Source organism: Streptomyces sp. NPDC050759, from assembly GCF_044456945.1.
Taxonomy (GTDB): domain Bacteria; phylum Actinomycetota; class Actinomycetes; order Streptomycetales; family Streptomycetaceae; genus Streptomyces.
Genome location: NZ_JBITGI010000016.1, coordinates 176,621 through 233,411, shown reverse-complemented (window position 1 = coordinate 233,411; position 56,791 = coordinate 176,621). Strand labels below are relative to the sequence as shown.

The 56,791-nt window shown below is 70.7% G+C and carries 53 protein-coding genes and 1 tRNA gene (1 of these 54 only partly in view); 31 read left to right on the top strand and 23 right to left on the bottom strand.

Going from position 1 to position 56,791, the window contains the following annotated elements:
- Together ACIBJB_RS37085 and ACIBJB_RS37080 are read right to left on the bottom strand one after the other, a co-directional pair.
- Positions 1-13, bottom strand: partial view of a P1 family peptidase gene (locus ACIBJB_RS37085; protein ID WP_398937462.1) — the 5' portion only. The gene continues 1,013 nt to the left of window position 1, outside the view; 13 of the gene's 1,026 nt are visible here — the first part of the coding sequence; it begins with the start codon at positions 11-13; its stop codon lies beyond the left edge, outside the window.
- Between the two features lie 76 nt (positions 14-89).
- Positions 90-1,289 carry a low temperature requirement protein A gene (locus ACIBJB_RS37080; protein WP_398937460.1) on the bottom strand — a complete coding sequence of 400 codons (1,200 nt, stop codon included), beginning with the start codon at positions 1,287-1,289 and terminating at the stop codon, positions 90-92.
- Between the two features lie 113 nt (positions 1,290-1,402).
- Here ACIBJB_RS37080 and ACIBJB_RS37075 point away from each other — a divergent pair, with 113 nt between their 5' ends.
- Positions 1,403-1,582, top strand: coding sequence for a hypothetical protein (locus ACIBJB_RS37075; protein WP_398937458.1), 180 nt, complete (start codon positions 1,403-1,405; stop codon positions 1,580-1,582).
- Between the two features lie 22 nt (positions 1,583-1,604).
- Here the strand turns inward: ACIBJB_RS37075 and mscL are convergent, their stop codons facing one another.
- The 6 genes from mscL to ACIBJB_RS37045 form a co-directional block, all read right to left on the bottom strand.
- Entirely contained in the window at positions 1,605-2,072 is a 468-nt protein-coding gene (mscL, locus tag ACIBJB_RS37070) for a large conductance mechanosensitive channel protein MscL (RefSeq protein WP_398937456.1), read from the bottom strand.
- A 138-nt stretch (positions 2,073-2,210) separates the two neighbouring features.
- The gene (locus tag ACIBJB_RS37065; RefSeq protein ID WP_398937454.1) at positions 2,211-2,747 is read right to left on the bottom strand and encodes a hypothetical protein; all 537 of its coding nucleotides are present in this window, start codon (positions 2,745-2,747) and stop codon (positions 2,211-2,213) included.
- A 133-nt stretch (positions 2,748-2,880) separates the two neighbouring features.
- On the bottom strand, positions 2,881-3,714 hold the full coding sequence (locus tag ACIBJB_RS37060; protein ID WP_398937452.1) for an S-methyl-5'-thioadenosine phosphorylase: 834 nt from the start codon (positions 3,712-3,714) through the stop codon (positions 2,881-2,883).
- Positions 3,715-3,813: 99 nt separating this feature from the next.
- The gene (locus tag ACIBJB_RS37055) at positions 3,814-4,143 is read right to left on the bottom strand and encodes an FmdB family zinc ribbon protein (protein ID WP_079072329.1); all 330 of its coding nucleotides are present in this window, start codon (positions 4,141-4,143) and stop codon (positions 3,814-3,816) included.
- Between the two features lie 67 nt (positions 4,144-4,210).
- Positions 4,211-5,479, bottom strand: a complete 1,269-nt coding sequence (locus ACIBJB_RS37050) for an MFS transporter (RefSeq protein WP_398937450.1) — start codon at positions 5,477-5,479, stop codon at positions 4,211-4,213.
- 204 nt (positions 5,480-5,683) lie between these two features.
- The gene (locus ACIBJB_RS37045; RefSeq protein ID WP_398937448.1) at positions 5,684-7,219 is read right to left on the bottom strand and encodes a potassium/proton antiporter; all 1,536 of its coding nucleotides are present in this window, start codon (positions 7,217-7,219) and stop codon (positions 5,684-5,686) included.
- Between the two features lie 313 nt (positions 7,220-7,532).
- On the opposite strand from ACIBJB_RS37045, the gene ACIBJB_RS37040 reads away from it, so the two are divergent.
- Positions 7,533-10,349, top strand: coding sequence for a penicillin acylase family protein (locus ACIBJB_RS37040; RefSeq protein ID WP_398937446.1), 2,817 nt, complete (start codon positions 7,533-7,535; stop codon positions 10,347-10,349).
- 71 nt (positions 10,350-10,420) lie between these two features.
- Here ACIBJB_RS37040 and ACIBJB_RS37035 read toward each other — a convergent pair whose 3' ends face one another.
- On the bottom strand, positions 10,421-11,035 hold the full coding sequence (locus tag ACIBJB_RS37035) for a 5-formyltetrahydrofolate cyclo-ligase (RefSeq protein WP_398937444.1): 615 nt from the start codon (positions 11,033-11,035) through the stop codon (positions 10,421-10,423).
- Between the two features lie 93 nt (positions 11,036-11,128).
- Here ACIBJB_RS37035 and galU point away from each other — a divergent pair, with 93 nt between their 5' ends.
- The 7 genes from galU to ACIBJB_RS37000 all read left to right on the top strand — a co-directional run bounded on the left by galU (position 11,129) and on the right by ACIBJB_RS37000 (position 16,771).
- The gene (gene galU / locus ACIBJB_RS37030; protein WP_398937441.1) at positions 11,129-12,031 is read left to right on the top strand and encodes a UTP--glucose-1-phosphate uridylyltransferase GalU; all 903 of its coding nucleotides are present in this window, start codon (positions 11,129-11,131) and stop codon (positions 12,029-12,031) included.
- A 4-nt stretch (positions 12,032-12,035) separates the two neighbouring features.
- Entirely contained in the window at positions 12,036-13,358 is a 1,323-nt protein-coding gene (gene glp, locus ACIBJB_RS37025; RefSeq protein WP_398937439.1) for a gephyrin-like molybdotransferase Glp, read from the top strand.
- A gap of 62 nt (positions 13,359-13,420) precedes the next feature.
- On the top strand, positions 13,421-13,900 hold the full coding sequence (moaC, locus tag ACIBJB_RS37020) for a cyclic pyranopterin monophosphate synthase MoaC (RefSeq protein WP_053852462.1): 480 nt from the start codon (positions 13,421-13,423) through the stop codon (positions 13,898-13,900).
- On the top strand, positions 13,897-14,439 hold the full coding sequence (locus ACIBJB_RS37015; protein ID WP_398937437.1) for a molybdenum cofactor biosynthesis protein B: 543 nt from the start codon (positions 13,897-13,899) through the stop codon (positions 14,437-14,439). The genes moaC and ACIBJB_RS37015 overlap by 4 nt, the downstream gene beginning before the upstream one ends.
- Positions 14,436-15,074, top strand: a complete 639-nt coding sequence (locus ACIBJB_RS37010; protein ID WP_398937488.1) for a GNAT family N-acetyltransferase — start codon at positions 14,436-14,438, stop codon at positions 15,072-15,074. The genes ACIBJB_RS37015 and ACIBJB_RS37010 overlap by 4 nt, the downstream gene beginning before the upstream one ends.
- A 209-nt stretch (positions 15,075-15,283) precedes the next feature.
- Entirely contained in the window at positions 15,284-16,594 is a 1,311-nt protein-coding gene (gene glpR, locus ACIBJB_RS37005; RefSeq protein WP_398937435.1) for a gephyrin-like molybdotransferase receptor GlpR, read from the top strand.
- 103 nt (positions 16,595-16,697) lie between these two features.
- Positions 16,698-16,771, top strand: a tRNA-Ala gene (locus ACIBJB_RS37000).
- Between the two features lie 60 nt (positions 16,772-16,831).
- On the opposite strand, the gene ACIBJB_RS36995 is transcribed toward ACIBJB_RS37000, so the two are convergent.
- The gene (locus ACIBJB_RS36995) at positions 16,832-17,308 is read right to left on the bottom strand and encodes a GNAT family N-acetyltransferase (RefSeq protein ID WP_398937433.1); all 477 of its coding nucleotides are present in this window, start codon (positions 17,306-17,308) and stop codon (positions 16,832-16,834) included.
- Positions 17,309-17,374: 66 nt separating this feature from the next.
- Here ACIBJB_RS36995 and ACIBJB_RS36990 point away from each other — a divergent pair, with 66 nt between their 5' ends.
- A complete protein-coding gene (locus tag ACIBJB_RS36990; protein ID WP_398937431.1) occupies positions 17,375-18,178 on the top strand; it encodes an exodeoxyribonuclease III in 804 nt (267 codons plus the stop codon).
- On the opposite strand, the gene ACIBJB_RS36985 is transcribed toward ACIBJB_RS36990, so the two are convergent.
- Positions 18,175-18,822 carry a MerR family transcriptional regulator gene (locus ACIBJB_RS36985; protein WP_398937429.1) on the bottom strand — a complete coding sequence of 216 codons (648 nt, stop codon included), beginning with the start codon at positions 18,820-18,822 and terminating at the stop codon, positions 18,175-18,177. The two genes, ACIBJB_RS36990 and ACIBJB_RS36985, sit on opposite strands and share 4 nt — an antisense overlap.
- Before the next feature lie 127 nt (positions 18,823-18,949).
- On the opposite strand from ACIBJB_RS36985, the gene ACIBJB_RS36980 reads away from it, so the two are divergent.
- From ACIBJB_RS36980 to ACIBJB_RS36965, 4 genes are all read left to right on the top strand, one after another.
- Positions 18,950-20,446, top strand: a complete 1,497-nt coding sequence (locus tag ACIBJB_RS36980) for a flavin-containing monooxygenase (protein WP_398937427.1) — start codon at positions 18,950-18,952, stop codon at positions 20,444-20,446.
- A complete protein-coding gene (locus ACIBJB_RS36975) occupies positions 20,443-21,360 on the top strand; it encodes an alpha/beta fold hydrolase (RefSeq protein WP_398937425.1) in 918 nt (305 codons plus the stop codon). Before ACIBJB_RS36980 ends, ACIBJB_RS36975 begins: the two co-directional genes overlap by 4 nt.
- Complete coding sequence (locus tag ACIBJB_RS36970; RefSeq protein ID WP_398937423.1) at positions 21,357-22,241, top strand: SDR family oxidoreductase; 885 nt, start codon at positions 21,357-21,359, stop codon at positions 22,239-22,241. The genes ACIBJB_RS36975 and ACIBJB_RS36970 overlap by 4 nt, the downstream gene beginning before the upstream one ends.
- A gap of 88 nt (positions 22,242-22,329) precedes the next feature.
- Positions 22,330-22,545: a hypothetical protein gene (locus tag ACIBJB_RS36965; protein WP_398937421.1), complete on the top strand. Its 216-nt coding sequence runs from the start codon at positions 22,330-22,332 to the stop codon at positions 22,543-22,545.
- Between the two features lie 145 nt (positions 22,546-22,690).
- Here the strand turns inward: ACIBJB_RS36965 and ACIBJB_RS36960 are convergent, their stop codons facing one another.
- Positions 22,691-25,936 (bottom strand): S41 family peptidase, encoded by a 3,246-nt coding sequence (locus tag ACIBJB_RS36960; RefSeq protein ID WP_398937419.1) that lies wholly within the window; start codon positions 25,934-25,936, stop codon positions 22,691-22,693.
- 184 nt (positions 25,937-26,120) lie between these two features.
- Here ACIBJB_RS36960 and ACIBJB_RS36955 point away from each other — a divergent pair, with 184 nt between their 5' ends.
- Together ACIBJB_RS36955 and ACIBJB_RS36950 are read left to right on the top strand one after the other, a co-directional pair.
- Positions 26,121-26,726 carry a TetR/AcrR family transcriptional regulator gene (locus ACIBJB_RS36955; protein WP_398937417.1) on the top strand — a complete coding sequence of 202 codons (606 nt, stop codon included), beginning with the start codon at positions 26,121-26,123 and terminating at the stop codon, positions 26,724-26,726.
- A gap of 118 nt (positions 26,727-26,844) precedes the next feature.
- Positions 26,845-29,043, top strand: a complete 2,199-nt coding sequence (locus ACIBJB_RS36950; RefSeq protein ID WP_398937415.1) for an MMPL family transporter — start codon at positions 26,845-26,847, stop codon at positions 29,041-29,043.
- A 39-nt stretch (positions 29,044-29,082) separates the two neighbouring features.
- Here ACIBJB_RS36950 and ACIBJB_RS36945 read toward each other — a convergent pair whose 3' ends face one another.
- Positions 29,083-29,724: a GNAT family N-acetyltransferase gene (locus ACIBJB_RS36945; protein ID WP_398937413.1), complete on the bottom strand. Its 642-nt coding sequence runs from the start codon at positions 29,722-29,724 to the stop codon at positions 29,083-29,085.
- A gap of 162 nt (positions 29,725-29,886) precedes the next feature.
- Between ACIBJB_RS36945 and ACIBJB_RS36940 the strand changes: the two genes are divergently transcribed.
- The 6 genes from ACIBJB_RS36940 to ACIBJB_RS36915 all read left to right on the top strand — a co-directional run bounded on the left by ACIBJB_RS36940 (position 29,887) and on the right by ACIBJB_RS36915 (position 36,852).
- A complete protein-coding gene (locus tag ACIBJB_RS36940) occupies positions 29,887-30,396 on the top strand; it encodes a YbaK/EbsC family protein (RefSeq protein ID WP_398937411.1) in 510 nt (169 codons plus the stop codon).
- Complete coding sequence (locus ACIBJB_RS36935; RefSeq protein WP_398937409.1) at positions 30,393-31,238, top strand: EamA family transporter; 846 nt, start codon at positions 30,393-30,395, stop codon at positions 31,236-31,238. Before ACIBJB_RS36940 ends, ACIBJB_RS36935 begins: the two co-directional genes overlap by 4 nt.
- 183 nt (positions 31,239-31,421) lie before the next feature.
- Positions 31,422-32,366 carry an ABC transporter ATP-binding protein gene (locus tag ACIBJB_RS36930; RefSeq protein ID WP_398937407.1) on the top strand — a complete coding sequence of 315 codons (945 nt, stop codon included), beginning with the start codon at positions 31,422-31,424 and terminating at the stop codon, positions 32,364-32,366.
- A complete protein-coding gene (locus ACIBJB_RS36925) occupies positions 32,363-33,712 on the top strand; it encodes an ABC transporter permease (protein WP_398937405.1) in 1,350 nt (449 codons plus the stop codon). The genes ACIBJB_RS36930 and ACIBJB_RS36925 overlap by 4 nt, the downstream gene beginning before the upstream one ends.
- Positions 33,713-33,716: 4 nt before the next feature.
- Positions 33,717-36,452 carry a phosphoesterase gene (locus ACIBJB_RS36920; RefSeq protein ID WP_398937403.1) on the top strand — a complete coding sequence of 912 codons (2,736 nt, stop codon included), beginning with the start codon at positions 33,717-33,719 and terminating at the stop codon, positions 36,450-36,452.
- Between the two features lie 124 nt (positions 36,453-36,576).
- A complete protein-coding gene (locus ACIBJB_RS36915) occupies positions 36,577-36,852 on the top strand; it encodes a DUF1876 domain-containing protein (RefSeq protein WP_398937401.1) in 276 nt (91 codons plus the stop codon).
- Between the two features lie 3 nt (positions 36,853-36,855).
- On the opposite strand, the gene ACIBJB_RS36910 is transcribed toward ACIBJB_RS36915, so the two are convergent.
- From ACIBJB_RS36910 to ACIBJB_RS36885, 6 genes are all read right to left on the bottom strand, one after another.
- Positions 36,856-38,016, bottom strand: a complete 1,161-nt coding sequence (locus ACIBJB_RS36910; RefSeq protein WP_398937399.1) for a serine hydrolase domain-containing protein — start codon at positions 38,014-38,016, stop codon at positions 36,856-36,858.
- Between the two features lie 35 nt (positions 38,017-38,051).
- Entirely contained in the window at positions 38,052-38,498 is a 447-nt protein-coding gene (locus ACIBJB_RS36905; RefSeq protein ID WP_398937397.1) for an organic hydroperoxide resistance protein, read from the bottom strand.
- Positions 38,499-38,605: 107 nt separating this feature from the next.
- Complete coding sequence (locus ACIBJB_RS36900) at positions 38,606-39,067, bottom strand: MarR family winged helix-turn-helix transcriptional regulator (RefSeq protein ID WP_398937395.1); 462 nt, start codon at positions 39,065-39,067, stop codon at positions 38,606-38,608.
- On the bottom strand, positions 39,064-39,825 hold the full coding sequence (locus tag ACIBJB_RS36895; protein ID WP_398937393.1) for an energy-coupling factor ABC transporter ATP-binding protein: 762 nt from the start codon (positions 39,823-39,825) through the stop codon (positions 39,064-39,066). The genes ACIBJB_RS36900 and ACIBJB_RS36895 overlap by 4 nt, the downstream gene beginning before the upstream one ends.
- A complete protein-coding gene (cbiQ, locus tag ACIBJB_RS36890; RefSeq protein WP_398937391.1) occupies positions 39,813-40,574 on the bottom strand; it encodes a cobalt ECF transporter T component CbiQ in 762 nt (253 codons plus the stop codon). The genes ACIBJB_RS36895 and cbiQ overlap by 13 nt, the downstream gene beginning before the upstream one ends.
- Before the next feature lies 1 nt (position 40,575).
- Complete coding sequence (locus tag ACIBJB_RS36885) at positions 40,576-41,613, bottom strand: energy-coupling factor ABC transporter permease (protein WP_398937389.1); 1,038 nt, start codon at positions 41,611-41,613, stop codon at positions 40,576-40,578.
- Between the two features lie 168 nt (positions 41,614-41,781).
- On the opposite strand from ACIBJB_RS36885, the gene ACIBJB_RS36880 reads away from it, so the two are divergent.
- Positions 41,782-42,129, top strand: a complete 348-nt coding sequence (locus ACIBJB_RS36880) for an SsgA family sporulation/cell division regulator (RefSeq protein ID WP_398937387.1) — start codon at positions 41,782-41,784, stop codon at positions 42,127-42,129.
- On the opposite strand, the gene ACIBJB_RS36875 is transcribed toward ACIBJB_RS36880, so the two are convergent.
- The 4 genes from ACIBJB_RS36875 to ACIBJB_RS36860 form a co-directional block, all read right to left on the bottom strand.
- On the bottom strand, positions 42,126-43,799 hold the full coding sequence (locus ACIBJB_RS36875) for a penicillin-binding transpeptidase domain-containing protein (protein ID WP_398937385.1): 1,674 nt from the start codon (positions 43,797-43,799) through the stop codon (positions 42,126-42,128). The two genes, ACIBJB_RS36880 and ACIBJB_RS36875, sit on opposite strands and share 4 nt — an antisense overlap.
- 96 nt (positions 43,800-43,895) lie before the next feature.
- The gene (locus tag ACIBJB_RS36870; RefSeq protein ID WP_398937383.1) at positions 43,896-45,518 is read right to left on the bottom strand and encodes a penicillin-binding transpeptidase domain-containing protein; all 1,623 of its coding nucleotides are present in this window, start codon (positions 45,516-45,518) and stop codon (positions 43,896-43,898) included.
- 155 nt (positions 45,519-45,673) lie between these two features.
- Entirely contained in the window at positions 45,674-46,162 is a 489-nt protein-coding gene (locus tag ACIBJB_RS36865) for a hypothetical protein (RefSeq protein WP_398937381.1), read from the bottom strand.
- Positions 46,163-46,192: 30 nt separating this feature from the next.
- A complete protein-coding gene (locus ACIBJB_RS36860) occupies positions 46,193-47,932 on the bottom strand; it encodes a dolichyl-phosphate-mannose--protein mannosyltransferase (protein WP_398937379.1) in 1,740 nt (579 codons plus the stop codon).
- Between the two features lie 85 nt (positions 47,933-48,017).
- Here ACIBJB_RS36860 and rsmI point away from each other — a divergent pair, with 85 nt between their 5' ends.
- The 8 genes from rsmI (at position 48,018) to ACIBJB_RS36820 (ending at position 56,553) form a co-directional block, all read left to right on the top strand.
- Positions 48,018-48,866: a 16S rRNA (cytidine(1402)-2'-O)-methyltransferase gene (rsmI, locus tag ACIBJB_RS36855; RefSeq protein WP_398937377.1), complete on the top strand. Its 849-nt coding sequence runs from the start codon at positions 48,018-48,020 to the stop codon at positions 48,864-48,866.
- A gap of 247 nt (positions 48,867-49,113) precedes the next feature.
- Complete coding sequence (locus ACIBJB_RS36850) at positions 49,114-49,506, top strand: hypothetical protein (RefSeq protein ID WP_398937375.1); 393 nt, start codon at positions 49,114-49,116, stop codon at positions 49,504-49,506.
- Between the two features lie 46 nt (positions 49,507-49,552).
- Positions 49,553-50,437: a TatD family hydrolase gene (locus ACIBJB_RS36845; RefSeq protein ID WP_398937373.1), complete on the top strand. Its 885-nt coding sequence runs from the start codon at positions 49,553-49,555 to the stop codon at positions 50,435-50,437.
- Positions 50,438-50,555: 118 nt separating this feature from the next.
- The gene (locus tag ACIBJB_RS36840) at positions 50,556-51,974 is read left to right on the top strand and encodes a ubiquitin-like domain-containing protein (RefSeq protein ID WP_398937371.1); all 1,419 of its coding nucleotides are present in this window, start codon (positions 50,556-50,558) and stop codon (positions 51,972-51,974) included.
- A 33-nt stretch (positions 51,975-52,007) separates the two neighbouring features.
- Positions 52,008-52,901 carry a 16S rRNA (adenine(1518)-N(6)/adenine(1519)-N(6))-dimethyltransferase RsmA gene (gene rsmA, locus ACIBJB_RS36835; protein WP_398937369.1) on the top strand — a complete coding sequence of 298 codons (894 nt, stop codon included), beginning with the start codon at positions 52,008-52,010 and terminating at the stop codon, positions 52,899-52,901.
- Positions 52,898-53,797 carry a 4-(cytidine 5'-diphospho)-2-C-methyl-D-erythritol kinase gene (locus ACIBJB_RS36830; RefSeq protein ID WP_398937367.1) on the top strand — a complete coding sequence of 300 codons (900 nt, stop codon included), beginning with the start codon at positions 52,898-52,900 and terminating at the stop codon, positions 53,795-53,797. Before rsmA ends, ACIBJB_RS36830 begins: the two co-directional genes overlap by 4 nt.
- A gap of 49 nt (positions 53,798-53,846) precedes the next feature.
- Entirely contained in the window at positions 53,847-55,649 is a 1,803-nt protein-coding gene (locus ACIBJB_RS36825) for an ABC-F family ATP-binding cassette domain-containing protein (RefSeq protein WP_398937365.1), read from the top strand.
- 217 nt (positions 55,650-55,866) lie between these two features.
- A complete protein-coding gene (locus ACIBJB_RS36820; RefSeq protein ID WP_398937363.1) occupies positions 55,867-56,553 on the top strand; it encodes a LuxR C-terminal-related transcriptional regulator in 687 nt (228 codons plus the stop codon).
- Positions 56,554-56,791: the final 238 nt, after the last annotated feature.

The window sequence follows — 56,791 nt, the reverse complement described above, 5'->3', positions numbered from 1 at the left end:
CGTCAACTGTCATGGAACCAGTCTCGTCCAGCCCCGCCGCACTCCTCGGAACCAGCGGTCCGAAGACCCCGCAGACCGGCCGGACGAGGTCACGCCGCCCGAACCGACTCCCCGCGCTCCCGGGCCGCCATACGCGCGGTCAACGTCGTCCCGGTCACCACCGCCAGCGTCGCCACGATGCCCGCGGCCAACACCGCCCAGCCGCCCAGGAAGGTGCAGCAGATCACCAGCAACGCCGTGACCGGCAGCACGAGTTGCTGCGCGATGCCCACCTTGAAATACCGCGAGTGCAGGCCCCAGACGGTCAGCAGATACAGCGCGGTCGGCAGGGTCACCGCGGCAGACGCGGCCAGTGTCGAGATGTGTGCCTTGCCGACGGCCTGTTCGACGGCCACCTCCAGGCCCGCCCCGATCGCGGCGGCCGACGCGAACACCAGGTAGTGGCCGTATCCCCACAGGAACGCCTGCCTGTTGGAGCGCAGATGGCCGTGGATGGGCACCACGAAGTAGATCCACCAGGCGGCGAAGACGATCAGCAGTCCGCCCGTGGCGATCGGCAGCAGCTCGTTCAGCGCGTCGTTCTCGTCGATGCCGGACTTCACGGCGACCGTGGCCGCGGCGATCGTCTCGCCGAGCACGATGATCGTGAACAGCCCGTACCGTTCCGCGATGTGGTGCGGATGCCACGACGTCGGATGGTCCCTCTCGGCGAACGGCGGCACGCACATCTCCAGCACCGCCATCACCAGGAAGACCCACGCCCGACCGCCCTCGGGCAGCACCAGCAGCCCCAGCCAGCCGACCTGGCACAACAGCACGCCGAACACGTACCGCAGGGCCATCGTCCGCTCCGCGCCCTCGCTCGAGCGCGCCACCCGCAGCCACTGCGCGATCAGCGCCAGCCGCATGATCACATAGCCCACCAACACGGCCAGGAACTCGTGGTCCTCGAACGCCCGGGACACCCCGGCCGCCAGCACCAGCACGCCGGCGATCTGTACCAGGGTGACGACCCGGTAGAGCGCGTCGTCGTTGTCGTACGCCGAGGCGAACCATGTGAAGTTCATCCACGCCCACCAGATGGCGAAGAAGACCATCGCGTAGTTGAGGATCCCCTCGCCGGCGTGGCCCTCGGCGATGGCGTGCACGAGGGCCACGCCCGCCTGGGCGATGGCCACGACGAAGCACAGGTCGAAGAAGAGCTCCAGCGGCGAGGCGACCCTGTGGGCCTCGTCCCTGCCGCGGGCGGTGAGTCTGCGCAGTGGACTGCGCGTCGGACTGGACGTCATGGCCCAAGCACAGCAGATACCGGCCGGGAATGCCCTCGCGCCCGTTCACGAGGTGCCCGGGTGAGGGGTCCGCGTCATACGAGCCGTCGGGACCGCTGCCGTACCCTGGACCGGTGAGCACCCCCGACCCCGCGCCCTCCGAGCCGAACCCCGCGCTGGTCTTCGACGATCCGCTGGACCAGCAGTCCCCGGACGACACCGACCGAGGCTGGGGCGACCGGCCGCGCACCGACAGCGACAGCGCGGCCGACCTGAAGCGCTTCCTCGACGAGAAGCCGCCCCACCACCTCTGAGCGAGGCGCACGACCCAGCTCGCTAGCGCCCGTCGTGGCCCGAGCCCCGCTGCGCGACCATGGCGTCGCGGATCTCCTTGAGGACCTCCAGCTCGGTCACTTCGATGACCTCGTGCGTGCCCTCCTTCGCCTTCCGGCGGGCCTCCGTCCGAGCCAGGTACTTCGCCATCGGCAGGACCATCAGGAAGTAGACGACGGCCGCGGTGATCACGAAGGTGAGCGTCGCACCGAGGACCGAGCCCCACAGGATCCGGACCCCCGTCGCGCTGCCGCCGGTACCTGTGCAGGGGCCCTTGATGCACGAGCTGTAACTGTCGAGGTTCTTCGTTCCGACCGTCCCTACCAGCGGGTTGATGATTCCCTTCACCACCGAGTTGACGATGTTGGTGAAGGCGGCGCCGATGACCACCGCGACAGCCAGATCGACGACGTTCCCGCGCATCAGAAAGGCCTTGAAGCCCTCCCAGACGTTCGGCTTCTTCTCGCTCACCTAGAGGCCTCTTCTCGCACGCACAGGGTGTGGAACAAACAGCTCCGCAACCTACGTCAACGCGAGGTGCCCCTGTCCCATGGGGTAGCTCGAAAGGGGCTCTTGACACGAACTCCCGCAACGGACGGACCGCACGGCTCAGCACAGCGTCACCGCCAGCCGTGCCGTCGCGCTCGCGCCCGCGAGGCGTGCCGCCGTCGACCGCGGCACCGAGAGCACGACCAGTGCCCCGCCCTCGGTCACACCGTCCAGGGGCTCCGGCACCTTCGTCACCCGCGCCCCGCGCGCGACCACCCGCGCATCCCCGCCCAGTGCCGACTCCTCGGCGGCGATGACGTCGACCCGGTCTCCGGGGCGCAGCAGTCGGACCGTCGCACCGTCGGCGATCCGCACCGGCGCCGACACCGTCTCCACGGCACGGTGCTCGCGTACTGGCTCGGTCGCCGGATGCCCCCGCGCCCCGTCGTCGCTCCGCGGGCCCGCCGCCACCAGCGCGGCCGCGGTGACGGCCAGGCCGAGGGCCAGGGCCCGCCCGCGGTGCCGTACGAACCGTCGTAGCTGCCGGCCTCCGCCGCGCACCCGCACCGGCGCGAAGTGCGGGACCTCGCAGGTCGGGGGAGCGTCGGCACCCAGCGGGAGGGGAACGAGGGGAGAGGGGGAGGGAGCGAAGGACATGAGGACCACCACCAGCGACGAGACATCGGCTTGCGCTGCAACGATGCGGCTTTGCGCCGAATCCCGCTGAGCTCGGTGGACTACCGGCGGGTTGTGGAAAACTCCCTCACCCGAACGAGAACTTCCCTCGCCGCTACGGCAGCTCGAACCCAGGATTCATCCCGCCCAGCGCGTTCACGCACAGACAGTCCCGCTCGTCCCCCGCCGGCAGCGCCGCCACCGCGTCGAACAGCACGCCCCGCAGCCGGTCCACGTTCGCCGCGAACACCCGCAGCACCTCGTCGTGCGAGACGCCCTCGCCGGTCTCGGCGCCCGCGTCGAGATCGGTGACCAGGGTCAACGACGTGTAGCAGAGCTCCAGTTCACGGGCGAGCGCCGCCTCCGGATGGCCGGTCATGCCCACCACCGACCAGCCCTGGGCCTGGTGCCACACCGACTCGGCGCGGGTCGAGAACCGCGGCCCCTCGATCACGACGAGCGTGCCGCCGTCCACCGCCTCCCAGTCCCGCCCCCGGGCCGCCTTCAGCGCGGCCGCCCGCCCGACGGGGCAGTAGGGGTCGGCCAGCGACACGTGCACCACGTTCGGCACACCGCCGTCCGGCAGCGGCAGACCGTCGAAGTACGTTCCCGCCCGGGACTTCGTACGGTCGACGAGCTGGTCCGGTACGAGCAGCGTGCCCGGGCCGTACTCCGTGCGCAGCCCGCCCACGGCGCACGGACCGAGGACCTGCCGTGCCCCCACCGACCTGAGCGCCCACAGATTGGCCCGGTAGTTGATCCGGTGCGGCGGCAGATGGTGGCCGCGCCCGTGCCGGGGCAGGAAGGCCACCCGTCGGCCGGCGACCTCGCCGAGGAAGAGGGAGTCGCTGGGCGGACCGTAGGGGGTGTCCACCTGGACCTCGGTCACGTCGTCGAGGAACGAGTAGAAGCCGGAGCCGCCGATTACGCCGATCTCTGCGTTCGCCATGACCAGCACAGTATCCGGCCCCCGAAACCCGCGGCGGCCGGGCCCGGGAAACACCAAGGACCCCGCCGTCGTACGACGGCAGGGCCCCGGAAGTGAGACCTACGCGGCGGAGCTGCTGCTGGACGAGGTGCCCGAGCTCGACGACTTCGAGTCCGAGGAGGACGAGGAAGAAGACGAGGACGACTCGGACGACGACGAGGTGGACGTCGACGGCTTCGAGGACGACGACGCCGGGGAGCTGCTCGACGAGGAGCCGCGGCTGTCGTTGCGGTAGAAGCCGGAGCCCTTGAAGACGATGCCGACCGCGGAGAACACCTTCTTGAGGCGACCCTGGCAGTTGGGGCACTCGGTCAGAGCGTCGTCGGTGAACTTCTGCACCGCCTCGAGGCCCTCGCCGCACTCGGTGCACTGGTACTGATAGGTGGGCACTGTCTTCCTCCTGGCACTCTCACTCAATGAGTGCTAACGATGGTCCATAGTGACGTATTCCCGGGGATCAGTCCACTGCCACCGGCACTCGGTGACCGATGCCACGTGCGACGGTCCGGGCGCGGGGCCGCGCGACGAGGTGGGAACGCAGCGCCAGCAGAGTCGTCAGGGCGAGCACAGTGCCACCCATCGGCACCAGGAACCCGGCGCCGCCCCAGAAGCGGTCCTCCAGCTGTCCGGCGATGGTGACGGCGGCCGCCTGGCCGAGCGCCACCGCGCCGGTCAGCCAGGTGAAGGCCTCGGTGCGGGCGCCGGCCGGGACCAGGCTCTCGACCAGGGTGTAGCCGGTGATGAGGGTGGGCGCGATGCACATGCCGACCAGGAGGCCGAGGCCGGCCAGGACGAGCACCGAGTGCGCGGCCCACAGGCCCGAGGCGGTCAGCGCGAGGGCGCCGTATCCGACGATCAGGCGCCGCTGGGGGGCCACCTTCCAGGCGATGGCGCCGCAGACCAGGCCGGAGAGCATGTTGCCCGCGGCGAAGACGCCGTAGAGGACACCGTTCAGGCCGGGTTCGCCGATCGACTCGCTGAACGCGGCCAGCGAGACCTGCATGCCGCCGAAGACGGAACCGATGCCCAGGAACGTCACGATCAGGACCCGCACCCCGGGGATGCGCAGCGCCGAGGCGTGCTCCACGCGCGCGTGCCCGTCGACGGCCGTGACCGACGGCTGCGTGCTCTTCTGCGCGGCGAACAGCAGGCCGCCGAGCAGTGTGAGGGACGCCTCCGTCAGCAGGCCCGCGGCCGGGTGCACGGCGGTGCACAGGGCGGTGGCGAGCAGCGGGCCGAAGACGAAGGTCAGCTCGTCCGTGACGGACTCGAAGGCCGCCGCCGTGGTCATCAGGGGCGAGCCCTGCAGCTTCACGCCCCAGCGGGCGCGCACCATGGGCCCGATCTGCGGCACCGAGGCACCGGTGGGCACGGCCGCCGCGAACAACGCCCACAGGGGCGCGTGCGCGAGGGCGAGGGCCGTCAGGGACAGGCCCGAAACGGTGTGCACCAGCACGCCGGGGACCAGCACGGCGCGCTGGCCGTAGCGGTCCGCGAGACGGCCGCTGTAGGGCGCGAACAGCGCCATGGCGACCCCGGTGACGGCCGCGACGGCGCCCGCCGCGCCGTACGAGCCGGTGGTGTGCTGCACGAGCAGCACGAGGGAAAGGGTGAGCATCGCGAACGGCTGGCGCGCCGCGAAGCCGGGGAGCAGGAACGTCCAGGCGCCGCGGGTACGCAGCAGCTGCCCGTATCCGGGGCGGGAGGAGGTGACCGTGGATGCCACGGCCCGTGCCTTTCTGCCGCCTGGTAGCGCGGCTCCCCTTCAAAAGGGGCGGCGCCGAGAGCTGTCCTCTTGCGCGGACTGCGGTAGATGCCGGACTGCTCAGGGACGTCTCGGCCGCCATACGGTCGCGCCAGCTCTGCGTCAGGCAGAGTTGGTTCGATCAGGGGTGCGAGCACATCGTACAGGGCAGCGCGTAACACGCTCTTAACGTGTGCCCTCGGCGCCGTCCGTGCCCAGCCAGTCGGCCAGCTTGCCGCCGTGGCCCACCGCGCGCAGCCGCCGTTCCGCGGCGTCGCGGACCGGGTCGGTGGCGACGACCAGCAGTTCGTCCCCGCGCCGCAGCACCGTGGTGGGCAGCGGAACAAACGATTTTCCCTCGCGGACGACGAGGGTGACCGCGGACCCGGCCGGCAGGCGCAGCTCGTTGACCTCGACGCCGTGCATCCGGGACCCCTCGGGGATCGCGACGGACAGCAGGTGCCCGCGCAGCCGCTCCAGGGGCGCCGACTCGATGCCGAGGTCGGCGGCCTCGGAGTCCCCGCCCAGGCGCAGCGTGCGCGCCAGCCAGGGCAGCGTCGGACCCTGCACGAGGGTGTAGACGACGACCAGGACGAAGACGATGTTGAAAATGCGACGGCTGCCCTCGATACCGCTCACCATGGGGATCGTCGCCAGGATGATGGGCACGGCGCCGCGCAGTCCGGCCCAGGACATGAGCGTCTGCTCCTGCCAGGGCACCCGGAACGGTGTCAGGCACAGGAAGACGCTCAGGGGCCGCGCCACCATGGTCAGCACCAGCCCGATGACGAGCCCGGGCAGCACGTCGTCGCCCAGCTCGTGCGGGGTGACCAGCAGACCCAACAGGACGAACATGCCGATCTGGGCGATCCAGCCGAGGCCGTCGGCGAAGCCGCGGGTGGCGGGCCAGTGCGGCAGCTTGGCGTTGCCCATCGCCATGGCGGCGAGATAGACGGCGAGGAAGCCGCTGCCGTGTGCCAGCGCGCCCGCCGCGTACGCGGTGACGGCGATCGCCATGACCGCGATCGGATAGAGGCCGGAGGCGGGCAGGGCGACGTGCCTGAGGCCCCAGGAGCCCAGCCAGCCCACCGCGATGCCGATGGCCGCGCCGATGGCCAGCTCCAGGGTTATCTCACCGATCAGCGCGTACCAGTGCTCGACCGGGCCCGCCTGGGAGAAGGCGACCACCAGGATGACCACCGGGGCGTCGTTGAAGCCGGACTCGGCCTCCAGCGTGCCCGTCACGCGCATGGGGAGCGGGATCCTGCGCAGCACCGAGAAGACCGCCGCCGCGTCCGTCGAGGAGACGACCGCCCCGATGATGAGCGCCTGACGCCACTCGAGGCCGATCAGGTAGTGCGCGGCCGTCGCCGTGACACCGACGCTCACCGCGACCCCGCCCAGCGCCAGCGCGGTGGCGGCCGGCAGGGCCGGCTTGATCTCCTTCCACTTCGTGCCGAGGCCGCCCTCGGCCAGGATCACGACCAGGGCCGCGTACCCGATGACCTGGGTCAGTTCGGCGTTGTCGAAGTGGATGTCGCCGATGCCGTCCTGTCCCATGGCGATGCCGATCCCCAGGTACACGAGCAGGCTGGGGAGCCCGCTGCGCGAGGAGATCCGGACCGCTGCCACAGCGACGAGCAGGACGAGCGAGCAGACGAAGAGGAGCTGGTTGAGGTGGTGGACAGTCAGCGGCCGTTCCCTTCCCTGGCTCACCGGCATCACGCGCGCGTGAGCTCACGTACATAGGACACGAAGTGGTGGGACTCCGCATCCAAGTACTTCGTTACCTTACCTAACTCTTGACGATTTCTTGACGCTTCGCGAGGTGAGATCGAACGCTCGTCCGCGCTGGTTCCCCACTCCGCGTCAAGTCCGCCTGGGCCCTGCGCCTATGGTTGCTCCAGCGCGCGGAGCCTGCGTCACATCCCCGGCCGGGCGCGCGGCGTCTGGTGCGGCCGGGGTTGTGACGCAGGCTCCCCGTCACCAGCACAGCCCGCCCTGCCGCTCGCGTGTTAGGACAGCAAGGACAGCGATGCCCCCCACCACCACCGCCTCATCGGGTCAGCAGCCCGGCAAGTCCGGCAGGAAGAAGGGGCGCAGAGCCCGTCTGATCGTTCTCGTCCTTGTCCTGGCCGTCATCGGCGGCGTCGCCTACGGCGGGTACTGGTCGGTGAGTACCGTCCGTGCCTCCTTCCCGCAGACCAAGGGCTCGATCGAGCTCGAAGGCCTGTCGGGCCCCGTGGACGTCAAGCGCGACAGCTACGGCATCCCGCAGATCTACGCCTCCTCGGACGCGGACCTGTTCATGGCGCAGGGCTACGTCCAGGCGCAGGACCGCTTCTACGAGATGGACGTGCGCCGCCACATGACCTCCGGGCGCCTGTCGGAGATGTTCGGCAAGGGTCAGGTCGACGACGACGAGTTCCTGCGCACCCTGGGCTGGGACCGCGTCGCGAAGAAGGAGTACGACACCAAGCTGTCGGCCTCCACCAAGAAGTACCTCCAGGCCTACGCCAAGGGAGTCAACGCCTACCTCAAGGGCAAGAGCGGCAAGGACATCTCCCTGGAGTACGCGGCCCTCGGCTTCAGGAACGACTACAAGCCCGAGCAGTGGACCCCGGTCGACTCGGTCGCGTGGCTGAAGGCCATGGCCTGGGACCTGCGCGGCAACATGCAGGACGAGATAGACCGCGCCCTGATGACGAGCCGCCTCGGCCCGAAGCAGATCTCCGACCTGTACCCCGGGTATCCGTACAGCCGGAACCAGACGATCGTCCAGGAGGGCCAGTACAGCGAGCTGACCGGGACGTTCGAGCAGAACGGCAGCACAGCGAACAGCGGGACGACCGGCACCGGCGCTTCCTCGAGCGGCTCCGGAACGTCCACGAGCGGCACCACGGGCACGTCGGCCTCCACCGCGTCGTCGACCTCGTCCTCGACCGCCTCGGCGCTCCAGAGCCAGCTCTCGGGCCTCTACAACGTCCTGGACGACGTCCCCACGGCCGTCGGCGTCAACGGCCAGGGCATCGGCTCCAACTCCTGGGTCGTGGCGGGCTCGCACACCATCACCGGCCAGCCGCTGCTGGCCAACGACCCGCACCTGTCGGCCTCCCTGCCGTCCGTCTGGTACCAGATGGGCCTGCACTGCCGGACCGTCTCCAGCAAGTGCCAGTACGACGTCTCCGGCTACACCTTCGCGGGCATGCCCGGCGTGGTCATCGGCCACAACGCGAAGATCGCCTGGGGCATGACGAACTCCGGCGTCGACGTCACCGACCTGTACCTGGAGAAGCTCTCCGGCGACGGCTACCTCTACGACGGCAGGACCAAGCCCTTCACCACGCGCGAGGAGACCATCAAGGTCGCCGGCGGCGAGTCCAAGAAGATCGTCGTCCGTGAGACGAACAACGGCCCCCTGCTCTCCGACCGCTACGACGAACTCGTGAAGGTCGGCAAGAAGGCCACCGTCGACAACGCGGCCCCCGACCGCGGCGACGGCTACGGCGTCGCCCTGCGCTGGACCGCGCTCGACCCCGGCACCTCCATGGACGCCGTGTTCGCGATGGACAAGGCGTCGAACTGGAGCGAGTTCCGCGAGGCGGCGGCCCTGTTCGACGTGCCCTCGCAGAACCTCGTCTACGCCGACTCCGAGAACATCGGCTACACGCTGCCCGGCCGCATCCCGATCCGCGCGAAGGGCGACACCGGCGCCATCCCGGCCCCGGGCTGGGACCCCAAGTACGCCTGGACCGGCAAGTACATCGAGCAGGACGAGCTGCCCTATGAGTACAACCCGAAGCGCGGCTACATCGTCACCGCCAACCAGGCGGTGATCGACAAGGACAAGTACCCCTACACGCTCACCACGGACTGGGGCTACGGCACCCGCAGCCAGCGCATCACCGACCTGATCGAGCAGAAGATCAAGGGCGGCGGCAAGGTCTCCACCGACGACATGCGCCAGATGCAGGTCGACAACAGCAGCGAGATCGCCAAGCTGCTCGTGCCCAAGCTGCTGAAGATCGACGTCAAGGACAAGGACGTCCGTCAGGCGCAGGAGCTGCTGGAGGGCTGGGACTACACCCAGGACGCCGACTCGGCGGCGGCGGCCTACTTCAACGCCGTCTGGCGCAACATCCTCAAGCTCGCCTTCGGCAACAAGCTGCCCAAGGAGCTGCGGGTCAAGGGCCAGTGCCTGTGGGTCGACCCCATCAACACCACCGGCCCCGCGGACGAGGCGGACAAGGTCCGCGAGTGCGGCCAGCGTGACGCCGACCAGGCGCAGCCCGACGGCGGCGACCGCTGGTTCGAGGTCGTGCGCAACCTCATGGACGACGAGAACAGCGACTGGTGGAAGACGCCGAAGGGCGCCGGCGACCGTCTCGAGGCCACCAATCGCGACCAGCTCTTCGAACGCGCCATGATCGACGCCCGCTGGGAGCTGACCGCCAAGCTCGGCAAGGACATCGACACCTGGAGCTGGGGCCGGCTGCACCGGCTGTTCCTGAAGAACCAGACCCTGGGCACCGATGGTCCCGACATCGTGAAGTACATGCTCAACCGCGGCCCCTGGAAGCTCAGCGGCGGCGAGGCGACGGTCAACGCGACCGGCTGGAACGCCGCGGGCGGCTACGGCGTCGTCTGGGTGCCGTCGATGCGCATGGTGGTCAACCTCGGGGACCTCGACAAGTCGAAGTGGATCAACCTCAGCGGCGCCTCCGGGCACGCCTACAGCGCGCACTACACCGACCAGACCGGCAAGTGGGTCAAGGGCGAACTGCTGGACTGGTCGTTCTCGGACGACGCCGTCGACAAGAGCACGACCGACACACTGGTGCTGAAGCCGTGATCCTCCGGCGGTAGAGCGAAGAAGGGGCCCGCCACACGCGCGTGTGGCGGGCCCCTTGTGTTCACACGCCGCTACCGGAAGCGGCGCACACCCGACGGCGTCACCACCGCGTGCACCGGCCGGTCGTGCGGCTCCTCCGGGACATGCGCGACGACCTCGGAGTCGTAGAGGAGCACCACCAGCGCCGGTCGTGCGCCCGCGCGCTCCAGGCGCGCGAGCACCCGGTCGTACGACCCCCCGCCGCGCCCCAGGCGCATCCCGCGCCCGTCGACCGCCAGGCCGGGCAGCAGCACGACGTCCGCGCCGGTCACGGCGTCCGGGCCCAGCCGCTCGCCGGAGGGCTCGAAGAGGGCCATCTTCCCGCCGTGCTGGACGCGCGCGACGGAGCCCTCGCCGGTGTAGGCGCCCCAGTCCAGATCGTTGTCCGGCAGAAGCGCCGGGAGCAGAACGCGCACGCCCCGCTCGCGCAGCGCGTCAAGGAGTGTGAGCGTGCCAGGTTCGCTCCCTACCGAGACGTACGCCGCCACCGTGCGCGCACGCGCCAGTTCGGGCAGTCCGAGGGCCCGGTCGGCCAGCGCGGCCGCCGCTTCCCGCACGTCATCGGCCGTCAACCTGTTCCTCGCCGCCAGGTACTCTTGCCGCAACGTTCGCTTGTCAGGCTCGGTGGAACGTCCGATGTGACTCAAGGTCTGCACCCATACCCTTCTAATACGCTCATATAAGAGCTTATTAACCGGAGCCCCAGATTCCAGGCAAAGGCACCGGATAGGGTGGCGCACATGACTCAGTCGCACCCTCGGATCAGCAAGGCTGTCATTCCGGCAGCAGGGCTCGGCACCCGCTTCCTGCCGGCAACCAAGGCCACTCCCAAGGAGATGCTGCCGGTGGTCGACAAGCCGGCGATCCAGTACGTGGTCGAGGAGGCCGTCTCGGCGGGCCTCGATGACGTCCTCATGATCACGGGACGCAACAAGCGCCCCCTGGAGGACCACTTCGACCGCAACTACGAGCTCGAGTCCGCCCTCCAGAAGAAGGGCGACGCCAGCCGGCTCGCCAAGGTCCAGGAGTCCAGCGACCTCGCCACCATGCACTACGTGCGCCAGGGCGACCCCCGCGGCCTCGGCCACGCCGTCCTGTGCGCGGCCCCCCACGTGGGCCACGAGCCCTTCGCCGTCCTCCTCGGCGACGACCTGATCGACGCCCGCGACCCCCTGCTCAAGCGGATGATCGAGGTGCAGGAGCAGCACGGCGGCAGCGTCATCGCGCTGATGGAGGTCGCGCCCGAGCAGATCCACCTCTACGGCTGTGCCGTCGTCGAGGAGACCGAGGACAGCGACGTCGTCAGGGTGGGCGGCCTCGTCGAGAAGCCGGAGGCGTCCGACGCCCCGTCGAACTACGCGGTCATCGGCCGGTACGTCCTCGCCCCGCAGATCTTCGACATACTCCGCAAGACCGAGCCGGGCCGGGGCAACGAGATCCAGCTCACGGACGCCCTCCAGCAGCTCGCACAGGACGAGAAGGTCGGCGGCCCGGTGCACGGCGTCGTCTTCAAGGGCCGCCGCTATGACACCGGGGACCGCGGCGACTATCTGCGTGCCATTGTCAGACTCGCGTGCGAACGTGAAGACCTGGGCCCGGACTTCCGGACCTGGCTTCGCAGTTACGTAGCCGAGGAGATGTAGCGAGTTGAGCAGCCCCGCGACCCGCCCCGCCGACCAGGACCACCTGTGGTCGGTGGACGAACACCTGGAGGACATCCTCGCGACCGTCCGCCCCCTCGAACCCATCGAGCTGCAGCTGCTCGACGCCCAGGGCTGCGTCCTGGTCGAGGACGTCACGGTCCCGGTGTCCCTGCCGCCGTTCGACAACAGCTCCATGGACGGGTACGCGGTGCGGGTCGCGGACGTGGCGGGCGCGAGCGAGGAGTTCCCGGCCGTCCTGGACGTCGTCGGGGACGTCGCGGCGGGCCAGGGGGAGCTGCTGCAGGTCGGCCCCGGGCAGGCCGCCCGCATCATGACCGGTGCCCCGCTGCCGCCCGGCGCCGAGACCGTCGTCCCCGTCGAGTGGACCGACGGAGGCCTCGGCGAGGGCCCGGTGACCGGGATGCGCGCCCGCAGTCTCGCCCCCGAGGGCGCCGAGGGACAGGTACACGTGCACCGGCCCGCCGAGGCACGCGCGCATGTGCGCGCCGAGGGCAGCGATGTGCGGGCCGGCGACCGCGCCCTGGACGCCGGCACCGTCCTCGGCCCGCCGCAGATCGCCCTGCTCGCCGCGATCGGCCGCGGCACCGTCCGCGTGCGCCCGCGCCCGCGCGTGGTCGTCATGTCCACCGGCAGCGAACTCGTCCAGCCCGACGAGAGCCTCGGCACCGGCCAGATCTACGACTCCAACAGCTTCGCCCTCACCGCGGCCGCCCGGGACGCCGGCGCCATCGCCTACCGCGTGGGCGCCGTCGCCGACGACGCCGAGACGCTGCGCTCCACCATCGAGGACCAGCTCGTCCGCGCCGACCTGGTGGTCACCACGGGCGGCGTGAGCGTCGGGGCGTACGACGTCGTCAAGGAAGCGCTGTCCTCCGTGGGCGACGAGGACGAGCCGGGCAGCGGTGTCGACTTCCGCAAGCTCGCCATGCAGCCCGGCAAGCCCCAGGGCTTCGGCACCATCGGCCCCGACCACACCCCGCTGCTGGCCCTGCCGGGCAACCCGGTGTCGTCGTACGTCTCCTTCGAACTGTTCGTCCGCCCCGCGATCCGCACCCTCATGGGCCTCGACGACGTCCACCGGCCCCGGACCAGGGCGACCCTGACCGCGGACAAGGCGCTGACCTCGCCCAAAGGACGCCGGCAGTTCCTGCGCGGTGCCTGTGCCGACGGCTCGGTCGCCCCGGTCGGCGGCGCCGGCTCCCATCTGGTGGCCGCCCTCGCGCAGGCCAACGCGCTGATCGTCGTCCCGGAGGACGTGGAGTCGGTCGAGCCCGGCTCCGAGGTCGAAGTGGTCCAGCTCGGCTGAGCACCCCTGGTTGGCGGTACCGTGTCGCGCACAACAGGCCGGACCGGGAGCGCCGCACAACCATGAGTACGCAGGACCGACTGACGCACATCGACGAAGCGGGAGCCGCCCGCATGGTCGATGTCTCCGGCAAGGACGTCACCGCACGCACCGCGCGTGCCAGTGGACGTGTCCTCGTTTCACCTCGAGTGATCGAGCTGCTGCGCGGTGAGGGCGTCCCCAAGGGCGACGCACTGGCCACCGCGCGGATCGCGGGCATCATGGGCGCCAAACGCACGCCCGACCTGATCCCGCTGTGCCACCCGTTGTCGGTGTCCGGTGTGAAACTGGACCTGTCGGTCGCGGACGACGCCGTGGAGATCCTGGCCACCGTGAAGACGACGGACCGCACGGGCGTCGAGATGGAGGCCCTCACCGCGGTGTCCGTCGCCGCGCTCACCGTGATCGACATGGTCAAGGCGGTCGACAAGGGAGCGGTCATCACGGACGTACGGGTCGAGGAGAAGACGGGCGGCAAGTCGGGCGACTGGAGCCGGGCATGACGGCCGACGGGTCGATCGGCGGCGCGCTCCTCGCGCCGTACAGCGCCCTGGTCGTCACCGCCTCCAACCGGGCCGCCGCCGGGGTCTACGAGGACAAGGGCGGCCCGCTGATCGCGGACGCCCTCAAGCGCTTCGGCTTCGCCGTCGACGGTCCGCAGGTCGTCCGCGACGGCGACCCCGTGGAGGCCGCCCTGCGCGTCGGCGTCGAGGCCGGTTACGACGTCGTCGTCACCACCGGCGGCACCGGCATCTCGCCCACCGACCGCACCCCCGAGGCGACCCGCGCGGTGATCGAGTACGAGGTGCCGGGCATCGCGGAGGCCATCCGGGCGTTCGGACGGGAGAAGGTGCCGACCGCCGCGCTCTCCCGGGGCCTGGCCGGGGTGGCGGGACGCACACTGATCGTCAACCTGCCGGGTTCCAGTGGCGGGGTGAAGGACGGACTGGCCGTTCTTGAGCCCCTGTTGATGCACGCCGTCGACCAGATCCGCGGCGGCGACCACCCGAGACCCGGCCCCGGCAGTGGGGGTGCGAGCTGAACAGCCCATCCTGGCCCGTCGTACTGACGGACGGCGATGTCGTCCTGAGGCCGATAAAGATGCGTGACCAGCGGCTCTGGCGTGAGGTCAACCGGCGCAACCGGGACTGGCTGCGCCCCTGGGAGGCGACCATTCCGCCGCCCACCCCGAGCGGGCCGATAGCGCACCGGCCGACCTACCGTCAGATGGTGCGGCACCTCAGGTCGGAGGCGAACGCGGGGCGGATGCTGCCGTTCGTCATCGAGTACCGCGGCCAGCTGGTCGGGCAGTTGACGGTCGCCGGAATCACCTGGGGCTCGATGTGCTCGGGGCACGTCGGCTACTGGGTGGACCAGTCGGTGGCCGGCCGCGGGGTGATGCCGACGGCCGTGGCGCTTGTCGTGGACCACTGTTTCCGCACGGTCGGCCTGCACCGCATCGAGGTCTGCATTCGCCCCGAGAACGGTCCCAGCCGTCGGGTCGTCGAGAAACTCGGATTCCGCGAGGAGGGACTGCGGCCGCGTTATCTCCACATCGACGGCGCCTGGCGTGACCATCTCGTGTTCGCGCTCACCGCGGAAGAGGTGCCCGACGGGTTGCTCCGGCGCTGGCAGCGGGCACGCTCCAGGAGTACGCCGCACGACAATCCGGCATAGCCGTAACCCCATGCCGGCGCCTTGGCCCGGAAATGGAATACGTGTTCGAAAATGATCGGTGCATGACCGTCTCGGGTCATTGAATTCACGACTCATGCGGCCTGCTGATCGGATCGGTCACAAAAAAAGCTCGAAATATCAGCCAGATCGTGCGACACACCGGCGCAATTGGCAGATGGCCTCACGCAAACCCCTCTACCGTGTGAGGCGTGAGCAGCAGCGGCCTCATCTACGCAGTCATTGTCGGGGCCTGGGCCGCCTACTTGGTGCCGATGTGGCTCCGTAGGCAGGACGAGCTGAACGAGGCCCGTCCGACGGAACGCTTCAGCACGGCCATCCGGTTGCTGTCCGGACGGGCGGGCATGGAGCGTCGATACGCCAAGGACCTGCGCGCGCGCTCCACCGACGAGGGGGAGCGCGGCGCCGACGAACCGGATGCCGTCACCGAGTCGGTGGACGTCCGGGCCTTCGCCATGCCCCCGACCCGTCCGCAGGCCCAGGCGACGGTCCAGCCGTCGGCTTCGGAGCGCCGGGAGGCGCCGCGCGAGCCCGCGCGCCAGGCCGACAGGGAAGCAGGGCGGGAAGCAGGGCACGGCGAACCGGATCGCGCGAAAACCAACGCGCCCGCGCCCGAAGACGGTGGCGCGCCGACGCGCAAGCAGGCACCCGCAGCCTCGGCGCGCTCCCAGGCTCAGACGCACGCCCCCGCACCCCGGCGCACGGCCGCCGCGGAAGCGGCCGCGGCGCGCGCCCGGCGCATGAAGGTGCTCGCGCGACGCCGGCGTACGACCGTGATGCTCTTCCTGGCCTTCACGCTCGGCACGATCGTCGCCGCCGTCGGAGGACTCGCCTTCCTGTGGGCGCCCGGCGTGCCCGCCGTGATGCTCAGCACGTACATCGCGTACCTGCGCTCCCAGGAACGCCGTCGCTTCGCCTACCAGATGGACCGGCGCCGGGCCGAGGCCGCCGCACAGCGACTGCGGGAGCGCGCGCGCCAGTCGCGCCGGCGCGCGTCCGTGAGCACGGGCGTGGACGCCGACGAACCGGAAGAGGGACCGGCGACGGAGACCGATCCCGGGCTCTCGGCGCTCGCCGCCGACCGGCGCGCCCTCGTCGAGCAGACCGATCACGCCGAGTGGATCGACCAGCAGCGCGAGCGGCAGCACAGGCCGGTGCACGGGGACAGCTGGGACCCGGTACCGGTGCCGCTGCCGACGTACGTGACCGCACCCGTCGCGCCGCGGGCCACCTCGGACGTGGACCTCGGGGCGCCGGACGCGTGGAGTTCGGCGCGGTCCAGCAGTGCCGCCACTCCGGAGCAGTCGGCCCAGGAGGCGACGCCCGTCGCGGAGGACGAGGAGTCGGAGGAACTGGCGGACGACGCCGAGGACAAGCCGACGGCGGGCGGCCGCAGCGACGCCCGCCGCGCCGCCTCCGCCCGCCGCGCACGCGAGCGTGGCCGTACACCGCTCTTCGACCAGTACGAGGAAGGCGACCGGCCGCGCGCGGCCAACGAGTGACGCGACAGGGGCGGGATCACACCTGTGGGGAGCCCGTCCCTGACCAGCCGGGAACGAATTTCCAAGCACCCGGACGGGGATGCTAGAGTTTCACTCGTTGCAAGGGCCTGTGGCGCAGTCCGGTAGCGCACCTCGTTCGCATCGAGGGGGCCAGGGGTTCGAATCCCCTCAGGTCCACGCATCATGAAGACCCGCTCCTGATTCAGGAGCGGGTCTTCTGTCATGTGGGTGGTGTCCTCACAGGGCCTTCGCGAAGCACCTGCTGTCCTCGTGGAAGCGGTAGTAGCCGAACTTCACGCACGGCTCGTAACCGCTCGACGTGTACAGGGCGATGGCCTCCGGCTGCTTGTTGCCGGTTTCCAGGACCATGCGGCTGCGGCCGGCCGCGCGGGCGTCGTCCTCCAGGGCGGTGAGGATGCGGCGGGCGAGGCCCCGGCCGCGCGCCACGTCGACGACGTACATGCGCTTGAGCTCGGCGTCGCCGTCCAGGTTGCCCTCGCCGTTCGCGTCCCGGGCGCGCCAGCCGCCGGTGGCGACGGGGGCGTCCGACTCGTCGTACGTGATCAGGAAGATGCCGTTCGGCGGCTCGAAGTCCTCCGGTGCCAGGGTCGTGGCGTCGCCGCCGTCGCCGTAGCGGACGTGGTACTCGGCCTGTACCTGGTCGTTCAGCTTCACGGCGTCCGGGTGGTCGAAGGGGACCTGGCGTATGTGCATGCTCATCACCATAAATTGATCAGATCGGCAACAGATTCCGATCCAGTGTGCCGGTATCGTTCGCGGGTGCTCACTGTGACCTCCGCCAATGTGAATGGACTGCGCGCCGCCGCGAAGAAGGGCTTCGTGGAGTGGCTCGCGGACACCTCCGCCGATGTGCTCTGCCTGCAGGAGGTGCGCGCCGAGCCGCAGCAACTGCCCGAGGGGGTCAGAGCCCCTGAGGGCTGGCACGTGGTGCACGCGCCCGCCGCCGCCAAGGGGCGTGCCGGTGTCTCGCTTTACACCCGCCGTGAGCCGGACCGCGTCCAAATCGGCTTCGGATCGGCGGAGTTCGACACCAGCGGCCGCTACGTCGAGGCCGACCTGCCCGGCGTCACCGTCGCCTCCCTCTATCTCCCCTCCGGCGAGGTCGGTACCGCGCGGCAGGACGAGAAGGTCCGCTTCATGGACGAGTTCCTCGCGTACCTGAAGAGCCTGCGCGAGCGCGCTGCCGCCGACGGGCGCGAGGTCGTCGTCTGCGGCGACTGGAACATCGCCCACCAGCAGGCCGACCTGAAGAACTGGCGCGCCAACCAGAAGAGCTCCGGGTTCCTGCCGGAGGAGCGGGCCTGGCTGAGCCGGGTCCTCGACACCGCCGACGGGGGGTACGTCGACGTCGTACGGTCGCTGCATCCGGACGTGGCGGGGCCGTACTCGTGGTGGTCCTACCGGGGGCGGGCGTTCGACGCCGATACGGGGTGGCGTATCGACTACCACGTCTCGACGCCCGGCCTTGCGGCCAAGGCGGTCAAGGGCTTCGTGGAGCGCGCGGCCACGCACGCGGAACGCTGGTCGGACCATGCGCCGGTGACCGTGGTCTACGACCTCTAGGCCGACGGTTTGCGCAACCGCCGGTCCAACGCCAGTGACAGCTCCGCCTCCACCACGCTCCGCGCCAGCGGGCGCAGGCGGTGGAGGTCGTCCTCGCTCGCGTGGCGCAGGACCAGTTCGGCGAACATCTCGGCCAGGGCGTCGGCGTGTTCGCGGACGTGTTTGCCGGCGGTCAGGACCTCCGCGAGGGGGATGCCCTCGCGGACCAGGGCGGAGGAGACGTCCAGGAGGCGGCGGCTGATGTGGATGATGTCGTCGCCGTCGGTGCCGAGATAGCCGAGGTCGAGAGCGGCCGCGAGGTTCTCCGCGGTGACCTCGCCCTCGAAGCGCGCGGCGAGTTCCTCGGGGGTGAGGCGGACCGGCTCCTCCTCGGTGGGGGTGTCGAGGCCGACGAGGTCGGCGACGTCCCGGCCGTGTTCGAGGGCGTCGGCGAGTTCCGCGATGCCGGTGAGGGTGTGGCCGCGTTCCAGGAGTGCGGCGATCGTGCGCAGGCGGGCCAGGTGGTGGTCGTCGTACCAGGCGATACGGCCCTCGCGGCGGGGCGGCGGGATCAGCTTGCGTTCGCGGTAGAAGCGCAGGGTGCGCACTGTGATGCCGGCCAGGCGGGCCAGTTCCTCCATGCGGTATTCGCGCTTGTCCGTCACGGCCGCAGCCTACGTCGTACCCCGGGTAACTTCCTTCTTCCCGCCCCCTACCCATCGGTACGGAGCTGCTCTACCCTCCCATTGCGCCAGTGTTCACTGGCAGAGTCGCGCAGGGAAGGGCGTCGGCATGGCCGAACACGAGCATGTCCGGGTGGCGGTGGTGGGGTCCGGGTTCGGTGGGCTGGGGGCCGCCGTACGGCTGCGGCGGGAGGGTGTCACCGACTTCGTCGTGCTGGAGCGGGCCGCCAGTGTGGGGGGTACCTGGCGGGACAACAGTTATCCGGGGTGTGCCTGCGATGTGCCCTCCCACCTGTACTCCTTCTCCTTCGCGCCCAACCCGGACTGGCCGCGCACCTTTTCCGGACAGGACCACATCCGCGCCTACCTGGAGCATGTGACCGACGTCTTCCGGCTCCGCCCGCACATCCGCCTCAACTCCGAGGTGAGGATGATGACGTGGGACAGCGAGAAGCTGCGGTGGGACATCGAGACCGCCCGTGGCCGTCTCTCGGCCGACTTCGTCGTCTCCGCCACCGGGCCGCTCTCCGATCCCAAGATCCCCGACCTTCCCGGCCTCGACTCCTTCCCGGGCAAGGTCTTCCACTCCGCCCGCTGGGACCACGACTACGACCTGCGCGGCAAGCGGGTCGCCATGGTGGGGACGGGGGCCTCGGCCATCCAGATCGTCCCGGCCATCCAGCCGCTGGCCGAGAACGTCACGCTGTTCCAGCGCACCCCGCCCTGGGTGTTGCCCCGCGTGGACCGGGCGATCAGCGGCGCCGAGCGCTGGCTGCACCGGCAGCTGCCCTTCACCACCCAGGCCCGTCGTGGACTGCTGTGGGGCATCCGGGAGTTGCAGGTCCAGGCGTTCACCAAGCGGCCGAACGAACTCGGCGCGGTGGAGCAGTTGGCCAAGCGCACCATGGCCCGTGCCATCAAGGACCCGGCCCTGCGCGCCAAGCTCACCCCCGACTACCGCATCGGCTGCAAGCGGATCCTGCTGAGCAGCGCGTACTACACGGCGCTCGCCCAGCCCAACGTGGACGTGGTCGCGAGCGGGCTCAGCCGGGTCGAGGGGTCGACACTCGTCGCCGCCGACGGCACCGAGGCAGAGGTCGACGCGATCATCTTCGGTACGGGCTTCCACGTCACCGACATGCCGATCGCCGACCGGGTCGTCGGCGCGGACGGGCGGACGCTCGCCGAAGCGTGGAAGGGCGGGATGGAGGCGCTGCGGGGCGCCTCCGCCGCAGGCTTCCCCAACTGGATGACCATCATCGGGCCCAACACCGGTCTCGCGAACTCCTCGATGATCCTCATGATCGAGTCCCAGCTGAACTACCTGGCCGACTTCGTACGGCAACTCGACGTCCTCGGCGGCCGGGTGGCCCTCGACGCCCGGCCCTCCGCCGTGCGGGACTGGAACCACCGGGTCCAGGAGCGCATGAAGCGCACGGTGTGGAACACCGGCGGCTGCACCAGCTGGTACCTGGACGCGAACGGCCGCAACAGCACGATCTGGCCCGGCACGACGACGGAGTTCCGGCGGGCGACCCGGCGGGTGGACCTCGCCGAGTACGAGGTGCTGCGGGTTCCGGCGCACGCGGAGGCGACCGCCGTATGAGCCGACTGACGCACGTGGTCTCCGGGCCGTACGCCCCGCCCGTCCCGGTGCGCGAACTCACCGCACTCTCCGCCGACGGCGCCCGCCTGCACGTGGAGGTGCACGGTCCCGACGACGCGCCCCCCGTCGTCCTCGCCCACGGCTGGACCTGTTCCACCGCCTTCTGGGCCGCCCAGATCCGCGAACTCGCCGTGGACCACCGGGTCATCGCGTACGACCAGCGCGGCCACGGACGCAGTCCGGCGAGCCCCGCCTGCAGTGCGGACCTGCTCGCCGACGACCTCGAAGCCGTCCTGCAGACGGCCCTCGGGGCGGGCGGGAAGGCGGTGATCGTCGGTCACTCCATGGGCGGGATGACCGTCATGGCCGCCGCCGAACGTCCCGCGTTCCGTGCGCACGCGGCCGCCGTCCTGCTGTGCAGCACCGGTTCCTCGCGGCTGGTCGCCGAGTCGACCGTCGTACCGATCCGCGCCGGGCGGCTGCGCACCTGGCTGACCCGGCACGTCCTCGGGGCGCGGGCGCCGCTCGGACCGGTCACGCCGCTCGCCCGGCGGATCCTCAAGTACGCGACGATGGGCCCCGGTTCGGCCCCGCACATGGTGGAGGCGTGCGCGCGGATCGTGCACGCCTGCCCGCGCAAGGTGCGCCACGCCTGGTCGCAGGTCCTCGATCTGCTCGATCTGGACCACGGCGTACGGCAGCTCACCGTGCCGACGGCCGTCCTCGTCGGCACGGCCGACCGGCTCACCCCGCCCATGCACGCACACCAGTTGGCCGACGCGCTGCCCCACTGTCTCGGAGTGACCGAACTGCCCGGCGTCGGCCACATGACACCCATCGAGGCGCCCGATCAGGTCACCGCGCGGATCCGGGAACTCGTCACCACCTATGTACAGGTCAAGGAGGGCGCATGAGCAGGGTCGGACTCGACGGACAGGTCGCGGTCGTCACGGGGGCCGCGCGGGGCGTGGGCGAGCTGCTCGCCCGCAAGCTGTCGGCGCGCGGGGCGAAGGTCGCGCTGGTCGGCCTGGAGCCGGACGCGCTCAAGCAACTCTCCGGACGACTGCACGGCGACAGCGACCACTGGTACGCCGACGTCACCGATCACGAGGCGATGGCCCGGGTCGCGGGGGAGGTCAAGGAGCGGTTCGGGAAGGTCGACATCGTGGTCGCCAATGCCGGGGTCGCCACCGGCGGGCCCTTCGTCGACTCCGATCCCGAGGCGTGGCGGCGGGTGATCGAGGTCAACCTCATCGGATCGGCCGTCACCGCCCGGGCGTTCCTGCCGGTGCTGATGGAGAGCCGGGGGTATCTGCTGCAGATCGCCTCCCTCGCCGCGATCACCCCGTCGCCGATGATGACCGCGTACTGCGCGTCCAAGTCCGGTGTGGAGGCGTTCGCGCACAGTCTGCGCGCCGAGGTCGGCCACAAGGGCGTGCGGGTCGGGGTCGGGTATCTGTCGTGGACCGACACCGACATGGTGCGCGGGGCCGACCAGGACGCCGTCATGCGGGAGCTCCGGCAGCGGCTGCCGTGGCCGGCCAACAAGACGTATCCGTTGGGGCCGGCCGTCGAGCGGATCGTGGCCGGGATCGAGCGGCGGTCGAGCCATGTGTACGGGCAGGGGTGGCTGCGCGGGATGCAGGGGATGCGCGGATATCTGCCGGGGCTCATCGGGACGGTCGGGCAGCGGGAGATGCGGCGCTTCGGGGAGCGTCTGGAAGGGATGCGGGTGGGACTCGTCGGTGCAGGTGGGGCCGCGGATGAGGAGGCTCGCGCTACCCACCGTGACTGATCGAAATGCGTTCTTTGTCCGGGCGTGTGAATCTGGTCGAGGCCCCGGCCAGGGGCCTTTCCCCTCACCCCCACGGGAGTGAACCCACATGGGTATGAAGGACCAGTTCCAGGACAAGTCCGAGCAGTGGCAGCAGCAGGCCAAGCAGAAGGCCCAGGAGGGCCGGGAGCAGGCCCAGCGTGGCCGTCAGGGTCAGGGCCAGGGCCCGGACCGCGAGCGTGACCGCGACCGCATGCGGGACGAGGAGGCCGAGCGGCTCCAGCGCGAGGAGCAGGAGCGGCTGGATCCCGACTACGAGATGTAGTCACGCTTGACGCGTGGGGTGCCCTCTCTTTCTTGGGAGGGCACCCTGCGTTTTTGTGTGCCTCACAGGTGCGTTGTCGGGTGCGGGCCGGTGGGGCTTCTCGCGCAGTTCCCCGCGCCCCTAAAAGCGATTACCGCGCCCCTTCTCAAGACCTTGGCGGAAGCTTTGGTCTCGATCTATCCGGTACGTCCCGGTAGTTGGGCGGAGTCGCCGGGGGGTTCGTCTCCAGCAGGCTCAGCGCCAGCGTTACCGCGTCGTCGAGTTGGGCGTGGCGGCCCTCCGCCCAGTCCAGGGGGGTGCGGAGGATCTCCAGGTCCGGGGGTACGCCGTGGTTCTCGATGGACCAGCCGTACGCGTCGAACCACGCCGCGTTCATCGGGACCGTGATCACCGTGCCGTCGCCGAGCTGGTGGCGGCCGGTCATGCCGACCACTCCGCCCCAGGTGCGCTGGCCCACCACGGGGCCGAGCTTCAACAGCTTGAACGCCGCCGTGATCATGTCGCCGTCGGAGGAGGTCGCCTCGTCGGCCAGGGCGACCACCGGGCCGCGCGGGGCGTTCGAGGCGTACGACACCGGCTGGGCGTTTCTCGTCAGGTCCCAGCCCAGGATCGTGCGGGTCAGTTTCTCCACGACCAGCTCACTGATGTGGCCGCCCGCGTTGCCGCGTACGTCGACGATGAGGGCGGGGCGGGAGACCTCCATCCGCAGGTCCCTGTTGAACTGGGCCCAGCCCGAGCCGCCCATGTCGGGGATGTGCAGATAGCCGCACCGGCCGCCGCTCAACTCCCGTACGACAGCACGGCGTTTGGCCACCCAGTCCTGGTAGCGCAGGGGGCGTTCGTCCAGGAGCGGGACCACTGCCACCCGGCGGGCTCCTCCGACGGGCGGGGCGAAGGTCAGCTCCACCGTCGTACCGCCCGCCGCCGCGAGCAGGGGATAGGGGCCCGCGACCTCGTCGACCGCGCGGCCGTCCACGTGGGTGAGGACCGCGCCCTCACGGATGCCCGTGCCGGCCAGCGGGGAGCGTGCCTTGGAGTCCGAGGAGTCGCCGGGGAGGATCCGCTTCACCGTCCAACCGCCCTCCCTGTGGACGAGGTTCGCACCCAGCAGGCCCTGGCGGCGCTGGTAGTGCGGGGGGCCCTCGTTGCGGCGGGCGGCGGTGACATAGGCGTGGGAGGTGCCCAGTTCGCCGAGGACCTCGCGCAGGAGGTCGGCGAACTCGTCGGGGGAGGCGACCCGTTCGACCAGCGGACGGTACTGATCGAGTACCGCGTCCCAGTCGATCCCGCACATCCCCGGCTCCCAGAAGTACGACCGGATCAGGCGGCCCGCCTCCTCGTAAGCCTGGCGCCACTCGGCGGCCGGGTCGACCTCGTGGAGGATGCGGCGCAGGTCGATCCAGACGATCGTGTCGCTGTCGCCGGACTCCGTGGCGGGGGTCGCGCGCAGCTCGCCCTCGTCCACCACGACCAGCCGGGAGCCGTCGCCGCTGACCGCGAACCAGTCCAGGTGCTCGACCAGTTCGGTCTTCTTCGCCTTGCCGATGGCGAAGTGTTCGAGGGTCGGGCGCTCGGAGGTGTCGTCCGGGTTCACGAAGGTCTCGCCGAGGGCGCCCGAGATCGGCCAGCGCAGCCAGACCAGGCCGCCGCCCGCGACCGGGTGCAGCGCCGAGTACTTGGAGGCGGGGACCGGGAACGGGGTCACCCGGCTCTCCAGCCCCTCGAGTTCGACCGTCACCGCCCCGCCCTCGCCGCTCTCGTCCTCGACCGGGTCCAGGCCTCCGGCGGCCGGGCGGCCCTCCGGGTTCAGGGCGAAGGGGGACGGGGTCGCCGAGGACAGCGGGACCAGGTAGGGCCGGCAGCCGAGCGGGAAGGACAGGTCGCCGGTGTGGACGTCGTACACCGGGTCGAAGCCCCGCCAGGAGAGGAAGGCGAGGTAGCGGCCGTCCCGGGTGAAGACCGGGTTCTCGTCCTCGAAGCGGCCGTTGGTGACGTCGAGGATCAGGCGATCCTTTATGCGGGCCATCTTGATCTGGCGCAGGGAACGGCCGATCCCCGGGTGCGACCATGTCAGCCAGGAGCCGTCCGGGGAGAAGGCGAGGTCCCGCACCGGGCCGTTGACCGAGCGGACGAGCTCGGTGACCTCGCCGTCGGAGCCGTCGGAGCCGTCGGAGCCCTCGGAGTCCTCCGTCGCGTCGAGGAGGAGCACGCGTCCGTCGTGCGAGGCGATGGCCAGGCGCTCGCCCTGCGGATCCGAGACCAGCTCCAGAACCCGGCCCAGCTCACCGGACGCCAGCCGTCGCGGCTCGCGGTCACCGGTCGCGCGGGGCAGATACGCGATCTCTACGGCGTCCTCGCCCTCCGCGTCCGTCACATACGCGACCTGGCCGACGGAACCGAGCATCTCCGGGAGCCGGACCCGTACCCCCGGGGTGTCCGTGATCGTGCGGGCCGGGCCGTCCCGGTGGGTCAGCCAGTACAGGCTGCCGCGGACGACGACGGCGCTCGCGCGGCCCGTCTCGTCGACCGAGATGCCGTCCACGTGCTGAGCGGCCGGCACCTGGTACGTACGGCGTCCCGCGCGCGGCCCGCTCAGCCGTACGTCGAGCTTGCGGGCCTCGGACGAGAGGTCGTCGACGATCCACAGGTCGCCCGCGCACTGGTACACCACCCGGGTGCCGTCGCTGGAGGCGTGCCGGGCGTAGAAGGCGTCGTGGTCGGTGTGGCGGCGCAGGTCGGAGCCGTCGTGGGCGCAGGAGTAGAGGTTGCCGACGCCCTCGTGGTCGGAGAGGAAGGCGATCCGGCCGCCGACGAACATGGGGGAGTGGAGGTGGCCGCCGAGGTCGGGCAGCAGGCGTTCGCCGTGCAGCCAGAGCCGGCCCGTGGCGCCGCCCCGGTAGCGTTTCCAGGCGGCCGGTTCGTGCGGTGGGGTGCCGGTGAGCAGGAGGGTCTTGCGGTCGGCGACCTGGATGTCGGAGACCGGGCCCCAGGGGAGCTTGCGGCCCGGGGAGCCGTCGGTGGGGACCTTGTACGCCCAGGTGAAGTAGGAGAAGGGCTCGCCGTGCGAGGCGACGGCGAGGATGGTGCCCCCGGTTTCTCCTTCGACAGGCGTCCACCCACAGACCTGGGTGTCCGCGCTGCCCCAGTAGGTGAGCCGTCGGCCCGGCCCGCCGTCCACGTCCGCCAGGTGGATCTCGGGCACGAGACTGCGCCAGCTCGTGTACGCGATGTGGCGGCCGTCGGGCGAGAAGCGCGGATGGCCGACCTTGGTGCGGTCGACGGTCAGCCGCCAGGCGCGGCCGGGTCCGTCGAGAGGGGCCAGCCAGAGGTCGTCCTCGGCCACGAAGCACAACAGGTCGCCGCTCAGATGCGGAAGGCGCAGATAGCTCACCTCCCCATGCTTTTCCGGGCGATGGGCCGGAGCAACTTATGAAATTTCGGCCAGAGGTGACCTGCGGCGACCGCGCGTGACCCACAACACGAACGAAACAGTTTCGTTTCGCTGAGGAATGCGCTACATTCGTGTCGTACGAAACAGTGTCGTTCGAAGTCCCGGAGCGGAAAGGGTGAGTGACATGACCGAGGTCTCGACCGCGCGTCGCAGCCGCATCACCCCCGAGCGTGAGGCCGAGCTGTACGAGGCCGTGCTCGAACTGCTCAGGGAGGTCGGCTACGACGCCCTCACCATGGACGCCGTCGCCGCGCGCACCCGTTCCAGCAAGGCCACGCTCTACCGCCAGTGGGGCGGCAAGGCCGAGCTGGTGGCGAAGGCGGTGCGGCACAGCAAGCCTGGCGGTAGCGGTCTCGAAGAGATCGACACCGGGTCCCTCAGGGGCGACCTGCACGCCCTCACCATGCGCTCGGACGACTGCACGATGGAGCAGAACTCCGCCCTCATGCGGGGTCTGGCCATGGCGATCCACGGCAACCCGGATCTCCTGAAGGCGTTCCGCGCGCACCTCATCGAACCCGAGATGGCGGAGTTCCGCGCACTGGTCCAGCGGGCGATCGACCGGGGCGAGGTGCGCCCCGACAACCCGGCGATCGAGTTCATGATCCACATGATGATCGGTGGGTTCGCGGCCCGCACGATGATCGACGAGCTGCCGCCGACCCAGGCCTTCCTCCTTTCGTACATCGACGCCGTGGTCCTCCCCGCCCTCGGCGTGACGAACGACTGACCCACAGTCACCCAGCAAGCCCTCCACCTGACGTAACCGCTCACGTCGTCGGGCTGATCATCCCTGCCCTTGGGCCGTGTCGCCCTGCACCCCACGACCTGACCGGGAGTACGCCTTCGTGGCCACTTTCCTCTACAAACTCGGCCGCCTCGCCTTCCGGCGACGGCACTTCGTCGCCCTGATGTGGGTGGCCCTGCTGACCCTCGCGGGCGTCGGCGCGATCAGTGCGCCCGCCGCCGGAACCACTTCCTTCTCCATCCCCGGCACGGAGGCGCAGAAGGCCTTCGACCTACTCGAACAGCGTTTCCCCGGGGCCAGCGCCGACGGCGCGACCGGGCGCATGGTCTTCAAGGCGCCCGAGGGCGAGAAGATGACCGACGCCGCCAACAAGGCCACCGTCGCGAAGACCGTCAAGGCACTGGGTGACGGCTCCGAGGTCGTCTCCGTCACCGACCCGTTCACGACGAACGCGGTGAGCAAGGACGGCACGGTCGCCTACCTCTCGGTGAAGTACGACGCTCCCGCCGTCGGGCTCAAGGACGCGACCAGGGACGCCCTGGAGACCGCCGGTGACGACGCCCGGGACACCGGACTGACCGTCGACGTCGGAGGCGACGCGCTCCAGGCCCAGCCCGACGCGGGGGGAGTCGGCGAGGCCATCGGTCTCGCCATCGCCGCGGTCGTCCTGGTTCTCACCCTGGGCTCGATGATCGCGGCCGGGTTGCCCCTGCTGACCGCGATCATCGGTGTCGGGATCGGCGTCGGCACCATCACCGCCCTCGCCAAGGCGCTCGACCTCGGCAGCACCACCAACACCCTCGCGGCGATGATCGGCCTCGCGGTCGGCATCGACTACGCGCTGTTCATCGTCTCCCGCTACCGCGCCGAGCTGGCCGAGGGCCGCGACCGCGAGGAGGCGGTGGGCCGGGCCACCGGCACCGCCGGTTCCGCGGTGGTCTTCGCGGGCCTCACCGTCGTGATCGCGCTGGCCGGTCTCTCGGTCGTCAACGTGCCGATGCTGACCAAGATGGGTCTCGCCGCGGCGGGCACGGTCGTGATCGCCGTCCTCATCGCGCTGACCATGATCCCGGCGCTGCTCGGGTACGCGGGCCGCAAGATCCGCCCGGCGGGCGAGAAGCGCAAGAAGACCTCCGGAACGGCGCTGGGCAAGCCCAACCTGGGCACCCGCTGGGCGAGCTTCGTCATCCGCCGTCCGGCCGCCGTGCTGCTGCTCGGCGTGGTCGGCCTCGGCGCTGTCGCGCTGCCGGTCAGCCAGTTGGAACTGGGTCTGCCCGACGACGGCTCCCAGCCGACGTCCACGACCCAGCGCCGCGCCTACGACCTCCTCTCGGAGGGCTTCGGGCCCGGCTTCAACGGACCTCTGATGATCGTCGTCGACGCCAAGAACAGCGACGACCCGAAGGCCGCGGCCGCCACGGTGACCGACGGCATCAAGGACCTCAAGGACGTCGTCACGGTCACCCCGGCCGCCTTCAACAAGGCCGGCGACACCGCGACCATCACGGTCGTCCCCGACTCCAAGCCGTCCTCGACCCAGACCGAGGACCTGGTGCACGCCATCCGTGACGACGTCGCGTCCAAGGCGGACGCGGACGTCCTGGTCACCGGTACGACGGCGCTGAACATCGACTTCTCGCAGAAGCTGAGCGACGCCCTCATCCCGTACCTTGCCCTGGTCGTGGGCCTGGCCTTCCTCCTCCTGATCGTGGTCTTCCGCTCGATCCTCGTCCCGCTGAAGGCGGCCCTCGGCTTCCTGCTGTCGGTGCTCGCCGCGCTCGGCGCCGTCGTCGCCGTCTTCCAGTGGGGCTGGCTCGGCGGGGTGCTCGGCGTCGAGGAGACCGGTCCGATCATGTCGATGATGCCGATCTTCATGGTCGGCGTGGTCTTCGGGCTCGCGATGGACTACGAGGTGTTCCTCGTGACCCGGATGCGCGAGGCGTACGTCCACGGCGAGTCCCCGAGCCAGGCCATCGTGACCGGGTTCAAGCACAGCTCCCGGGTCGTGGTCGCCGCCGCGGTCATCATGATGGCCGTCTTCGGAGGCTTCATCAGCTCCGGCGAGTCGATGATCAAGATGATCGGCTTCGGCCTCGCGATCGCCGTCCTCTTCGACGCGTTCGTCGTCCGCATGGCGATCGTCCCGGCCGTCCTCGCCCTGCTCGGCCACCGCGCCTGGTGGCTGCCGAAGTGGCTGGACCGCGCGCTGCCCAACGTCGACGTCGAGGGCGAGGGACTGCGCACGCAGACCGAGAAGGACACGGATCCGGACGAGGACCGCGAGCTGGTGCGCGTCTGACGCCCACCGCGGGGGAGACGGGCCGGTGAGGGAGTTCCCTCACCGGCCCTTCTCTGTCGTGGGCCGGCCGAGATACGTGACCGGCCCGGGATCCGGTACGGCGATCTCGTGGAACCCGAGACGGTCGTAGAAGGCACGCGCGGGCGTGTTGGCGGACACCATCGACAGGTGTACGGCGGCCACGCCCCGCTCGTGCAGCGCGCGCAGGAAGCTCTCCATGAGCGCGCGCCCGTACCCGCGCCCCTGCCACTCGGGGAGCAGATCGATGTGCAAGTGGGCGGGATAGGCGGCGACTTCGGGCACGAGCATCCGCTCGGGGCGGTGCAGCAGCGCGACGATCTCCTCGTCGGGGGTGCGCGGCTCGTGGCGGGGCTCCGGATAGCGGTCGGCCACTAGAGGCAGCCATCTCGCGCGGTAGTTCTCGACGAACCGGGGCGTGTCGGCGGTCCCGACGATGTACCCGACGGCTCGCCCCTCCCCGTCGTCCAGCACGAAGGCCAGCCCCGGTTCGAGATGGACGTACGGCGCCGCGAAGGCCGCCGGGAAGACGCCGGGGTCCTTGTAGTGCGGGCGGCTGTCCCGGCCCGCGTGGGCGGTACGGACGCAGATGTCCTCGAGGGCGTCGCGGTCCTCGGGGCGGTAGGGGCGTACGGCGGGAGAGGGGGCCGGTGGTGAGGGCATCGCAGCATCCTGCACCACGGGAGGAGGAGAGGGCGGCGGAACGACTCAGACCGGCGTCATGAAAACGCTGCGCTCGCTCACGTCCGGGAGGATGCGTGCGGCTGCGCGGTCATCGCCAAACCGGGTCGCGTGGCCGGTACACCCACCGCTAGCGTGCCCTGCATGACGACCACCGATGCCCACGGTTCCGAGGCCGCCCACCCCCGTTTCGCCGAGGCTCTGCGCGAGCTGGGTCTGGGGGAGCTCGCCGCGCAGGTCCGCCGTTTCCCGGACGCGGCCCGTACCGCCGCCGAGGCCGCCGCGGCCATCGGGTGCGAGCTGAGTCAGATCTGCAAGTCGCTGATCTTCGCGGCGGACGGAGTGCCCGTGCTCGTGCTGATGGACGGGGCCTCGCGGGTCGACCTCGAGCGGGTCCGGGAGGAGCTCCGCGCCGGCAAGGTCACCCGGGCCAGGGCCGATGTCGTACGGGAGACGACCGGGTACGCCATCGGGGGCGTGCCGCCCTTCGGGCACCGTACGAAGACCCGGGTGCTGGCCGATCGTTCCCTGTTCGACCATGACCTCGTCTGGGCCGCCGCCGGCAATCCGCACGCCGTGTTCCCCATCGCGCCCAAGGACCTGGTCGCCCAGGCCGGTGCCACTCTCGTGGACGTCCGCGAGCGCACCGCGTGACGCCGCTCGTCACCGCGGCCGTGCTCCTCGCCGCGGTCACGCACGCCAGCTGGAACGCCATCGCGCACCAGATCACCGACAAGCTGGTCGGGTTCACGCTGATCTCGGGCGGGGGGATGCTCATCGGGCTGGCGATCATCCCGTTCGCGGCGGTTCCGGCGGCGGGCGCGTGGCCGTATCTCCTCGCCTCGTCCTGTATCCACATGGCGTACTACGCGCTGCTGATGAAGTCCTTCCGGCTCGGGGACTTCGGGCAGGCCTATCCGATCGCGCGCGGCACCGCGCCCCTGGTCGTGACCGTGCTGGCCGCCCTCTTCGCGCACGAGGTGCCGGACGGGTGGGCCGCCGCCGGAATCGCCCTCTCCTGCGCTGGACTGACCGGCGTCGCACTGTGGGGGCTACGCGGCCGCCGGCCCAACTGGTCGGCGATCGGCGCCGCGGTGGCGACCGGCCTGACCATCGCCGCGTACACCGTCGTCGACGGGCTCGGCGTGCGCGCCTCCGGCTCCTCGCTCGGGTACATCGCCTGGCTGATGGCGGTGCAGGGGATCGTGATCCCGGCGTACGCCCTCACGCGGTGGCGCGGCCGATCCGTTGCCGTACTGCGGCCGTTCGCAGGGGTCGGACTCGTCGGCGCCGCCCTGTCCGTGGTCGCGTACGGGCTCGTCCTGTGGGCCCAGACCAAGGCCGAACTCGCCCCCGTCGCCGCCCTGCGGGAGTCGTCGATCATCGTCGGCGCGGCCATCGGCGCCCTGTTCTTCAAGGAGCGGTTCGGGGCGCCGAGGATCGTCGCGGCGGGGCTGCTGGTCGCGGGCATCGGGCTGATGCTGCACGCCGGTTAGCGGTCCGGCGCACGGGTTTCTCCCAAGCTCTCCCCAAGTCCCGCCCAACGCCGACCATTCGTTTGCCTACTTGCCGATGCCTTGACGGTCCGTTCCCTGTGCGTTCAGGCGGACGTCCGTGGCCGGGTCGTGTGCCGTCCCTAAGGTCCCAACGGACCGCGAAAGAAGGGACGCAAGGGACTCATGGACGCACTCCACGCAGTCCGGGCGCGAGGGATCACCAAGTGCTTCGGTGACGTCGTGGCGCTCGACGGCGTCGACCTGGACGTGACGCGGGGTCAGATCCACGGCCTGGTCGGGCCGAACGGCGCCGGCAAGACGACACTGCTCGGGCTCCTGCTGGGCCTCGCCGTCGCCGACGGCGGGCAACTGGAGATCCTGGGCGTGCCGGTCGGGCGGGCCTTCGCCGCTCCCGACGGAGTCGCCGGATTCGTGGACGGGCCCGGTCTCTACCCCTCGCTCACCGCCCGGCAGAACCTCGCCGCACTCGCCGAACTCCGCGGCCGGGACGCGCGTACTGCCGGCATCGACGACGTGCTCGACCAGGTCGGGCTCACCGACGTCGCCGACGACCGGACCCGCGGTTTCTCCCTCGGGATGCGCCAGCGGTTGGGGCTCGCCGCCGCGCTGCTGACCCGGCCACGGCTGCTGGTGCTCGACGAGCCGTCCAACGGCCTGGACCCGGCCGGTAAACGGCATGTGCACGGAGTCCTGAACCGGCTTGCCGCCGACGGCACGAGTGTCGTGCTCTCCAGTCACCGCATGGACGACCTGGAGGCGCTGTGCTCCGAGGTCACCATCCTCGCCACCGGGCGGGTCGTGTTCTCGGGCCCGCTCGGCAAACTGGCCGCCGAGAGCCGTGAACTCGCCTACCGGGTGCGGACGTCCGACCCGGAGGCCGCGTGGCGGCTGGCCGACGGCACCGACGGCATCCGGATCGCCGACGGCACCGGACGGCAGGCGCGGGACGCCGACGTGCTCGTCGTGCGCGCGCTGGTGCCCGCTCTCGACGACCTGGTGGCGCGGCTGGTCACGTCGGGCGTCGCGGTGCGCGAACTCGCGCCCGTGGTCTCGCCCTTGGAGGCCGCGTTCCTGGCCCTGACCGAGGACCAGGAGACAGGCAGATGACCACCACCCTCACCGCGTCCTCCGCCCCCGTGCGGCCCGTCTCCGTCCCGCGGAGCTACCGCTTCGAACTCGTCAAGCTCGTCTCGCAGTGGCGGATCCGCCTCCTCGTGCTCGCCTGCTGGATCCTGCCGGGGCTCTTCGTCGCCGGGGTGAGCGAGCAGAGCACGCTGCCCTCCGACACCCTCTTCGGCCGCTGGATGCACGCCACCGGCTGGGCCGGGCCGCTGGTGATGCTCGGCTTCGCGGGTACCTGGGCGCTTCCGCTGCTGACCTCGGTGGTCGCCGGTGACGTGTTCGCCGCCGAGGACCGGCTCGGCACCTGGCGGCACCTGCTGGTGGCGGTCCGCTCACCGCGCCGGATCTTCGTGGCGAAGGTGCTGGCCAGCCTCACCGTCATCCTGCTGCTGGTGACCGGGCTGGCCTGCTCCAGCGCCGTGGGCGGGCTCGCCTCCGTCGGCAACCAGCCGCTCGTCGGCCTCGACGGCCACCTGTTGAGCCCCTCCGATGCCGCCGGGAGGGTCCTGCTCGCCTGGGTCGCCGCCCTCGCCCCGACCCTGGCCCTCGCCGCGATCGGCCTGCTCGGGTCGGTCGCCCTCGGACGGTCCCCGATGGGGCTGCTGCTGCCCCCGCTGGTCGCGCTCGGCATGCAGGTCGCCCAGATGCTGCCGCTGCCCGTCGCCGTACGCCTGGCCCTGCCCGGCTACGCCTTCCTCTCGTGGAACGGGCTGTTCACCGCCCCGGCCCAGCTCGCCCCGCTGCTGATCGGCGTCGCCGTCAGCCTGGCATGGGCCGTGCTCGCGACCGTACTGGCCCATCTGCTGTTCCTCCGGCGGGACTTCACCAACCTCGCCTACGACGGTGGTGGGCGCCGCGCGTTCACCGTGGGCGTGCTGCCCCTGGCCGCGCTGACCGCTCTCACCGTCGCCGGGATCGCCGTCGCGACCGACTCGACGGGCATCACCCAGGCCAAGGTCCAGCGCTCCCTCGCCACGGCCTTCGCCCACCTCTACCGCCTGCAGACCGAACAACTCCACCGCCCCGCCGTCACCGAGGCGCAGCTCAAAGCCTCGGCGGCGTGCACCAAGAGCGACGGCCAGGCCGCTCAGCAGGGGGCGGGCAATGACTGGCGGTGTGTCGTGACCTGGCACCTGCCCGGCGTACCGGTGGCGGGGACGGCTGTCTATCAGCTGGACGTCGGATCGGACGGGCGGTTCGTCGCCGACGGCGACGGACCGAAGGAAGTGAACGGCTACTTCCTGGTGCGGACCTCCACCGGGGACGCACCGAACCCGTTGTGGCAGTTCGACGGCAACGTCGAGCTGCTGGACACCACCTCGAAGGGATAGTCCCATGCAGGTAACACGGCAGCGCCGGAGCAGCGAGAAGGTCAGACGGCTCAGCCGCCGGACCACGCTGGTGACGGCCGGTATCGCCGTCGCCCTCGGTGTCACCGGCACCGCGGTCGCCTCCACCTACCAGTTCGGCACCCAGCAGGTCGCACAGAACACCGCCAAGGGCGAGGTCATCTCCAGCGACCAGTACCTCAAGCCGTACGGCAGCCGGACCGTCATCAACGACGGCAAGATCATGTCGTCCACGGTCAGCCCGGACGGCACCCACCTCGCGGCCGCGGTCGCCGACGGCGACGCGGCACTGGTGATCATGGACCTGGCGACCGGGCAGGTGAAGCAGAAGATCGGCGCCAACGCGGCGGACGACCTGCGCATCAGCAGCGCCGCGGTCGGCCAGGAGGGCCCCACCTACTCGCCCGACGGCAAGCAGCTGTGGCTCGGACAGGCGAACGGCTACACGAAGTTCACCGTGAACGCGGACGGCACCCTCTCCACCCCGACGGCCGTCCCCATCCCGGCCGTCGGCACCCAGCAGGCGCTCGTGGGCGCCGCGGTGTTCTCGGCGGACGGCTCCACCGTGTACTCCGCGGTCAACGGCCAGAACCGGGTCGTCGCCCTCGACGCCACCACCGGGACCGTCAAGCAGAGCTGGGCCGTGGGCAACGCCCCGCGCGGAATCGCCCTGGTCGGCGGCAAGTTGTACGTCAGCAACGAGGGCGGACGTCCGGCCCGGGCCGGCGAGACCACCATGAACTCCTACGGCACCCAGGTGCCCGCCAATCCCGACACCGGCGCCGCGACCACCGGCACGGTCAGCGTCATCGACACCGGCGCGGGCAAGGTCGTCCGGACCATCGACGTGGGTCTGCACCCGACCGCCGTGTACGCGAAGAACGGCACGGTGTTCGTCACCAACACCGCCGACAACAACGTGTCGGTCATCGACACCCGCAAGGACAAGGTCGTCCAGACCATCGCCACCCAGCCGTGGCCCGAGGCGAAGGTCGGCTACGAGCCCGACGCGGTCACCCTCACCGACGACGGCCACCTGCTGGTCACGCTGGGCCGCGCCAACGCGGTCGCCGTCTACCGGTACAAGTCCGCGCAGGAGCCCGCCAGTTACGTCGGTCTGCTGCCTACCGACTACTTCCCCGCCGAGATCACCACGGTCGGCAAGAAGGTCGTCGTCTCCAACACCCGTGGCATAGACGCCCGCCGCCCCACCACCGCCTCCGGACACGGCACCCACGACACCACGTCCAGCCTCACGCAGTTCACGCTGCCGAGCGACCTCGTCATCAGGTCCCAGACCGCCAAGGTCTTCCAGCAGAACGGCTGGACACCCGGCTCGGTCACGACGGCCAAGAGCACGAGCCACGCCAAGCCGGTCCCGGTCCCGGTGCGGCTCGGCGACCCGTCGACGATCAAGCACGTCTTCCTGCTCGTCAAGGAGAACCGCACCTACGACCAGGTCTACGGCGACCTCCCGCAGGGCGACGGCGACCCGGCCCTGACGACCTTCGGCGCGAACGTCACCCCCAACCAGCACGCCCTGGCCCAGCAGTTCGGCCTCTACGACAACTTCTACGACATCGGCACCAACTCCGCCGAGGGCCACAACTGGCTGATGCAGTCGGACAACCCGGAGTACACCGAGTCCTCCGCCGGTGAGTACACGCGCAGTTACGACACCGAGAACGACGTCCTCGGCCACCAGAAGTCCGGGTTCATCTGGACCGGCGCGCAGGCCGCCGGGAAGTCGGTCAAGGACTTCGGCGAGTTCCAGTCGACCGAGTCCAAGCCGGCCGGGGCCAACTGGCAGAACCTGTACTGCGACAGCAAGAACATGGCCGCGACCGGGGCGCAGACCCAGTACCCCATCAAGACGGGCTCGGCGATCCCCTCCCTCAACGACGTGTCGGTGCAGGGCTTCCCGATGTTCGACCTCGACGTCCCGGACATCTACAAGGAACAGATCTGGCAGCAGGACTTCGAGAAGAACGGTCCGGCGAACCTGAACATGTTCTGGTTCTCCAACGACCACACCGGGGGCCCTGCGAACGCGTCCGCCGAGGTCGCCGACAACGACCTCGCGGTCGGCCGGATGGTCGACAAGATCTCCCACAGCAAGTACTGGAAGGACTCGGCGATCTTCGTCGTCGAGGACGACTCCCAGAACGGCCTCGACCACGTCGACGGCCACCGGGCGCCGGTCCAGGTCATCAGCCCCTACGCCCAGCACGGCACCGTGGACAGCCGCTACTACACGCAGATCACGATGATCCGCACCGTCGAGCAGATCCTCGGGATCCACCCGATGAACCAGAAGGACAGCGCGGCCACACCGATGTTCGGGGCGTTCACGGGCAAGGCGGACACCACCCCGTTCACGGCGGTCCCCAACCGCACCTCGCTGACCCTCGGAGTGAGCCCCACGCCCTCCTGCGGCGCGGACACCCCGGCCGCCCAGGACGCCGACGCGGCCCCCGCTCCGACGTCCGCCGCGGTGCCGCAGGCCAAGCAGGAGCTTGCGGCGCAGTGGAAGACCTGGGCCTCGCACCAGCGGCTGACCGGCGCGCACGCGGTGCCGGACTACGCGAACGCCGAGCAGATGAACCGTTACACCTGGTACCAGACGCACGCCTGGACCAAGCCGTACCCCGGCGACAGCAAGGTCTACGCGCCGAACGACGTACCCGGCGCCTACCTGCCGTCGCCGGAGTCCGACGGCTGACACCCCGGTCCGGCCGGGGCGCACGCCCCGGCCGGAATCCGGAACACCGCCGGGGGACCGGGTCCCGTGCGTCGGGGCCCGGGGAGGAGCACTCTGGAAGCAGAGGTCTCCGGAGGTGATCCCCATGACGCACACCGCAGTCGGATGGCACGTCGAGCTGGAGTTCCGGGAGGACGAACGGCACACGGAGGCGGTTGCGCTGGTGCGCCTGCCCGACGGGAGCGAGGTACGGGCCCGCGGACACGCCAGCCGCCACCGCAGCGACACGAATCAGCCGCGGGTCGGCGAGGAGGTCGCGGGGGCGCGGGCGCTGAACGAACTCGCGATGCAGTTGCTGACCAAGGCGCACGACGAGATCGACGAGGCGTCGGGGCGGAGGTCCCACTCGATCAACGTGTAGCCGTCACAGGGCCGCTCGCACCGCCCTGACCAGCGCCTGCGCCCGGGGGTCCGCCGTGACCGTCTTGCGGAACCCGTTGGTGACATAGCCGAAGGCGATGCCCGTCTCGGGGTCGGCGAACCCGAGGGAGCCACCGCGGCCGGGGTGCCCGAAGGAACCCGGGCCGAGGAACGGCGACGCGCTGCCGTGCAGCATGTAGCCCAGTCCGAACCGGGTGTTCACGACGAGCACGCGGTCCGGGCCCGCCGACTCCTCGGTGCGGGCGAGTTCGACCGTGGCCGGGTCGAAGAGCCGTACCCCGTCGATCTCACCGACCAGCGCGGCATAGACGCGCGCCAGCCCGTCGGCCGTCGCGATCCCGTTGGTGGCGGGCAGGGCGCTCGCCCGGTACTCCGGTGCGTTCTGGTCGGGGAAGGGGGTGATCGCGGCGAAGGCGCGGCGGGTGAGGGAGCCGGGATCGTCGTAGGCCTCGGTGACGGACCGCTTGGGACGGGCGCGCAGGGCTCCGGTGGGCTCGGGAGTCTCGATCCGTCCGACCCGTCCCGTCCGCCCGGCCGCCTCCTCCGTCTCCGGCAGCCCGAGCCAGAACTCGGCCCCGAGCGGCCCGGCGATCTCCCGAGCGATCCACTCACCGGCGCCCAGCCCGGTCACCCTGCGCACCAGCTCGTCCAGCAGCCAGCCGTACGTCAGCGCGTGGTACCCGTGGTCCGTACCGGGCTCCCAGACGGGTGCCTGCGCGGCGACCGCCTCGGGGCCCTTCAGCGGGTCCAGGGCCTCCTCCGGGGTGAGCGGCCGGTCGATCACCGGCAGCCCCGCCCGGTGGTTCAGCACGTGCCGGACCAGCACCCGCTCCTTGCCGCGCGCCTTGAACCCGGGCCAGTACTCGGCCACCGGCGCGTCCAGGTCCAGCTCCCCGCGCTGATGCAGCATCAGGGGTACGGCGGCGGCGACGCCCTTGGTCGCCGAGCGCACGACCTGCGCGGTGCCGCGCTCCCAGGGCTCGGTGCCGTCGATGTCCCTGGTGCCGGCCCACAGGTCGACGACCTTGCGCCCGTCCCGGTACACGGCGACGGCCGCGCCCCGGTCCCCGAGCGCCTCGAAGTTCCGCGCGAACACGTCCCTGACCGGCTCGAAGCCCTCGGCGACTGTGCCGTTCACGTCCACGCCCGTACTCCTCCTGCTGCCGCCCGGTGCCTCTCTCAGCCAAGCAGAATCGTCACGTCGATGTTCCCGCGGGTCGCGTTCGAGTACGGGCAGACCTCGTGGGCCGCGTCCACCAGCTTCGCCGCGAGGCCCGCGTCGAGGATCGGCAGCGAGACGCTCAGGGCGACCGCGAGGCCGTAACCGCGGTGCTTGTTGGGGCCGATGCCGACCTTCGCGGCGACCGTGGAGCCGCTCAGGTCGTAGCCCTCGCGGTTGCCGACGAGGATCAGCGCGTTGTGGAAGCAGGCGCTGTACCCGGCGGCGAACAGCTGCTCCGGGTTGGTGCCGTTGCCGTCCCCGCCGAGCGCCGGCGGCATCGCGACCTTCAGCTCGATCTGGCCGTCCTGGCTGGTGACAAAGCCGTCCCGGCCGCCGTGTGCCGTGGCCTCAGCGACGTACATGATCTTCGTCGGCCGGGTGTCGACGGCGGTTTCCTCAGGCATGGCTGATCTCCCCCCGGAGAAGTGCGCGCAAGTACATCGTGCACAAGGTACCGGCCGGTAGGTAGGCACCGGACGACCAGGGGGTGGCAACCTCGGGTAACAGAAGGTCAGCGGGGGCGCCCGGAAGCCTCGTGCGCCCTTTCCGCGAGCCCCCACAGGTCCTCGCGCAGTCGCGCGGCCTCCATGATGTCGAGCCCGGTCGCGGACAGGAGGGCGCCGGGGACGGCTGCCGCGCGCTCCCTGAGTTCCTCCGCGCGCCCCGTGCACGCCACCAGTACCGAGCGCTCGTCGCTCGCCGCGCGCTCCCGGCGTACGAACCCCGCGCTCTCCAGCCGCTTGAGCAACGGCGAGACCGTGCCGTAGTCGAGGCGCAGAGCGGCCGCCAGCTCCTTCACGCTCGTCTCGCCGCGCTCCCACAGCACCAGCAGCACGAGGTACTGCGGGTAGGTGAGCCCGAGCTCGTCGAGGAGCGGCCGGTACGCGGCGGTCACCGCGCGCTGGGCGGCGTACAGCGCGAAGCACAACTGGTCGTCGAGCAGCAGTGAGCCGGCGTCCTCTTCGTTCGTCACGCGCCCATTGTCACGGACCGCGGATCGAATCCGAAGGGCAACTCCAGCCGGTGGGCCCGCATCAGCTCGTCGTCGGCGAGGAGTTCGGCGGTCTTCCCGTCCGCGGCGATGGTGCCCTCGCTCAGGATCAGCGAGCGCGGGCACAGCTCCAGCGCGTACGGCAGGTCGTGCGTCACCATCAGGACCGTCACATCCAACGATCGCAGGATGTCGGCGAGTTCGCGGCGGGAGGCCGGGTCGAGGTTGGAGGAGGGCTCGTCCAGGACGAGGATCTCCGGCTCCATCGCCAGCACGGTGGCCACCGCCACCCGGCGCCGCTGGCCGAAGGAGAGGTGGTGCGGGGGCCGTTCCTTGAACTCCGCCATGCCGACTTGGGTCAGCGCCCGGTCCACGCGCTCCTCCAGCTCGGGCCCCCTGAGCCCGGCCGCCGCCGGTCCGAAGGCCACGTCCTCGCGCACGGTCGGCATGAAGAGCTGGTCGTCGGGGTCCTGGAAGACGATGCCGACCTTGCGCCGGATCTCGGCCATGTGCTTCTTGTCCACGGGCAGCCCGGCGACCTTCACCGTGCCCACCCCGCCGCCCAGGATGCCGTTGAGGTGCAGCACCAGGGTCGTCTTCCCGGCGCCGTTCGGGCCGAGCAGCGCGACCCGCTCGCCGCGCGCGAGGGAGAAGTCCACGCCGAACAGGGCCTGGTGCCCGTCCGGATAGGCGTAGGCGAGGCCGGAGACCTCCAGGGAAGCAGTGCTCACAGGGTCCATCCCAACACGCAGACGACAAGGGCGGCGACGGGGAGCGCGAGGGCGTACGACCACTGCGCCCGGGACGCGGTCACCTCGTCGATGACCGGCATCGAACCGGCGTACCCCCGGCTGACCATGGCCAGGTGCACGCGCTCGCCGCGCTCGTAGGAGCGGATGAACAGAGCTCCGGCCGACCTCGCGAGGACACCCCAGTGCTTGACGCCGCTCGCCTCGAACCCCCGCGACTCCCGCGCGATCCGCATCCGCCGCATCTCGTCGGTGATGACATCGCCGTAGCGGATCATGAAGGACGCGATCTGGACCAGCAGCGGCGGGAGCCTGAGCCGTTGCAGTCCGAGCAGCACCGAGCGCAGTTCGGTGGTGGACGCCAGCAGCACCGACGCGGCGACCCCCAGCGTGCCCTTGGCGAGCACGTTCCAGGCGCCCCACAGGCCGCTCACGCTCAGGGAGACCCCGAGCACCTCGACCCGCTCGCCCTCCGCGACGAACGGCATCAGCACGGCGAACGCCACGAACGGCACCTCGATCAGCAGCCGCTTCAGCAGGAAGCCGGCCGGCACCCGCGCCGCGTACGCGACGACGCCCAGGAGGACGGCGTACAGGCCGAACGCCCACATCGCCTCGCGCGGGGTCGAGACGACGACCACCACGAAGCCGAAGGCCGCCGCGAGCTTGGTGTGCGGCGGCAGGGCGTGCACCGGTGAATGTCCGTGCCGGTAGAGCCTGTGCGCGTGTCCGGCGCCCATGTCAGACGCCCGTGCCGACGGGGCTGGTGTCGTCCGTACGGCGCCTGCGCACCACCCAGAACACCGTGCTGCCCGCGACGACGGTGACGCCGACGCCGATCACGCCCGCCAGCCCCCCGGACAGGCGGGCGTCCTCGACATCCTTCACGCCGTAGTCGGCGAGCGGTGAGTCCGCCGTCGCGTGCTTCTCCGTCTTGGCGTCGATGCCCTTGTCGGCGGCGACCTTCTCCAGCCCGTCGGGGTTCGCGGAGGCGTAGAAGCTGACGAACCCGGCGAGGACCAAGGAGGTCACGAGGCCGGTGATCCACACCTTGCGGTGCGAGCGTGCGGCGACAGGAGCGGTGTCCGGTACGTCCACCAGCTCGCCGCCGACCCGCAGCTTCAGCTTCTGCCGGAGGCCGCGGGCGCCGTACACCAGGTCGGGGCGTACGGCGACGACGGCGCCGACGGTCAGCGCGGTGATGGCCGCCTCGCCGATGCCGATGAGGACGTGGACGCCGATCATCGCGGTGGCGACCTTGCCGATGGAGACGTCGGTGGTGCCGCCGACGGCGTAGATCAGGGTGAAGGCGACGGCCGCGGCGGGCACCGAGAGCACGGCGGCCACGAAGGAGGCGGCGGTGATCGAACCGCGCCTGCGCGGGAGCACCTTCACCAGCCCGCGGAAGACGGCGTACGCCACGACCGTCGTGACGACGGCCATGTCGGTGATGTTCACGCCGAGCGCGGTCAGGCCGCCGTCCGCGAAGAGGATGCCCTGCATGAGCAGGACGACCGAGACGCAGAGGACCCCGGTGTAGGGGCCCACGAGGATCGCGGCCAGTGCCCCGCCGAGCAGATGTCCGCTGGTCCCCGCGGCGACGGGGAAGTTCAGCATCTGCACGGCGAAGATGAACGCGGCGACGAGACCGGCCAGCGGCGCGGTGCGTTCGTCCAGCTCGCGGCGGGCGCCGCGCAGGCTCACCGCGACGGCGGCCGCGGCGACGACTCCGGTCGCTGCCGAGAGGGGGGCGTCGATGAATCCGTCAGGCACATGCACCGTTCGATGATAGTGGCTTGTTGCGAACTCTTTGCAAGAGGGTCGAGCCGCGAACAGCAACTCGCAGGCTTTCGGTCCAGGGGGCGGAACACGGGAAATGTGCGACGCTGGGAGGGGGGTGGACGCACAGCTTCCGCACAGGTTACGCAGCGTGAGAGGCCCGTCACGATGTCTGTAGTCGAACAGTACGCACGAGCCCACATCGTTTCGGACGTGGACATCGCGGAGGACGAGTCGGTCCCGGTGGTCCTGCGCTACGACCCGGATACCGACCCGCGCTCGGTGCGGATCGGCCTGCCGGGCACGCACGAGTGGACCTTCTCGCGGGCGCTGCTGGAACAGGGACTCAGGGCGCCGGTCGGCAGCGGTGAGGTGCGGGTGTGGCCGTGCGGCCGGGTGCAGGCCGTGGTGGAGTTCCACTCCCCGCAGGGCGTGTCGGTGGTGCAGTTCGAGCAGAAGACACTGCTCAGATTCCTGCGGCGGACATACATGGCCACGACCGCGGTACGGAACTAACCGCCCATCTTCAGCAAGGCCGCCACGATCGGGCCCGCCGTGTCGCCGCCGTGGCCGCCCGCCTGGACGACACCCGCGGCCGCGAGGTCGCCCCGGTACGCGGTGAACCAGCCGTTCGGCTTCTTCTGGCCGTCGACCTCGGCGGAGCCGGTCTTCGCGCCGACGTTGCCGTATACCCCGGACATCGCCTCGGCCGCCGTGCCGTAGCCCGCCGTGTACGCCATCAGCTCACGCAGCTGCGACAGCGTGCCCGAGGACATCGTGCGCGAGGCGGTGGCCAGCGTGCGGTGGTCGACCGAGGGGGAGACCAGGTAGGGCTGCTTGAAGGTGCCCGACTCGACGGTGGCGGAGACGGACGCCATGTTCAGTGGGTTCATCCGGACCGCGCCCTGGCCGATGAGCGAGGCCGCCTTCTGGGCCGCGCTCTGCACCGGCACCGAGCCGTCGAAGGAGGGGACGCCGATCGCCCAGTTGTTCATGGACAGGCCGAAGACCTGCTGGGCCTGCTGGGTCAGGCTGTCGTTGTCCAGCTTGCCCGCCTGGCTGATGAAGGCGGTGTTGCAGGAACGGGCGAAGCTCGCCTTGAAGGTGCCGCCCTTGATCTCGAACTTGTCGTCGTTCTGGAACTTCCAGCCGCCGTACGTGAAGTACTTCGGGCACGGGTGCGCCTTGTCCGCCGACGCGAGGCCCTTGTCGATCAGCAGCGAGGAGGTGATGACCTTCATCGTGGAGCCCGGAGCGAGGGAACCCTGGAAGGCGGTGTTGAAGCCGTGGCTCGCGTTCGCCACCGCGAGGATCTCGCCGGTCGACGGACGCAGCACGACGACGGAGGACCGCGCCTGCTTGGCGACCTGCGCCTCGGCCGCCGCCTGGAGCGTCGGGTTCAGGGTCGTCTTCACGGTGCCCGGGGTGCCCTTGCTGAGCTCCACCAGGGTCTTGTCGGAGGACTTGGAGTCCTTCCCGCGGATCACCCGAAGCTCGATGCCCGCCTTGCCGCCGGCCTTCTTGCCGTACTTCTCACGCAGACCGTCCAGCACCGTCCCGAGGGACGGGTACTTGGCCTCGGTGATCTCGCCGCCGTCCCGGTCGAACGCCTTGATCGGCGGGGTCCCTGACTCGCCGGTGACCAGGGTGTCGCCGTCCTTCAGGTCGGGGTGGACGATCGAGGCGGTCCAGTCGACCCGCGGCTTGCCGGTGGCGGTGTCACGGACGACGGTCAGCGAACTGCCGTACGCCAGCGGCTTGCTGGTGCCCTTGTACGTCACCGTCGCCTTCACGGAGAAGGGCACCTTGTCGCCGGTGCGGGCGGCCGGGGTGAGGGTGACGCCGGTGATGTGGGCGTCCTTGGTGTAGCCGGTGAGGAGGGCGGCGGCGGCCGCGCTGTCGCTCGTCGCGGCGGCGGCCGTGCTCACCCTGCCCTGCTGCCAGGAGGTCAGGAAGGTGGTCGCCGTGGTGGTGACCTCGGTCGCCGACAGCGGTCCCGTCTTGACCTTCGGCTTCTGGTCCGCGGCGGACGCGGACGTGTTCTGCGTCCGGTCGTCGGCCGCGGCCCCGGCACCGTAGAGCGCGTAGACGCCGACAGCGGCGCCGCCGACGACCACCGCGATCATCCCGCCGATCACGGCGGGCTTGGTCTTCCGTCGCTCGGCGACGCGCCTTCTGCTACCCACGGCTTCCGTTTCCTCCGCCAGTTCCCAGGGTCCCCGTTGCCCTCATCCATCCCAACGACGGCCACAGCCTAGAGTCCCTGTCCCGCACGGGTGACGTCAGCCTGCGGCTCGTAGCACAGCTGCGACAATCGGGCCCGCCGCGTCGCCGCCGTGGCCGCCCTCCTCGGTCATGGCCGCCGCGGCCATGTCGTTGCGGAAACCGGTGAACCAGCTGTTGGACACCTGCTGCCCGTCGACCTCCGCGGAACCGGTCTTCGCGCCGATGTCCCCGCCGAGCCCCGCCATCGCCTTGGCCGCCGTGCCCTGGGTCGCGGTGAGCCGCATCATCTGCTTCAGCTGGGAGGCGGTGTTGTACGGCAGCCCCTTCGCGGTGGCCAGTTCGCGGCTGTCGAGCTTCGGCGAGACCAGGTAGGGCTGGCGGAAGGCGCCGGTGATGGCGGTGGCCGTCACCGAGGCCATGTTCAGCGGGTTCATCTGGACCTGGCCCTGGCCTATCGCGTTCGCGGCGCGGTCCGGACCGCTGACGGCGGGCACCTTCCCGTCGAAGGAGACGATGCCGGTCTTCCAGTCCTCGCCGATCCCGAACCGGTTCTGGGCCTCCTGCGTCAGCGACTCGTCGGTGAGCGGCTTCTCGTCGATCAGCTTGATGAAGGCGGTGTTGCAGGACCGCATGAAGCTGTTGGCCAGCGAGGCGTTCTCGTTCGGCTCCATGCCCTTGAGGTTGGTGAAGGTCTGCCCCTGCCACACGGCGTCGGGCGTGCAGGGCGCCGGGCCGTTCATCGAGGTCACGCCGTTGTCGATGAGCATCGCGGCGGTGATGATCTTCATGGTGGAGCCCGGGGCCTTGGTGCCCTCGAAGGCCGCGTTGAAGGCGTCCGTGCGGTTGTTGGCCACGGCCAGCACCTCACCGGTGCTGGGCTTGACGGCGACGACCGAGGACTGGCCGTACAGCTTCACGGCCTTCTCGGCGGCCGCCTGCGCGCTCGCGCTGATGGTGGTCTCCAGCTTGCCCGCCTTGCCCTCGGCGAGGGTCAGCAGCGAGGTGTCGGGGGTCTGGTCCGGGTGCTTGATGACCAGCTCGATGCCGGGGGTGCCGCCGGCCTCGGTTCCGTACTTCTCGCGCAGGGCGTCCAGGACCGGGCCCAGCGACGGGTACTTCTCCTTGGTCAGCACCTTGCCGTTGCGGTCCACCGCCTCGATGGCCGGGTTCGCCGATTCGCCGGTGACCAGCCGGTCGTCCCTCTGGAGCTTCGGATACACCAGGGAGGGCTGCCAGTCGACGAGCGCCTTCCCGGTGGTCACCCCGCGCACGACGGTCAGCTTGCTCTCGTACGCCAGCGGCTTCGACTTCCCGTCGTACGAGACGGTCGCCTTCACGCTGTACGGCACCGTGGCGCCCGTCGCCTTGCCGGGAGTGATCTGCACATCGCCGATGTGCGCGTCCGCCCCGTAGGCGGCCAGCAGCACCTCGGCCGCCGTGTTGTTGTTCGTGAACGCGGCCGCGCTCGCCGCGTCGCCCTTCTCCCAGGCGGCGAAGAAGTCCTTCGACGTCTTCGCGATCTCGTCGCCGGTGGGCGGCCCGCTCCGCTTGGCCTCCCCGACCCCGCCGCTCCCGTCGTCGCTCAACGCCGACACGAAGTTGTACGCCCCGTACCCGGCCCCGCCGACCATCACGGCGAACACCGTGCTGACGACAGCGACCTTCACCCCCTTGGCCATGGTTGGCCCCCTCCCCGATTACCCCGTTGTTGTGGGAACTCTAAGCGGGAGGTGTGACACGCGGGGTAAGAGTTTCCTGATTCGTCGAGGCAGGTGCTCAATCACATACGTGAACGTCGGTCCGTGATGAGACCGCCCAGTGATCGGGCACCGGGTCACAACAGTGCCGACCGGACCACGAAGTCTTCGCCGCCATAGAGGGATTCGTAGCGGATTTCGATGAACATTCTCTGGGTGATGAGGTCCCAGAACCAGCGGTGTTCCTCATCGTTGTAATCATCGATGTGCAACAGGTGGATCTTCTGGCCAATGAGGATGGCCGTGCCTTCGGCCAGCGTTGTTACTTTCGGGTAAAACGGCAGGGGGCGGGCTACTGTGCGATAGGTATTCAGGTTCCACTGGCCAATGGTCTCTCCATCCAATGTGACCAGCGTCCTGGTGACGATCGCCGGGCCGAGACCTGCGTTGATGACGTCAAGGCGGGCCGTGGTGTCTCCGTACCTTTTGACTCTTCGAATCTGCAGCAAAGGGCGTACGGACTGCCGGTTGTGTTTGCGGGCCGACCTTGTCTGAACCCAACTGGTCCAGAGCGAACCAAGCGCTATCACGGCCGCGCAGATGGCAATGCCCGTATTGGCGTCCACTGTTGCCCCCCGATTGACACGACATTCCGGCTAGACCCACGTATCCAGCCACATCCGCGATCGCCAGTCGTCGATCGGGATGCTCGTGCCGGTGTACAGGGGCCAGAAGTAGATGAAGTTCCAGGCGATCAGGAGGACCAGGACTCCGGCCGCCGTGGCGCCCGCGACGCGGCGGGTGTCCTTGGCGCCCGGGGGGCCGACGAGGGCGCCGATGAGCATGGCGACGGCCAGGCAGAGGAAGGGGAGGAAGACGATCGTGTAGAAGAAGAAGATCGTGCGTTCCTGGTAGTGGAACCAGGGGAGATAACCGGCCGCGATACCGCAGGCGATGGCGCCGGCGCGCCAGTCGCGGCGGAAGAACCAGCGCCACAGGACGTACAGGATCGCGAAGCAGGCGGCCCACCACAGCAGCGGTGTACCGATCGCCAGGACCTCGCGGGCGCACTTCTCGCCCGCGTCGGCCGGGCAGCCGTCGGTGCCGGGCGCGGGGGACTCGTAGAAGTACGAGACCGGGCGGCCGTCGACGATCCAGCTCCACGGGTTGGACATGTACGTGTGCGGCGAGGACAGGCCGACGTTGAACTTGTAGACCTCGTGCTCGTAGTGGACCAGGCTGCGCCACCAGTCCGGCAGCCAGGTCCAGCTGCCGCCCCTGCCGTCGTTCGCGGCCCAGTTGCGGTAGTAGCCGCCGGTGCCGTCCGCGGGGGAGAGGATCCAGCCGATCCACGAGGTGACGTAGGTGACGATCGCGACCGGCACCGTGGCCAGGAACGCGATGCCGAGGTCGTACTTGATGACCGCGTCGAGGGGGCGGCGCGCGCCCGCGACCCGGCGGGAGCCGACGTCCCACAGGACCGTCATGATGCCGAAGGCGATGAGGAAGAACCCGCCGTTCCACTTGGTGCCGATGGCCAGACCGAGGAGCAGGCCCGCCACCCAGCGGTAGGGGCGCCACCCCAGGCGCAGGGTGTCCGCGATGTGCGCGTCGGGGCGCACGAGGCCGTAGGAGTCGACCGGCAGCGCGGCGGCGAGTTTCTCCCGGGCCCGGTCACGGTCGATGACCAGGCAGGCGAACGCGGCCAGCACGAAGAACATCAGCACACCGTCGAGCAGCGCGGTCCGCGCCATCACGAAGGCCAGGCCGTCCACGGTCATCAGGGCGCCCGCCAGGCAGCCCAGGAACGTGGAGCGGAAGATGCGGCGGCCCACCCGGCACACGATCAGCACCGACAGCGTCCCCAGCAACGCCGTCATGAACCGCCAGCCGAACGGGTCGAAACCGAACATCAGCTCGCCGAGTCCGATGACGTACTTGCCGACCGGCGGGTGCACGACATAGGCGGCGTTCGTCGGGAGCGGAACGTTCCCGTTGTTGTTGAGGATCAGACTGTCGACGTTCTTGTCCCAGCTGAGCTCGTAGCCGCGGTGGACGAGCGCCCACGCGTCCTTGGCGTAGTACGTCTCGTCGAATATCACCTTCTTCGGGCTGCCCAGGTTCCAGAACCGCATCAACCCCGCCACCAGCGTCACCAGCAGCGGCCCGAGCCAGCCCGACCAGCGCGCGATCCGCTCGGCGAGCGCCCGGGGCACGCCCAGGGCCTGCCACATCCGCGGACTCGGCTCGACGAAGGGCGGCACCAGGCGCTCGCGCACGTCGCTTCTGGCCTCGGCCGTGTAGCCGAAACGGCGCAGCCTCTGCTGCCACGACGGCCGCCGGTCCTGGGGGGCCTGGTCCTGCCGGGTGTCCGTGGAGGACGCGGTACTGGTCACCGCGCCATCGTAAGGAACGGCGCTGTGTGAGTCCCGTGCATGGGCGGATGCGTCCGGTTCGGGGCGCCCCTGGGAGGATGGGGGGGTGACTGGAACCCTTGTCCTGGCAGGTACCCCCATCGGCGACATCGCGGACGCTCCGCCCCGGCTCGCGGAGGAACTGGCCGGGGCCGACGTGGTCGCGGCCGAGGACACCCGGCGGCTGCGGCGCCTGACCCAGGGGCTCGGCGTGACGCCCAAGGGCCGGATCGTGTCGTACTTCGAGGGCAACGAGGCCGCCCGTACGCCCGAACTCGTCGAGGAACTCCTCGGCGGCGCGCGCGTGTTGCTCGTCACCGACGCCGGGATGCCGTCGGTCTCCGACCCCGGGTACCGGCTGGTCGCCGCGGCGGTCGAGAAGGACGTCCGCGTCACGGCCGTACCCGGGCCGTCCGCCGTCCTCACCGCGCTCGCGCTGTCCGGGCTGCCCGTCGACCGGTTCTGCTTCGAGGGGTTCCTGCCGCGCAAGGGCGGTGAGCGGCTCTCCCGGCTGCGGGAGGTCGCCGACGAGCGGCGCACCCTGGTGTACTTCGAGGCTCCTCATCGCCTCGACGACACGCTCGCGGCGATGGCCGAGGTGTTCGGGGCGGAGCGCCGGGCGGCGGTGTGCCGGGAGCTGACGAAGACGTACGAGGAGGTCAAGCGGGGGGCGTTGGCCGCGCTCGCCGAGTGGGCCGCGGCCGGGGTCCGGGGAGAGATCACCGTCGTGGTCGAGGGGGCGCCCGAGAAGGGGGCCGGGGAGATCGACGACGCGGAGTTGGTGCGCAGGGTGCGGGTGCGGGAGGAGGCGGGCGAGCGGCGCAAGGAGGCGATCGCCGCGGTCGCCGTCGAGGCGGGGGTCCCCAAGCGGGTTGTTTTCGATGCGGTCGTCGCGGCGAAGAACGCCCCTTCCTGACGCGCCGCATGAGGTGGGTCACACCCCCTCTGAGCAGGGCGCATGACTTCTGAGCGTGCGCCCCATGTGCTCGCAAAGCGGTGTCTCGGAATGCAAAGCTCCGGGCCGCCCGGCGGGGCGGTTTGGCAAGCAACGTCCAAATCGCCTCCAACAGTCGACAGGCCTGTCGCCTTCGTGCCCCGGGAGGCGTCCACTGGGGTGAGGGACGTACCCGTCCTTCGAAACCAGCGGACACACAGGAGCTGGCATGAGCGAGATCGCAGGGCACCCCGGTGCGACAGCAGTCGTCAACGAGTCCTACTCCTTCGCCTGCATGCGGTGCGGGCACGGGTGGGAGCAGTCGTACGAGATAGAGCACCACGTCGACGGCGACGGCCGCGAGTTCGTGCAGTACATGGTGGACGGACGGGTCGTGCCCTCACCGCTCTCCAAGCCCGCGTGCGCGAACTGCGACCACCACGTCGTACGGATCATGCGGCCCGGCCGGGTCGCCTCCGCCCGTGACGCGGCGCACCAGCAGCACCGCACGCCCTCCGCCGGGCCCGTGGAGGCGCCGACGGCCGGGAGTGAGAAGTCGGGCGACGAGCACCACTGGCATCTGGCCGACCTGCTGCACGTGTTCCAGCGCAAGGCGAGCTGACCGCTCCGGCATCCGGGTGGGCGTGCCCCTTTCGTAGGATCGGGGCATGCCTTCGAACAGCCCCCGCGAGAAGAACGCGGCGCCGCCGCTCCCGGAGCCCCTCCGGGTACCGGTCGCCGACTCCCACACCCACCTGGACATGCAGGACGGGACCGTGGAGGAGGGGCTCGCGAAAGCCGCGTCGGTCGGAGTGACCACGGTCGTCCAGGTCGGCTGCGACGTACGGGGTTCGCGCTGGGCGGCCGAGGCGGCGGACCGGTACGACGCCGTCCACGCCACCGTCGCCCTGCACCCCAACGAGGCGCCCCGGATCGTCCACGGAGACCCCGACGGGTGGTCCCGGCAGGGGGCGCGCCAGGCGGGGGGCGCGTCGGCGCTCGACGAGGCGCTCGCGGAGATCGACCGCCTGGCCGGGCTCCCGCAGGTCAAGGGCGTCGGCGAGACGGGCCTCGACCACTTCCGCACCGGGCCCGAGGGCAAGGAGGCGCAGGAGGCGTCCTTCCGCGCCCACATCGAGATGGCCAAGCGGCACGGCAAGGCGCTCGTCATCCACGACCGCGACGCCCACGCGGACGTCCTGCGCGTGCTGAAGGAGGAGGGCGCCCCCGAGCGCACCGTCTTCCACTGCTACTCCGGCGACGCCGAGATGGCGGAGATCTGCGCCGCCGCCGGATACTTCATGTCCTTCGCCGGCAACGTCACCTTCAAGAACGCCCAGAACCTGCGGGACGCGGTGGCCGTGGCGCCGCTCGAGCTGCTGCTCGTGGAGACCGACGCGCCCTTCCTGACGCCGGCGCCGTACCGCGGACGGCCCAACGCCCCCTATCTCATTCCGGTCACGGTGCGCGCCATGGCCGCCGTGCGCGGCATCGACGACGACGCTTTGGCCACGGCACTCGCCGCCAACACCGCACGCGCCTTCGGGTACTGACCCCCTCGAACGTAACTCCGGGTAGCCGAGTCGCTTTGGAGAGTGACGACCGCTCCGCTAGGTTCTGTGGGCCCGATCCGGACCCCTCTGGACCCCTCGGCCCCTGGAGCGTGTCGGCGTGAGCAACTCGCAGTACGAGACGAACGAGACATACGGGCCCTATGAGCCGTACGGCCCGACCGAGCCGTACGGCCCACCGGCGCACGGCGGTTTCGACGCGCCCCCCGCCGACCCGCCCTCCGCCGATCCGCCCCCCGCCGATCCGCACACCGCGGAGACGCTCGCGTACGGGCTGTACGGGGCACCGGACCCGGCGTGGACGCTGCCGTACGAGGACACCTACCGGCCCGCGTACGAGGTGCCGGGCCCGGCACCCATGCCGTCCCCGCGTGCCGAAGCGGGCCGGGCCGCGCGCCGACGCAGGGCGCGGTACGTGGAGCGCCCGGACAGCGCGATGCGCCGACTCCTTCCGCAGGCGCTGGTGGTCGCGTTCCTGGCGGGCGGCACCACCGCGTTCGTCGCCAAGGACAAGGCGATCGAGCTCAGCGTCGACGGCAGGCCGCGGACCCTGCACACCTTCTCGGACGACGTGACCGAACTGCTCGCGGAGGAAGGAGTCACGGTCGGGGCGCACGACGTCGTCGCGCCCGCGCCCGGCGAACAGCTTGCCAGCGGGGACGAGGTCGCGGTGCGGTACGGGCGTCCCGTGCGGCTCACGCTCGACGGGCACCGGCAGGAGGTGTGGACCACGGCACGGACGGTGGACGGGGCGCTCGAACAACTGGGGGTGCGCGCGGAGGGCGCGTATGTGTCCACCTCGCGCTCCCGGCCGATCGGGCGGGAGGGGCTCGCGCTGGATGTGCGGACCGAGCGGTCCGTGACGATCATGGCGGACGGCCGGGCGCGGACGATCCGGACCAACGCGGCGACCGTGGGAGAGGCCGTCGAGGCGGCCGGGATCACACTGAGCGGCATGGACACCACCTCGGTGGCTCCGGGGAGTTTCCCGCGCGACGGGCAGACCGTCACGGTGCTGCGGATCACTGGGACGAAGGAAGTGCACGAGGAGCAGATCCCGTTCCGGGAGGAGCGGAGCGAGGACGCCTCCCTCTTCAAGGGCACGGAGGTCGTGGAGCAGGCGGGGGTGCCGGGGGTGCGACGGGTCACGTACTCCCTGCGGACCGTCAACGGGGTCCGGCAGAAGCCGCGGCGGATCAGGGTCGAGTTGGTGCGGGAGCCCCGGGCGCAGCGGGTCAGGGTGGGCACGAAGCCGATGCCCACGTCCGTGCACGGAGCGGACCATCTGAACTGGCAGGGGCTCGCGGTGTGCGAGTCCGGGGGGCGGCCGAACGCGGTGGATCCCTCGGGGACGTACGGAGGGCTGTACCAGTTCGACACGAGGACCTGGCAGGCGCTGGGCGGCTCGGGGCGACCGCAGGACGCGCCTGCGGCGGAACAGACGCTCCGCGCGAAGAAGCTGTACGTACGGCGTGGGGCCAGCCCGTGGCCGCACTGCGGAACTCGCCTGCACGGGTGAGTGCGGCACCCACGGCCCCGTACCCTTGGGGCCGTGAGCAGCAGCCCCTCCCCAGACGCCCTCCTCGGCCCCGCCGACATCCGTGAACTCGCGGCCGTCCTAGGGGTCCGCCCCACCAAACAGCGCGGCCAGAACTTCGTGATCGACGCGAACACGGTCCGCCGTATCGTCAGGACCGCGGGCGTCCGCCCCGACGACGTGGTGGTGGAGGTAGGACCCGGGCTCGGCTCGCTCACCCTGGCGCTGCTGGAAGCGGCGGACCGCGTGACCGCCGTGGAGATCGACGAGGTACTCGCCTCCGCACTGCCCGCCACGATCGCCGCCCGCATGCCGGACCGGGCCGACCGCTTCGCCGTCGTGCACTCGGACGCGATGCACATCACCGACCTTCCCGGCCCCGCGCCGACGGCACTGGTCGCGAACCTGCCCTACAACGTCGCCGTACCCGTGCTGCTGCACATGCTCGACACCTTCCCGAGCATCGAACGCACCCTCGTCATGGTCCAGGCGGAGGTCGCCGACCGGCTCGCCGCACCGCCCGGTTCGAAGGTGTACGGCGTCCCGTCCGTGAAGGCCAACTGGTACGCCGAGGTCAAGCGGGCCGGGTCGATCGGCCGCACCGTCTTCTGGCCCGCACCGAACGTGGACAGCGGGCTCGTCGCCCTGACCCGCAGGACCGAGCCGATCAAGACCACCGCGTCGCGGCGTGAGGTGTTCGCAGTCGTCGACGCCGCTTTCGCGCAGCGCCGCAAGACGCTGCGGGCCGCGCTCGCCGGGTGGGCGGGTTCGGCCGCGGCCGCCGAGACGGCCCTCGTGGCGGCCGGGGTCTCGCCCCAGGCCCGCGGTGAGTCGCTCACCGTCGAGGAGTTCGCGCGGATCGCCGAGCACGCCGAGCACGCAGACAACAAGGAGCCCGGTCAGCAGTGAGCGTCACCGTCCGCGTCCCCGCCAAGGTCAACGTCCAGCTCGCCGTCGGCGCCGCCCGGCCCGACGGCTTCCACGACCTGGCCAACGTCTTCCTCGCGGTCGGCCTCTACGACGAGGTGACCGTGACCCCGGCTGACGGGCTCCGCGTCACCTGCTCCGGTCCGGACGCCGACCAGGTGCCGCTGGACCGTACGAACCTGGCGGCGCGTGCGGCCATCGCCTTGGCGGAGCGCCACGGTCTGGATCCCGCCGTACACATCCACATCGCCAAGGACATCCCCGTCGCCGGCGGCATGGCGGGCGGCAGCGCGGACGGGGCCGGTGCGCTGCTGGCCTGCGACGCGCTGTGGGGGACGGGTGCCTCCCGTGCGGAACTGCTCGACATCTGCGCCGAGTTGGGCAGTGACGTGCCGTTCAGCCTGGTGGGCGGGGCCGCGCTCGGCACGGGGCGTGGGGAGAAGCTCAGGACGCTCGACGTCGGCGGCACCTTCTCGTGGGTGTTCGCGATGGCGGAGCGCGGGCTGTCGACCCCGGCCGTCTTCCGTGAGTTCGACCTGCTCACCGAGGGCCTCGACGTCCCCGAGCCCGTCGCCTCCGAGGAGCTGCTCGACGCGCTGGCCGGGGGCGACCCGGACGCGCTCGCCGCCGCCGTCTCCAACGACCTCCAGCCCGCCGCCCTCTCCCTCTTCCCCGAGCTCGCCGACACCCTCGCGGCCGGCAGCGCCGCGGGCGCCCTCGCCGGGCTCGTCTCGGGCTCGGGCCCGACCACGGCGTTCCTCGCCCGTGACACCGGGTCGGCGGCGAAGATCGCGGACGCACTGCGCGCCTCCGGGACGTGCCGGACGGTGCGTACGGCGTCGGGGCCGGTACCGGGTGCGACGGTGATGGGGGCGTAGAGGTCGGACTACCCTGGAGGGTCGATCGATCCCCCTGGGCAGGAGAGAAATGGCCGTCAATCTGGTCAATGTCGAGAACGTCAGCAAGGTGTACGGCACCCGTGCCCTGCTGGACGGTGTCTCGCTCGGCGTCTCCGAGGGCGATCGCATCGGCGTCGTGGGCCGCAACGGCGACGGCAAGACCACCCTGATCCGCATGCTCGCCAAGCTGGAGGACGCCGACACCGGGCGCGTCACGCACTCCGGCGGGCTGCGCCTTGGCGTCCTCACGCAGCACGACTCCCTCGATCCGACCGCCACCGTGCGGCACGAGGTCATCCGGGACATGGCCGACCATGAGTGGGCCGGCAACTCCAAGATCCGCGATGTGCTGACCGGACTGTTCGGCGGGCTCGACCTGCCCGGCTTCCCGCAGGGCCTCGACACCGTCATCGCGCCGCTCTCCGGTGGCGAGCGCCGCCGTATCGCCCTCGCCAAGCTGCTCATCGAGGAACAGGACCTGATCGTCCTCGACGAGCCCACCAACCACCTCGACGTCGAGGGCATCTCCTGGCTGGCGAAGCACCTGCGCGAGCGGCGCTCGGCGCTCGTGTGCGTCACCCACGACCGGTGGTTCCTCGACCAGGTCTGCACGCGCATGTGGGATGTGCAGAAGGGCGACGTCTTCGAGTACGAGGGCGGGTACTCCGACTACGTCTTCGCGCGTGCCGAGCGGGAGCGGATCGCCGCCACCGAGGAGACCAAGCGGCAGAACCTCGTCCGCAAGGAGCTGGCGTGGCTGCGCCGGGGGGCGCCCGCCCGTACGTCGAAGCCGCGCTTCCGTGTCGAGGCCGCCAACGAGCTCATCGCGGACGTGCCGCCGCCGCGGGACAGCAGCGAGCTGATGAAGTTCGCGTCGACGCGGCTGGGCAAGACGGTCTTCGAGCTGGAGGACGTGACCGTCCAGGCCGGGCCGAAGGTGCTGCTGAAGCATGTGACCTGGCAGTTGGGCCCCGGGGACCGGATCGGTCTCGTCGGGGTCAACGGCGCGGGGAAGACGTCCCTGCTGCGGGCCATGGCCGAGGCCGCGTGGAGCGAGGGCGAGACCCAGCCCGTGGGTGGACGGGTCGTGGTCGGGCGGACCGTCAAGCTCGCCTACCTCTCGCAGGAGGTCGCCGAACTGAACCCCGCGCTGCGGGTGCTGGAGGCCGTCCAGCAGGTGCGGGAGCGCGTCGACCTCGGCAAGGGGCGCGAGATGACCGCCGGGCAGCTGTGCGAGACGTTCGGCTTCAACAAGGAGAAGCAGTGGACGCCGGTCGGGGACCTCTCGGGTGGTGAGCGGCGGCGGCTGCAGCTGCTGCGGCTGCTGATGGACGAGCCGAACGTGCTGTTCCTGGACGAGCCGACGAACGATCTGGACATCGAGACGCTGACCCAGCTGGAGGACGTCCTCGACGGCTGGCCCGGCTCCATGGTCGTCATCTCCCACGACCGGTTCTTCGTCGAGCGCACGACCGACCGGGTCTTCGCGCTGCTCGGGGACGCCACCCTGCGGATGCTGCCGCGCGGTATCGACGAGTACCTGGAGCGGCGGCAGCGGATGGAGGAGGCGGCCGCGGCTTCGGCGCCGGTGGTGGTGAAGCCGGTGGCGGAGAAGAGCTCCGCGGATCAGCGGACCGCGAAGAAGGAGCTCCAGAAGATCGAGCGGCAGCTCGACAAGCTCTCCGAGAGGGAGACGAAGCTGCACGCTCGGATCGCCGACAACGCCACCGACTTCGCGAAGGTGGCCTCCCTCGATGCCGAGTTGCGGGATCTCGCCGGGGAGCGGGAGGAACTGGAGATGCGGTGGCTGGAGCTGGCCGAGGACGCGTGAAGGTGCGGCACATCATCCTCGAATGACAGGAAAGCCAGGAATTAAGCTCTTCCGGGACACTTCTCACCGGTAGGGGAAGCGCAACGTCGAACTAGCGTGTAGCTTCCGGGGGCATGAAGGGCGGGGGTGCTGGGAGAGTGCCTCTGTCCGCGCGGATCAGTGGGCATCCATAGTGGGGCCTTCACGCGGATCCATGGGGGGACTGGGGGGTTGCTCGATGGGAGTTCGGCTCATGGTGGTCGACGACCACCGATTGCTCGCCGAGGCGCTGGCCTCGGCGTTGAAACTGCGCGGGCACCGGGTGCTCGCGGCGGCGGCGCCTGCCGCGGGGGCGGCGGAGCTGGTGATCAGCCGGGCTCCTGAGGTGTGCCTGCTGGGGACGGCCACGCCGGCCGAGCCGGGGATGTTCGACCCGGTCGTGAGGATCAAGCGGGAGCGGCCGCAGGTGGCGGTGCTGGTGCTGGGGCCGGTGCCGAGTCCGCGGGGGATCGCGGCCGCGTTCGCCGCGGGGGCCTCCGGTTATGTGCGGCACGACGAGCGCATCGAGGGGGTCGAGCGGGCGATCATGAAGGCTCGGGCGGGGGAGGCGGCGGTTGCCCCGCAGTTGCTTCAGGGGGCGTTCAGTGAGCTGCTGAACCCCGCGGCTCAGCCGGACGACGAGGGGCAGCGGTTGCTGCAGATGCTGACGCCCAGGGAGGTGGAGGTGCTGGTGCGGGTGGCCGACGGGGAGGATACGCGGCTGATCGCGGCGGGGATGGGGATTGCGCCGTCCACTGCTCGGACGCATGTGCAGCGGGTGCTGATGAAACTGGGGGTGGGGTCTCGGTTGGAGGCGGCGGCGTTGGCGGCTCGGACGGGGTTGTTGGATCGGGCTGGTCCTGTGCGGCAGCCTCCGGCGGTTTGACGGTCGGATGCGGGTTCGGTGGGGGCGGGCGTTTTTGCGCAGTTCCCCGCGCCCCTTTTGTGCCTGCGGCGGCCTGTTTCGGTCCGGTGGGGGCGTGTGTAGCGCGTGGGGTTCGGTGGGTGGGTCGGGGGGGGGGGGGGGGGGGGGGGGGGGGGGGGGGGGGGGGGGGGGGGGGGGGGGGGGGGGGGGGGGGCGGGCCCGGCGCCGCACGCGGCCGCCCAGCGCCACACCAAAACCA

Excerpts from the sequence above, each read along its gene's own strand:
- ACIBJB_RS37080 (WP_398937460.1), bottom strand. The coding sequence starts at position 1,289 with ATGACGTCCAGTCCGACGCGCAGTCCACTGCGCAGACTCACCGCCCGC.
- ACIBJB_RS37065 (WP_398937454.1), bottom strand. The coding sequence starts at position 2,747 with ATGTCCTTCGCTCCCTCCCCCTCTCCCCTCGTTCCCCTCCCGCTGGGT.
- ACIBJB_RS37060 (WP_398937452.1), bottom strand. The coding sequence starts at position 3,714 with ATGGCGAACGCAGAGATCGGCGTAATCGGCGGCTCCGGCTTCTACTCG.
- ACIBJB_RS37045 (WP_398937448.1), bottom strand. The coding sequence starts at position 7,219 with ATGCCGGTGAGCCAGGGAAGGGAACGGCCGCTGACTGTCCACCACCTC.
- ACIBJB_RS37040 (WP_398937446.1), top strand. The coding sequence starts at position 7,533 with ATGCCCCCCACCACCACCGCCTCATCGGGTCAGCAGCCCGGCAAGTCC.
- galU (WP_398937441.1), top strand. The coding sequence starts at position 11,129 with ATGACTCAGTCGCACCCTCGGATCAGCAAGGCTGTCATTCCGGCAGCA.
- moaC (WP_053852462.1), top strand. The coding sequence starts at position 13,421 with ATGAGTACGCAGGACCGACTGACGCACATCGACGAAGCGGGAGCCGCC.
- ACIBJB_RS37015 (WP_398937437.1), top strand. The coding sequence starts at position 13,897 with ATGACGGCCGACGGGTCGATCGGCGGCGCGCTCCTCGCGCCGTACAGC.
- ACIBJB_RS36995 (WP_398937433.1), bottom strand. The coding sequence starts at position 17,308 with ATGCACATACGCCAGGTCCCCTTCGACCACCCGGACGCCGTGAAGCTG.
- ACIBJB_RS36980 (WP_398937427.1), top strand. The coding sequence starts at position 18,950 with ATGGCCGAACACGAGCATGTCCGGGTGGCGGTGGTGGGGTCCGGGTTC.
- ACIBJB_RS36975 (WP_398937425.1), top strand. The coding sequence starts at position 20,443 with ATGAGCCGACTGACGCACGTGGTCTCCGGGCCGTACGCCCCGCCCGTC.
- ACIBJB_RS36970 (WP_398937423.1), top strand. The coding sequence starts at position 21,357 with ATGAGCAGGGTCGGACTCGACGGACAGGTCGCGGTCGTCACGGGGGCC.
- ACIBJB_RS36965 (WP_398937421.1), top strand. The coding sequence starts at position 22,330 with ATGGGTATGAAGGACCAGTTCCAGGACAAGTCCGAGCAGTGGCAGCAG.
- ACIBJB_RS36955 (WP_398937417.1), top strand. The coding sequence starts at position 26,121 with ATGACCGAGGTCTCGACCGCGCGTCGCAGCCGCATCACCCCCGAGCGT.
- ACIBJB_RS36945 (WP_398937413.1), bottom strand. The coding sequence starts at position 29,724 with ATGCCCTCACCACCGGCCCCCTCTCCCGCCGTACGCCCCTACCGCCCC.
- ACIBJB_RS36940 (WP_398937411.1), top strand. The coding sequence starts at position 29,887 with ATGACGACCACCGATGCCCACGGTTCCGAGGCCGCCCACCCCCGTTTC.
- ACIBJB_RS36930 (WP_398937407.1), top strand. The coding sequence starts at position 31,422 with ATGGACGCACTCCACGCAGTCCGGGCGCGAGGGATCACCAAGTGCTTC.
- ACIBJB_RS36925 (WP_398937405.1), top strand. The coding sequence starts at position 32,363 with ATGACCACCACCCTCACCGCGTCCTCCGCCCCCGTGCGGCCCGTCTCC.
- ACIBJB_RS36920 (WP_398937403.1), top strand. The coding sequence starts at position 33,717 with ATGCAGGTAACACGGCAGCGCCGGAGCAGCGAGAAGGTCAGACGGCTC.
- ACIBJB_RS36915 (WP_398937401.1), top strand. The coding sequence starts at position 36,577 with ATGACGCACACCGCAGTCGGATGGCACGTCGAGCTGGAGTTCCGGGAG.
- ACIBJB_RS36905 (WP_398937397.1), bottom strand. The coding sequence starts at position 38,498 with ATGCCTGAGGAAACCGCCGTCGACACCCGGCCGACGAAGATCATGTAC.
- ACIBJB_RS36895 (WP_398937393.1), bottom strand. The coding sequence starts at position 39,825 with ATGGACCCTGTGAGCACTGCTTCCCTGGAGGTCTCCGGCCTCGCCTAC.
- cbiQ (WP_398937391.1), bottom strand. The coding sequence starts at position 40,574 with ATGGGCGCCGGACACGCGCACAGGCTCTACCGGCACGGACATTCACCG.
- ACIBJB_RS36880 (WP_398937387.1), top strand. The coding sequence starts at position 41,782 with ATGTCTGTAGTCGAACAGTACGCACGAGCCCACATCGTTTCGGACGTG.
- ACIBJB_RS36870 (WP_398937383.1), bottom strand. The coding sequence starts at position 45,518 with ATGGCCAAGGGGGTGAAGGTCGCTGTCGTCAGCACGGTGTTCGCCGTG.
- ACIBJB_RS36850 (WP_398937375.1), top strand. The coding sequence starts at position 49,114 with ATGAGCGAGATCGCAGGGCACCCCGGTGCGACAGCAGTCGTCAACGAG.
- ACIBJB_RS36845 (WP_398937373.1), top strand. The coding sequence starts at position 49,553 with ATGCCTTCGAACAGCCCCCGCGAGAAGAACGCGGCGCCGCCGCTCCCG.
- ACIBJB_RS36825 (WP_398937365.1), top strand. The coding sequence starts at position 53,847 with ATGGCCGTCAATCTGGTCAATGTCGAGAACGTCAGCAAGGTGTACGGC.
- ACIBJB_RS36820 (WP_398937363.1), top strand. The coding sequence starts at position 55,867 with ATGGGAGTTCGGCTCATGGTGGTCGACGACCACCGATTGCTCGCCGAG.